Origin of the sequence: Kitasatospora sp. NPDC048722 (assembly GCF_040650235.1) — a bacterium.
Lineage (GTDB): Bacteria > Actinomycetota > Actinomycetes > Streptomycetales > Streptomycetaceae > Kitasatospora.
Genome location: NZ_JBEZGX010000037.1, coordinates 55,599 through 98,544, shown reverse-complemented (window position 1 = coordinate 98,544; position 42,946 = coordinate 55,599). Strand labels below are relative to the sequence as shown.

Genomic DNA, 42,946 nt, shown 5'->3' with positions numbered 1-42,946 from the left:
AAACGCTCGGCTGGGAAACCCCAGCCGAGCGCCTGCATAAACTCATCGCGGCCTAACCAACCGACCACGTGTTGCGACGACCGCTAGAAACCGCCGAGCCCCGCCCCGGCCCGAACGTGACCTCCGGTCAGTCCACCTCGGCCACGGCCTCCGCGAACTGCGCCTGGTACAGCCGCGCGTACGCGCCGCCGGCGGAGATCAGCTCGTCGTGCGAGCCCTGCTCGACGATCGAGCCGTTCTCCATCACGAGGATCACGTCGGCGTCCCGGATGGTGGAGAGCCGGTGCGCGATGACGAAGCTGGTGCGCCCGGTGCGCAGGCGGGCCATGGCCCGCTGGATGAGCACCTCGGTGCGGGTGTCGACGGAACTGGTCGCCTCGTCGAGGACGAGGATGGACGGCTGCGCGAGGAAGGCCCGGGCGATGGTGATGAGCTGCTTCTCGCCCGCGCTGACGCCGGCGCCGTCGTCGTCGATGACGGTGTCGTAGCCGTCCGGCAGGGTGCGCACGAAGCGGTCGACGTGGGCGGCCTTGGCGGCCTCGACGACCTGCTCGCGGGTGGCATCCTGGGCGCCGTAGGCGATGTTGTCGGCGATGCTGCCCCCGAACAGCCAGGTGTCCTGGAGCACCATGCCGATGCCGGAGCGCAGGTCCTCGCGGGACATCGCGGAGACGTCGACCCCGTCGAGGGTGATCCGCCCGCCGCTGACCTCGTAGAAGCGCATCAGCAGGTTGACGAGGGTGGTCTTGCCGGCGCCGGTGGGGCCGACGATGGCGACGGTCTGGCCGGGTTCGACCTTGAGCGAGAGGTCCTCGATGAGGGGCTTGTCGGGCTCGTAGCGGAAGGACACGTTCTGGAAGGCGACCCGGCCGTGGATCACGTCGGGCTTCTCGGGCATGGCCGGTTCGGGGGTCTGCTCGGGCGCGTCGAGGAGTTCGAAGACGCGCTCGGCGGAGGCGACGCCGGACTGCACCAGGTTGGCCATGCTGGCGACCTGGGTGAGCGGCTGGCTGAACTGCCGCGAGTACTGGATGAACGCCTGCACGTCGCCGATGGACAGCGCGCCGCTGGCGACCCGCAGGCCGCCGACGACGGCGACGAGCACGTACTGCAGGTTGCCGATGAGCATCATCGCGGGCTGGATGATGCCGGAGATGAACTGGGCGCGGAAGCTGGAGGCGAACAGCGCCTCGTTGTGCTCGCGGAAGGTCTCGGCGGACTCGCGCTGCCGGCCGAAGACCTTGACCAGGGCGTGCCCGGTGTACATCTCCTCGATGTGGGCGTTCAGCTTGCCGGTGGAGGCCCACTGCTGGACGAACTGCGGCTGCGCCCGCTTGCCGACCTTGGCGGCGACGACCACCGACAGCGGTACGGACACCAGGGCGATCGTCGCGAGCAGCGGGGAGATCCAGAACATCATCGCGAGCACGCCGACGACGGTGAGCAGCGAGTTGACGACCTGTCCGAGCGTCTGCTGCATCGACTGGCTGATGTTGTCGATGTCGTTGGTGACCCGGCTGAGGACCTCGCCGCGCGGCTGCTTGTCGAAGTAGCTCAGCGGCAGGCGGGCGAGTTTGGCCTCGACGTCCTGGCGCAGCCGGTAGCCGGCCCGCTGGATGGCCTTGGTGGCGAGGCGGCCCTGGAGGATGCCGAACAGGGCGGAGGCGACGTAGATCGCGAGCACCCAGAGCAGGACGGTGCCGATGGCGCCGAAGTCCATGCCCTGGCCGGGGGTGAACTCGACGGAGGAGAGCAGGTCGGCGATGCCGCCCTGGCCGTGGGCGCGCAGGCCCTCGACGGCCTGTGCCTTGGAGGTGCCGGGCTCGAAGCGGGCGCCGACGACGCCGGCGAAGATCAGGTCGGTGGCGTTCCCGAGGACCTTGGGGCCGGTGACGGCGCAGCCGATGCTCAGCACGCCGAGGCCGAGGACGGCGGCGAGCAGGGGGCGTTCGGGGCGCAGCAGTCCGAGCAGGCGCTTGCCGGAGCCCTTGAAGTCCATGGACTTCTCGGTGCCCTGGCCGCCCATGAAGCGGCCGGGTCCGGCCGGTCCGCGGCGGGCGGCGGCGGCCTGCGAGTCGCTGGGGAGCCCGCCGGCTGCCGCCCGGTCCGATGGCTGCTGCCCGGTGGGCTGCCGCAGGGCGCTGGACTTGCGGGGGGTGGTCACGCCGCCTCCTGCTCGGTGAGCTGGGAGAGCACGATCTCCCGGTAGGTCGGGTTGTCGGCCATGAGCTCGTGGTGGGTGCCGCTGCCGACGACGGCGCCTTCGTCGAGGACGATGATGCGGTCGGCGTCGCGGATGGTGGAGACGCGCTGGGCGACGATCAGGACGGTGGCGTCGGAGGTCTCGTGGGAGAGGGCCTTGCGCAGCCGCGCGTCGGTGGCGTAGTCGAGCGCGGAGAAGGAGTCGTCGAAGAGGTAGACGTCGGGCTTGCGCACGAGGGCGCGGGCGATGGCGAGGCGTTGGCGCTGGCCGCCGGAGACGTTGCTGCCGCCCTGGGCGATGGGGGCGTCGAGGCCTTCGGGGAGCTTCTCGACGAAGTCCTTGGCCTGGGCGACGTCGAGGGCGTGCCAGAGCTCCTCGTCGGTGGCGTCGGGCCGGCCGTAGCGGAGGTTGCTGGCGACGGTGCCGGTGAACAGGTAGGGCTTCTGGGGGACGAGGCCGACGCTCTCGGCGATCGTCTCGGGGGCGAGTTCGCGGACGTCGACGCCGTCGAGCAGGACCTGTCCGGTGGTGGCGTCGAAGAGCCGGGGGACGAGGCCGAGGAGGGTGGACTTGCCGCTGCCGGTGGAGCCGATGACGGCGGTGGTCTCGCCGGGGCGGGCGGTGATGGCGATGCCGCGCAGCACGGGGGCCTCGGCGCCGGGGTAGCGGAAGTCGACGTCGCGCAGTTCGAGGTTGCCGCGGCGCAGGACCTCGGTGACGGGCGCGGCGGGCGGCACGACGCTGGAGGAGGTGCTGAGGACCTCCTGGACGCGTTCGGCGCAGACCTCGGCGCGCGGCACCATCATGAACATGAAGGTGGCCATCATGACGCTCATGAGGATCTGCATGAGGTAGGAGAGGAACGCGGTCAGGGCGCCGATCTCCATGCCGCCGCTGTCGATCCGGTGGGCGCCGAACCACAGGACGGCGACGCTGGAGACGTTCACGACGAGCATGACGGCCGGGAACATGAACGACATCAGCCGGCCGACCTGGAGCGCGACGCTGGTGAGGTCGCCGTTGGCCTCGCCGAAGCGGGCCTGCTCGTGGTCGTCCTTGACGAAGGCGCGGATGACGCGGATGCCGGTGATCTGCTCGCGCAGGACGCGGTTCACCGTGTCGATCTTCTCCTGCATGCTGCGGAACTTGGGGCGCAGCGCGCGGACGAGCAGGACGACGACGGTGCCGAGGAGGGGGATGACGGCGAGCAGCAGGCCGGACAGCGGGACGTCCTGGTTGAGGGCCATGATGATGCCGCCGACGCACATGATCGGCGCGGCGACCATCAGGGTGAAGCTCATCAGGGCCAGCATCTGGACCTGCTGGACGTCGTTGGTGGTGCGGGTGATCAGGGAGGGGGCGCCGAACTGGCCGACCTCGCGGGCGGAGAAGCTCTGGACGCGGTCGAAGACGGCCGCGCGGACGTCGCGTCCGAAGGCCATGGCGGTGCGCGCGCCGTAGTAGACGGCGCCGATCGAGCACAGCGCCTGGACGAGGGTGACGCCGATCATGACGGCGCCGACCCTGAGGATGTAGCCGGTGTCGCCCTTGACGACGCCGCTGTCGATGATGTCGGCGTTGAGAGTGGGCAGGTAGAGCGCTGCGAGGGTCGATACGAGCTGGAGGACGACCAGCAGGGCGATCGGTCGGGAGTACGGGCGCAGGTACGCCCTGAGCAGTCTGATCAGCACTTGCACACTCTTGTCGTCGACGGGTGGATTCGCATCCCAATTCTCGGTCCTTCGTGCACTCGTACAGACGATTCCCCCGGCCGGGACATGAGGTTTGTCCAGTCCTTTGCCGAACCGCCGGGCGGGCCGGGTTGCGGGGTTCACGCGGGTGCCGTCCGCCGGGCACGGGGGTGGCGGCCGGGTGCCTGGCGGGCAGACCCCCTTACGGAATGACCGGTTTCCCCCTAGGCTGCTGATTGCCCTCTTGTTACTCGCCGGTACCGCACGCGTAACGGGGGCCCGGCGACCGCCCCCACGGGAGCCGCGACAAATCCCTCAGACGGCCACCCGCCCCCGGAGGTCCTCGTTGAGTTCCGCGCAGTCCCTGATCGACTCCGGCAGCGCCGACATCGTCGCCGGGCGTCCCGCCTCCGTCGCCCACCTGTTCCTGGAGCGGGTCGCCGCGACCCCCAACGCCGAGGCCTACCGCTACCCCGCCCCGGTCGACGAGCAGGCCGCGGACAGCGCCCCCGGCGCCGAGCAGTGGCGCTCGCTCACCTGGGCGCAGACCGCGGCCCGGGTCAAGGCCGTGGCCGCGGGCCTGATGGCGCTCGGCATCCAGCCCGAGGACCGGGTCGCCCTGGCCTCCTCCACCCGCCTGGAGTGGATCGTCGCCGACCTCGGCAACATGTGCGCGGGCGCGGCCACCACGACCGTCTACCCGAGCACCAACGCCGACGAGACGGCCTTCATCCTCTCCGACTCCGGCTGCCGGGCGATGTTCGCGGAGAACGCCGCGCAGCTCGCCAAGGCCGTCGAGCGGATCGGGGAGCTGCCCGAGCTGCGCACCGTCATCCTGTTCGACGCCCCCGCCGGGGAGCCCGAGACGGCCGGGCTCGACCTCATCACCCTGGCCGAGCTGGAGGAGCGCGGCGCCGCGTACCTCCAGGAGCACCCGGACGCGGTCGAGAAGGCCGTCGCCGCGCTCGACAAGGAGCAGCTGGCCACGCTGATCTACACCTCGGGCACCACCGGCCGCCCCAAGGGCGTGCGACTGGTGCACGACTGCTGGGCGTACGAGGCGCGCGCCCAGGAGGCGAGCGGGCTGCTGGGCCCGGACGACGTCCAGTTCATGTGGCTGCCGCTGTCGCACGTGTTCGGCAAGACGCTGATCTCGGGCCAGATCGCCACCGGCCACGTGATGGCGGTGGACGGCCGGGTCGACCGGATCATCCACAACCTGCCGGCCATCCGGCCGACCGTCATGGCGTCCGCGCCGCGCATCTTCGAGAAGGTCTACAACGGCATCGCCGGGCGGGCCCGGGCCGAGGGCGGCGCGAAGTACAAGATCTTCCGCTGGGCCGCCGGGGTGGCCCGCGAGTACGCCAGGGTCGTCCAGGAGAACCGGATCGCGACCGGGGTGGACGGTGCGCCGTTCGCCCTGCGGGCGCAGCACGCGGTCGCCGACAAGCTGGTGTACGCGAAGATCCGCGCCGCGTTCGGCGGGCGCCTGCGCGGCGCGGTCTCCGGCAGCGCGGCGCTGGCCCCCGAGATCGGCTACTTCTTCCTCGGCGCCGGCGTGCCGATCCTGGAGGGCTACGGCCTGAGCGAGACCAGCGCCGGCTCCTGCGTCAACCGCAAGGAGGACGTGCGGATCGGCACCGTCGGCCGCGCCCTGCCCGGCACCGAGGTGCGGATCGCCGAGGACGGCGAGATCCTGCTGCGCGGCCCGGGCGTCATGCGCGGCTACCACAACCTGCCGGAGAAGACCGCCGAGGTGCTGGAGCCGGACGGCTGGTTCCACACCGAGGACATCGGCGAGCTCAGCGCCGACGGCTTCCTGCGGATCACCGACCGCAAGAAGGACCTGTTCAAGACCTCCGGCGGCAAGTACGTCGCGCCGAGCGAGGTCGAGGGCAAGTTCAAGGCGGTGTGCCCGTTCGTCAGCAACATCCTGGTGATCGGCAACGGCCGCAACTACTGCACCGCGCTGATCGGCCTGGACGAGGCCGTGATCATGCCGTGGGCCGCCGAGCGCGGCCTGGCCGGCAAGTCCTACGCCGAGGTGACCGCCGACCCGCAGGTGCACGAGCTGATCGAGGGCTTCGTGAAGAAGCTCAACGGCGACCTCCAGCGCTGGCAGACGATCAAGAAGTTCCACCTGCTGCCGCGCGACCTCGACATCGAGCACGGCGAGCTCACCCCGAGCCTGAAGATCAAGCGTCCGGTGGTCGAGCGGACGTACGCGGACGCCGTGACCGCGATGTACGCCGGGGCCAACGAGGCCTGAGCCGTCCCCCGTCCCGTACGGCCCGCGGGTTCGCCCGGGCCGTACGGGACAATGGGGTCATGCCCTCCGCACTCCCCGACGGCGATCCGGTGCCGTCCGACGGTTCCCTGCCCGCGCACGCCCTCGACGGGCTCGGCACGCGGCCGTTCGGCTTCTACCTGCACGTGCCGTACTGCGCCAGCCGCTGCGGCTACTGCGACTTCAACACGTACACCGCCACCGAGCTCCGCTCCTCGGGTGCCGTCGCCTCCCAGGAGACGTACGCCGACAACGTGATCGCGGAGATCCGGCTCGCCCGTCGCGTCCTGGGCGACGCGGACCTCCCGGTGGAGACGGTCTTCCTCGGCGGAGGCACCCCGACGCTGCTGCCCGCCGGCGACCTGGTGCGGATGCTCGCCGCGATCCGCGACGAGTTCGGGCTCGCCGAGGGGGCCGAGGTGACCACCGAGGCCAACCCGGAGTCCGTCGGCCCGGCCTACCTCGCCGAGCTGCGCGAGGGCGGCTACAACCGGATCTCCTTCGGCATGCAGAGCGCCCGCCCGCACGTGCTGCGACTGCTCGACCGCCACCACACCCCGGGCCGCCCCGAGGCCTGCGTGGCCGAGGCCCGCGCGGCCGGCTTCGAGCACGTCAACCTCGACCTCATCTACGGCACCCCCGGCGAGTCCGACGACGACTGGCGGGCCTCCCTGGACGCCGCCATCGGCGCCGGGCCCGACCACGTGTCCGCCTACTCGCTGATCGTCGAGGAGGGCACCCGGCTCGCTGCCCGCGTCAAGCGCGGCGAGCTCCCGATGATCGACGACGACGTCCACGCCGACCGCTACCTGATCGCCGAGCAGGCGCTCGCCGCCGCCGGCTACCACTGGTACGAGGTCTCCAACTGGGCCACCACCCCCGAGGGCCGCTGCCGCCACAACGAGCTGTACTGGACCGGCGCCGACTGGTGGGGTGCCGGCCCCGGCGCCCACAGCCACGTCGGCGGCATCCGCTGGTGGAACGCCAAGCACCCCGCCGCCTACGCGCGGGCCCTGGCCGAGGGCCGCACCCCCGCCCTGGCCCGCGAGGTGCTGACGGACGAGGACCGCCGCGTCGAGCGCATCCTCCTCGAACTGCGCCTCGCCGAGGGCATCCCGCTCACGCTCCTCACCGACACGGCCCGCGAGGCGGCCGCCGAGGCCCTCGCGAGCGGCCTCCTGGCCCCGGACACCTACGCCGGGGGCCGCGCCACCCTCACCCTCCGGGGCCGCCTCCTGGCGGACGCGGTCGTGCGTGACCTGGTGGATTAGCAGATCCGCCGCACGGGCCGGCCGGTGAGCTCGGCGACGGTCTCGAAGCCGGCGTCCTGATGGAGCACGGTGCGCTCGTGGCGGGGCGGCGGTGGCAGCCCCCCAGAAGGTCGACCGGGCTCGCGCACGGGTGCCGGCTCGACTGCGCCAGCCGCTCCTGGAGCCTGCCTGTCACTCCGCCGGCGTCACGAAGTCGATCAGCTCCTCGACCCTGCCCAGGAGTTCGGGTTCCAGGTCCTTGTAGGAGTTCACCTTCGAGAGGATGCGCTTCCACGCCGCCGGGGTGTCGACGGGCCAGCCCAGGCGGCGGCAGACGCCCTCCTTCCACACCTCGCCGCGGGGGACCGTCGGCCAGGCCGGGATGCCGACCGAAGACGGCTTCACCGCCTGCCAGATGTCGATGTACGGGTGGCCGACGACCAGGACGTCCTCACCGGTGACCCGGGCGGCGATGCGGTGCTCCTTGGTGCCCGGCAGCAGGTGGTCGACCAGGACGCCGAGGCGGCGGCCGGGGCCCGGGGCGAAGTCGGCGACGATCGCGGGCAGGTCGTCCACGCCCTCCAGGTACTCCACCACGACGCCCTCGATCCGCAGGTCGTCGCCCCAGACCCGCTCGACCAGCTCGGCGTCGTGCCGGCCCTCGACGTAGATGCGGGACTCGCGCGCCACCCGCGCGCGGGCGCCGGGGACGGCGACCGAACCGGAGGCGGTGCGGACGGGGGCGCGGACGGGGGCGGGGCCCGTCGGGCGGACCAGGGTGACGACCCTGCCCTCCAGCAGGAAGCCGCGCGGCACCATCGGGAACACCCGGTGCTTGCCGAAACGGTCCTCCAGGGTGACGGTGAAGCCCTCCGCCGTCTTCTCGCAGCGCACCACCGCCCCGCAGAAGCCGGTCTCCGCCTCCTCGACCACCAGGTCCCGCTCGGCGGGCACCTCCGGGGCGGGCCGTGTCTTCTTCCACGGCGGGGTCAGGTCGGGTCCGTACTGGCGGCTGCGCATGCAGGTGACTATAGGCAGTGACCTTGCGAACGGGACGACGGTCCGTCAGAGACCGGGCGCGCCCCACACCGGGAACCAGCGGCCGAGGTCCTTCTCCAGCCGCAGGTCGTTCGCCAGCATCGCGTTGATCTGCAGCTCCAGCGGGCTGTTGCGCCGCTCCCCGCCGCCGGGCATCGGCGCGAACGGGTAGAACGTGCCGCGCTTGTACAGGTAGACCAGCGCCAGCGACTGCCCCTCGCCGTTGCGGAAGCCGACCAGTGAGCAGAGCAGCTGCGGTCCGAAGCCGTTCGCCTCCAGCTCGCTGTTGACCGCGTGCAGGTCGTTCACCAGCTCCGGCAGCTCCTCGGAGGTGTGCCGGGCGAGCAGCCACGAGTAGCCGTAGCCGTCCTTGGAGGCCTCCACCGGGACGCCGCCGCGCTCGGTGTCGGCGTCGAGCAGCGCCCGCACCTGCTGCTCGACCTGGACGAACGCGGCACCCTCGACGGCCGCGAAGCACACCGAGCCCAGCCCGGTGGGCAGGAACCCGGCACCGGCCTCCAGGGTGAGCGCGGCCGAGGGGATGCCGAACAGCTGGTCGAGGTCGGGCTTGACGGGCTTGGTGCGGCCGAACAGGGCGTCCAGGATTCCCACGGCGGTCCCTTCAGGCGGTCGGCGGGTCGGCGGGTCGGCGGGGCTCAGCGGCCCAGCTGGGCGGAGATCTTCGCCAGCTGCTCCAGCCGCTTCTCCAGCGTCGGGTGGGTGGAGAACAGCTGGGAGGCCGTCTCCTTGGCGCTCAGCGCCGGGGCGAAGTAGAAGGCGTTGTAGGGCTGCGCCTGGCGCAGGTCCTTGGAGGGGATCGCGGCGATCTGCCCGGTGACCTTGGTGAGCGCCGACGCGAGCGCGCTGGGCCGGCCGGTGAGCTGGGCGGCGGCGCGGTCGGCGGCGAGCTCGCGGTAGCGCGACAGCAGCCGCGTGAGCAGGAAGCTGATCGCGTAGACGACGATCGACACCAGCGGGATGATCAGCGCGGCGATCGCCGCGTTCTGGTCGTTGTTGTTGCGCCCGCCGCCGATGAACCCGCCGTACATGGCGATCCTGGTCATCGCCCCGGCGAGGACGCCGAGGAACCCGGCGATCGTCATCACGGCGACGTCCCGGTGGGCGACGTGCGAGAGCTCGTGCGCGAGCACGCCCTCCAGCTCCTCGGGTTCCAGGCGGCGCAGCAGGCCGGTGGTGACGCACACGACGGCGTTCTGCGGGTTGCGGCCGGTGGCGAAGGCGTTCGGCATGTCGCTGTCGGCGACCGCCACCCTGGGCTTGGGCATGTCGGCGAGCGCGCAGAGCCGGTCGACGGTGCCGTGCAGCTGCGGGTACTCCTCGGGGGACACCGGGCGGGCGCCCATGGCCCGTTCGGTGATCTTGTCGCTGAACCAGAACTGGGCCACGAACAGCCCGCCGGAGATCAGCAGGATCAGGGGCCAGGCGCCGCGCAGCAGCACGATCAGCAGGCCGGTGAATCCGACGTACAACAGCCCGATCACGAACATGGTCCCGACCATCCGGCCGGTCAGGCCGCGGTCGGGCGCGAATCGGGTGTGCTGGGCCGAGCTCGACATCGCTTGCTCCTCCGTTCGCCGTCCGCTATCGATGCTCCCACCCGGACGGCCGCGGGGCACCACCCCCGCGCCGGGAACTGCGGGCAGGATCACCCCCGCTGCGCCGTTCCTGCCGTCGGACCCGGGCCGTACACTGGCAGGTAGGGTTCTGGCACTCGTGCGCTCAGAGTGCCAAACGCGGGCCTTCCAGGCCCGCATCAGCTCGATACGTCACAACGGACAACGTGCGAAGACGGAGGTGCGTGCCCCATGGCCGGTGAGGTCCGCCAGCTTGACGACCGCAAGCTCGCCGTGCTGCGCGCGATCGTCCAGGACTACGTGGGCACCGAGGAGCCGGTCGGCTCGAAGGCCCTGGTGGAGCGGCACAACCTCGGGGTCTCCCCGGCCACCGTCCGCAACGACATGGCGGCGCTGGAGGAGGAGGGGTACATCCACCAGCCGCACACCAGCGCCGGGCGCATCCCCACCGACAAGGGGTACCGGCTGTTCGTCGACCGGCTCGCCGAGGTCAAGCCGATGAGCGCGCCCGAGCGGCGCGCGATCCGGCACTTCCTGGAGGGCGCGGTCGACCTGGACGACACCGTCGCGCGCACCGTGCGGCTGCTCGCCCAGCTCACCCGGCAGGTCGCCGTCGTGCAGTACCCCTCGCTGAGCCGTTCCACCGTGCGGCACATCGAACTGGTCGCGCTCGCCCCGGCCAAGGTGATGCTGGTCCTGATCACCAACACCGGCCGGGTCGAGCAGCGGACGGTGGACTGCCCGGGCACCGTCGGCGAGACCGTCCTGGCGGACCTGCGGGCCCGGATCAACGCGCGGGCCGCCGGCCAGCGCCTGCCGGACGTCCCGGCGGCGCTGGAGGAGCTGCCCGCGATGTTCGAACAGGTCGACCGGCCGACCGTCACCACGGTCCTGGCGACGCTGTTCGAGGCGCTCGCCGAGCAGAACGAGGAGCGGATCATGCTGGCCGGCACGGCCAACCTGACCCGCTTCGGCCACGACTTCCCGCTCACCATCCAGCCGGTCCTGGAAGCCCTGGAGGAGCAGGTCGTCCTGCTCCGCCTCCTGGGTGAGACCACGGACGCGGCGATGACGGTCCGGATCGGCCGGGAGAACGCCTACGAGGGGCTGAATTCCACCTCGGTGGTGTCGGTCGGTTACGGTTCGGGCGACGAGAGCGTGGCCAAACTGGGTGTGATCGGTCCGACCCGGATGGACTATCCGGGCACAATGGGGGCGGTGCGAGCGGTGGCGCGGTACGTGGGCCAGATCCTGGCCGAGTCGTAGCAATCAGCCACCGCTGGACAGACCAGCGGTGGTGCCCTGTCGCAGCACTACTACAGGCGGAACAAGCGGAGCATTAGGTGGCCACGGACTACTACGCGGTACTCGGCGTCCGACGGGATGCGGGGCAGGACGAGATCAAGAAGGCGTTCCGGCGCCTGGCACGCGAACTGCACCCGGACGTCAACCCGGACCCGAAGACGCAGGAGCGGTTCAAGGAGATCAACGCCGCCTACGAGGTGCTCTCCGACCCGCAGAAGCGGCAGGTCTACGACCTCGGCGGCGACCCGCTGTCGCCGGGCGGCGGCGGAGGCGCGGGCGGCTTCGGCGCCGGTGCGGCCGGTTTCGGCTTCTCCGACATCATGGACGCCTTCTTCGGCGCCGCGGCCGGCCAGCGCGGCCCGCGCTCGCGCACCCGCCGCGGGCAGGACGCCATGATCCGGCTGGAGATCACCCTGGAGGAGGCCGCGTTCGGCACCACCAAGGAGCTCCAGGTCGACACGGCCGTCACCTGCACCACCTGCAGCGGGGAGGGCGCCGCGCCCGGCACCTCCGCGCAGACCTGTGACATGTGCCGCGGCAAGGGCGAGGTCTCCCAGGTCACCCGGTCCTTCCTGGGCCAGGTCATGACCTCCCGCCCCTGCCCGCAGTGCCAGGGTTTCGGCACCGTCGTGCCGACCCCGTGCCCGGAGTGCGCCGGCGACGGCCGGGTCCGCGCCCGCCGCACTCTGACCGTCAAGATCCCGGCCGGTGTCGACAACGGCACCCGGATCCAGCTGGCCGGCGAGGGCGAGGTCGGCCCCGGCGGCGGCCCGGCCGGCGACCTGTACGTGGAGATCGCCGAGACCACGCACAGCGTCTTCCAGCGGCGCGGGGACGACCTGCACTGCACCGTCACCATTCCGATGACGGCCGCCTCGCTCGGCACCCAGGTGCCGCTGCAGACCCTGGACGGGCTGGAGGAGGTCGACATCCGGCCCGGCACCCAGTCCGGCCAGTCGATCCCGCTGCACGGCCGCGGCATCACCCACCTGCGCGGGGGCGGCCGGGGCGACCTGATAGTGCACGTCGAGGTGCAGACGCCCACCAAGCTCGACGCCGAGCAGGAGGAGCTGCTGCGCCGCCTCGCGGTGCTGCGCGGCGAGGAGCGCCCGTCCGGCCAGTTCGCGCCGGGCCAGCAGGGCCTGTTCTCGCGTCTGAAGGACGCGTTCAACGGCCGCTAGCCGTCCGCGGAGGGGTGCCGGGGTCCTCGCCCCGGCACCCCTTTCGTGTTCCGTCCCCTTGGTTGCGGGTCCTGGTGGTTGCAGGCCCTGGCCGCAGGTCCCACCCCGGAAAGGTTCCCCACTCATGACCGCCCCCGTGTTCGTCGTAGAGACCGAGCGGCTCGCTGCCGCCGCGCCCGGGGCCGTGGTGCGGCTGGACGGGCCGGAGGGGCGTCACGCGGCGGCGGTGAAGCGGCTGACGGCGGGCGAGGCGGTCACCCTGGCCGACGGGCTCGGGCTCGGCGTGGACGGGACGGTCGCCGAGGTGCTCGGCAAGGACGCGATCGACGTCACGGTGGCCGCCGTGCGCCGCGAGCCGGAGCCGGCACCGCGGATCGTCGTCGTCCAGGCGCTGCCCAAGGGCGACCGCGGCGAGCTGGCCGTGGAGACCATGACCGAGGTCGGCGTGGACGTCGTGATCCCGTGGGCCGCCTCCCGCTGCATCACCCAGTGGAAGGGCGAGCGCGGCGCCAAGGCGCTCGCCAAGTGGCGCGCCACCGCCCGGGAGGCGGGCAAGCAGTCCCGCCGGCTGCGCTTCCCCGAGGTGCGGGACCTGGTGACGACCCGCCAGCTTGCCCCCGTCCTGGCCGGCGCCGCGTTCGCCGCGGTGCTGCACGAGGAGGGCTCCGAGCCGCTGGCCGCCGCCGCGCTGCCGGCCGCCGGGGACGTCGTCCTGGTGGTCGGCCCCGAGGGCGGCGTCTCCCCGGAGGAGCTGGCCGCCTTCGCCGAGGCGGGCGCGAAGCCGCACCGGCTCGGTCCCTCGGTGCTGCGCACCTCGACGGCCGGCGTGGCCGCCGGGGCGCTGCTGCTCGGGCGCACGGGGCGCTGGGCCTGACGGCCCCTCCGTCACCTCCCCGTCCGGATCCCACCCGGGCATCACCGGCTCTCACCCGGGTGGAGTCGGGTGAAAGCGGCACGCGTCGTCCGCACACGTGCCTACGCTGGCCGCGTGACGGAACCTCTCAGCAACCCTGCCGGCGCATACCTGCGCCACCCGCATCTGCACGGTGACCTGGTCACCTTCGTCGCCGAGAACGACGTCTGGCTCGCCCCGTTGGACGGTGGCCGGGCCTGGCGGCTGACGGCCGATCACCTGCCCGTCCACCACCCGCGGTTCTCCCCGGACGGGCGGCACATCGCCTACACCTCCGCCCGGGACGGTGCGCCCGAGATGCACGTCGTGCCGGTGGACGGCGGCCCGTCGCGGCGCCTGACCCACTGGGGCAGCGCCCAGACCCAGTTGCAGGGGTGGACCGCCGACGGCCGTCCGATCGCCACCACCACCGCCGGGCAGGCCACCCTGCGCCGCACCTGGGCGCACGCCGTGCCGCTGGACGGCGGCCAGCCGGTGCGGCTGCCGTACGGGCCGGTCGGCGGGCTGGCCTTCGAGCCGGACGGCGACCGGGTGCTGCTGGGCACCGTCAACAACCGTGAACCGGCCTGGTGGAAGCGCTACCGGGGCGGCCGGGCGGGCAAGCTGTGGATCGGCCGGGACGAGTTCGTCCGGATCCACGAGGACCTCGACGGGCAGCTCTCCTCGCCGCTGTGGGTGGCCGGCGCGGACGGTTCGCGGATCGCGTTCCTGTCCGATCACGAGGGCGTCGGCGAGCTCTACTCCAGCCTCCCGGACGGCACCGGCCTGCGCCGCCACACCACCTCCCCGGACGGCTTCTACGCCCGCAACGCCACCACCGACGGCACCCGGGTGGTCTGGCACCGGGCCGGTGACCTGTGGCTGCTGGAGGACCTGGCCGAGGGCGCCGAGCCGCGCCGCCTGGACGTCCGGCTGGCCGGCCCGCGCACCGGCCGCCGCCCGAGCCCGGTGCACGCCGCGCACTGGCTGGAGACCGTCGCCCCGGACCGCACCGGCCGGGCCAGCGCCGTCGTGGTGCGCGGGAGCGTGCACTGGCTGACCCACCGCGAGGGCCCGGCCCGGGTGCTGGACGAGACGCCGGGCGTGCGCGGCCGGCTGGCCCGCGTGGTGCCGGGCGAGGACGGCGCGCAGGGCGTGCTGTGGGTGTCGGACGCCGGGGGCGAGGACGGGCTGGAGTTCGCCCCCGCGGTGCACGGCGCCGAGCGCCGCCGGCTGGCCGCCGGACAGCTCGGCCGGGTCAACTCGCTGGTGGTCTCGCCGGACGGCAAGCAGGCGGCGCTCGGCGTGCACGACGGCCGGGTGCTGCTCGTGACGCTCGCCGACGGCGTCGTGCACGAGCTGGCCCGCAGCACCGACGGCGAGGTCAGCGGCCTGGTGTTCAGCCCGGACTCGGCATGGCTGGCATGGTCGCGCCCGGTGCCGGGCAGCGGGGCGTGGTCGCTGCGCCAGATCGTGCTGGCGAACCTGGCCACCCGGACGGTCGGCGAGGTCACCCAGCAGCGCTTCGTCGACACCGCGCCGGCCTTCACCGCGGACGGCCGCTACCTGGCCTTCCTGTCGGTGCGCAACTTCGACCCGGTCTACGACTCGCACGTCTTCGACCTGTCGTTCCCCAACGGGTGCCGCCCGTACCTGATCACGCTGGCCGCCGACACGCCGTCCCCGTTCGGCCCCCAGCGGGCCGGGCGCCCGCTCGGCGGGGAGGACGAGGAGCCGCGCGGCAAGAAGGGCGACGGAGAGGAGGGCGCCGCCGACACCCCGCCGGTGACCAGGGTCGACCTGGACGGCATCGCCGACCGGATCATCCCCTTCCCGGTGGAGGGCGGCCGCTTCGGCACGCTCAAGGCGGGCAAGGACGGCGTGCTGTGGACGCGCCTGCCGCTGCTCGGCGAACTCGGCGACGAGGCGGCCTCGCTGGAGGACGAACGGCCCCGGGCCACGCTGGAGCGCTTCGACCTGAAGAAGCGCCGGGCCGAGCAGCTCGTGCACGGCCTCGACTGGTTCGCGGTCAGCGGGGACGGCAGCCGGCTGGCCGTCGTGGACGAGGGCGAGCTGCGGATCCTCCCGGCCGACCACAAGGCGGGCGACGACGACGAGACGGCCGTCGACCTCGCCCGGCTGCGGGTGACGGTCGACCCGGCCGCCGAGTGGCGCCAGATGTACGCCGAGAACGGCCGGCTGATGCGCGACAACTTCTGGCGCCCGGACCTCTCCGGCGTCGACTGGGACGGCGTCCTGGAGCGCTACCGCCCGCTGGTCGAACGGGTCGGCTCGCACGACGACCTGGTCGACCTGCTCTGGGAGGTGCACGGCGAACTCGCCACCTCGCACGCCTACGTCATGCCCTACGGCCTGCACACCGAGCCCGCGCGGCGCCAGGGCCTGCTCGGCGCCGACCTGGTCAAGGACGGGGACCTCTGGCGGATCGCCCGGATCCTGCCCGGCGAGTCCTCCGACCCCCGGGCCCGCTCGCCGCTCGCCGCGCCCGGCGCCGCGATCCGCCCCGGGGACGCCGTCCTCGCCGTCAACGGCCGCCCGGTGGACCCGGTCACCGGCCCGGCACCGCTGCTGGCCGGGACCGCCGGGCAGCCCGTCGAGCTCACCGTGGCCGGCAAGGACGGCACCGACCAGCGCCACCCGGTGGTCGTCCCGCTCGCCGACGAGGAACCGCTGCGCTACCACGACTGGGTGGCCGGGCGCCGGGCCGAGACCCGCGAGCTGTCCGGTGGGCGGCTCGGCTACCTGCACATCCCGGACATGCAGAGCGCCGGCTGGGCCCAGCTCCACCGCGACCTGCGCTCCGAGATGGCCAAGGAGGGCGTGATCGTCGACATCCGGGAGAACCGCGGCGGCCACACCTCCCAGCTGGTGATCGAGAAGCTGGCCCGCCGGATCGTCGGCTGGAACGTCGCCCGGGACATCACCAGCTCGCAGCCCTATCCCGGGGACGCCCCGCGCGGACCGGTCGTCGCACTCGCCAACGAGTACTCCGGCTCGGACGGCGACATCGTCAACGCCGCGATCCAGGCGCTGGGGCTCGGCCCGGTGGTCGGCACCCGGACGTGGGGCGGGGTGATCGGCATCGACAGCCGCTACCACCTGGTCGACGGCACCCTGGTCACCCAGCCCAAGTACGCGTTCTGGCTGGAGAACTACGGCTGGGGCGTGGAGAACCACGGTGTCGACCCGGACGTCGAGGTGCCGATCGCGCCGCACGAGTGGGCCGCGGGCGAGGACCCGCAGCTGGCCGCCGGCGTGCGCATCGCGCTGGCCGCGCTCGCCGAGACACCGGCCCGGACGGCGCCGCCGCTGCCCTGGGAGTAGGGCGGGTTCGGAGCGGGAAGTCGGGCGGGTCGACTTCCCGCTCCGGGCGGTGAGTAGGATGCGGGGCTGATCTTGCTCGACAGCTCTACGGGGGAGCACATGGCACAGGGCTATCCGCCACCGCAGCAGTACGGCCAGAACCCTTACGCACAGCCGCAGTCGCCGCAGCAGGCGTACCCGGCGCAGGGGTACCCGCCGAATCCGTACGGGCAGCAGCAACCGCCGCCGCAGCAGTACCAGCAGCAGCCACCGCAGCAGTACGGGCAGAACCCGTACCCGGCGCACGGGCAGCCGTACCAGCCGGAGCCGGCCCAACAGCCGCAGCAGTACCAGCAGCAGCCACCGCAGCAGTACGGGCAGAACCCGTACCCGGCGCACGGGCAGCCGTACCAGCCGGAGCTGGCCCAACAGCCGCAGCCCGCGCAGCCGTACGCGGCCCACGGGCAGGGGTTCGACGCCGCCACCGCGGTGCCCACGCCGCCGGAGACCAGCAACTACCGGCGCTTTCCGGCCATCCTGATCGACTTCCTGGTCGCCATCGGCCCGGCCTTCGCCGTCGCGAACAAGGCCGGCCACGCCGGCAAGCACGGCGCGGTCGCCGGCGTGCCGTGGATCGTGGGCCTGCTGGCCACCGGCCTCGTCCTGTCGTTCGTCAACCAGGTGCTGCTCGCCCGCCTCACCGGCTTCAGCGTCGGCAAGGGCGTCATGGCGCTGCGGGTGATCCGCCGCAAGCGCGTCATGCACCCCAACACCTGGCGGCTCACCCGGCGTTGGCTGCTCGGCTTCGTCGTCCTGTTGGTCAGCTGGCTCAGCGAGGAGTTCGAGGGCGAGGGCGACATCGTCGGCGTGCGGATCGTGCGCTGGAAGCACCTGCGGGAGTACGAGCAGGCCACCGGGCGGCTCGGCTAGGCTGCGGCCGTACGGCCCCAGAGCAGACGAAGCACGACCCCGAACGCGATCCCGAGGAGAATCCGATGTCCGGCGAGCCGCAGCCCGACTGCCTGTTCTGCAAGATCGTGGCGGGCGACATCCCGGCCACGGTGGTCCGCAAGACCGAGCGCGTCCTCGCCTTCCGCGACATCGCCCCGAAGGCGCCGGTGCACGTCCTCGTCATCCCGCACGTCCACTACCCGAACGCCGCCGCGCTGGCCGCCGCCGAGCCGGAGATCGCCGGCGAACTCCTCGCCGAGGCGGGCCTGGTGGCCAGGGACGAGGGCGTCGAGGACTACCGGCTGATCTTCAACACCGGCGCCGGCGCGGGGCAGACCGTCTTCCACGCGCACGTGCACGTGCTCGGCGGCAAGCCGATGACCGAGAGCATGGTCTGACCTACGTGTCGCAGCGCGAACTCGTCGTCCTCGGCACCGCCAGCCAGGTGCCCACCCGGCACCGCAACCACAACGGCTACCTCCTGCGCTGGGACGGCGAGGGACTGCTGTTCGACCCCGGCGAGGGCACCCAGCGGCAGATGCTGCACGCCGGGGTGTCGGCCACCCAGATCACCCGGATCGCCGTGACCCACTTCCACGGCGACCACTGCCTGGGCCTCGCCGGGGTGATCCAGCGGATCAACCTGGACCGCGTCCCGCACCCGGTCGACGTCTACTTCCCCGCCTCCGGCGAGGTCTACTTCGAGCGGCTGCGGCACGCCACCGCCTACCACGAGACGGCCGTCCTGCGCCCGCGCCCCATCGACGAGCCGGGCCCGCTGCCCGCGCCAGGCGCGCGCTTCGCGCTGGACGCCGTGCGCCTGTCGCACCCGGTGGAGTCCTTCGGCTACCGGCTGTCCGAGCCGGACGGCCGGCGCCTGGTGCCCGAACGGCTCGCCGCCCTCGGTGTCCGGGGCCCGGCGGTCGGCCGGCTGCAGCACGAGGGCGCGATCGAGGCGGCCGGCCGGACGGTCACCCTGGACGAGGTCAGCGAGCCCAGGCCCGGCCAGAAGTTCGCCTTCGTGATGGACACCCGGCTCTGCGACGGCGTCCACGAGCTGGCCGAGGGCGCCGACCTGCTGGTCGTCGAGTCCACCTTCACCGACGCCGACGCCCACCTCGCCGAGGACCACGGCCACCTCACCGCCGGGCAGGCCGCCAAGGCCGCCGCCGAGGCAGGCGTGCGCACCCTCGTGCTGACCCACTTCTCCCAGCGCTACCCCGACCTCGGCCAGCACCTGGCCGACGCCCGCAAGCACTTCGACGGCGAACTGGTGCTCGCCGGCGACCTCGCCCGGGTGCCGGTCCCGCCGCGGCGGCTGCCCTGAGCGCTCGCGGAACCCGTGGTGACGCCGGGCGCGCCGAAAAGGGCTCGCGCCGTCCCCCGATCTGCCGCAGCATCGTCGGGTGCGGCCCCGCCGCCCGCCGCGGCGATCACGCTCGCGGCGTACCCTGGTGCCCCGGAGACACCGAGCGGCACACGACACCACGGATGGGATGAGGCAGGCCCCAGCGCCGACCTATGAGTGACACATCGCAGACCCGTACCAATGGTCAGTCGCGCCCCGAACCGGCCGACGACGGCCGCGTCAGCGCCCGGATCGTCATCCCCGAGAAGCACCCGATGGTCACCCTGCTCGGCACGGCGGACTCGCTGCTGCGCGTGATCGAGCAGGGCTTCCCCGCCGCCGACATCCACGTCCGCGGCAACGAGGTGACCGCCACCGGGGCGCCCGCCGAGGTCGACCTCGTGCAGAAGCTCTTCAACGAGATGATGCTGGTGCTGCGCACCGGCCAGCCCCTCACGGAGGACTCCGTGGAGCGTTCCATCGCCATGCTCCGCAGCCAGGAGGAGGACCCGGACAGCCCGGCGCCGTCCCAGGTGTTCACCGCGAACATCCTGTCCAACCGCGGCCGCACGATCCGCCCCAAGACCCTCAACCAGCAGCGCTACGTCGACGCGATCGACCGGCACACGATCGTCTTCGGCCTCGGCCCGGCCGGCACCGGCAAGACCTACCTCGCGATGGCCAAGGCCGTCCAGGCCCTGCAGGCCAAGGAGGTCAACCGGATCATCCTGACCCGCCCGGCCGTCGAGGCGGGGGAGCGGCTGGGCTTCCTGCCCGGGACCCTCTACGAGAAGATCGACCCGTACCTGCGCCCGCTGTACGACGCGCTGCACGACATGATGGACCCGGACTCCATCCCGCGCCTGATGGCGGCCGGCACCATCGAGGTCGCCCCGCTCGCCTACATGCGCGGCCGGACCCTCAACGACGCCTTCATCATCCTCGACGAGGCCCAGAACACCTCGCCCGAGCAGATGAAGATGTTCCTCACCCGCCTCGGTTTCAACTCCCGGGTGGTGGTCACCGGCGACACCAGCCAGATCGACCTCCCGGGCGGCACCCGCAGCGGTCTCAAGGTCGTCCAGGAGATCCTGGCCGACGTGCCCGACATCCACTTCTCCGTCCTCACCAGCACCGACGTGGTCCGCCACAAGCTGGTCGGCCGGATCGTGGACGCGTACGAACGCTGGGACGCCCGGCAGGAGGCCGAGGACAACGCCCCGGCCGCCCGCAAGCCCGCCCAGCGGCGCCCGGCGAGCAAGGCCACGGCGCCCCGCGCACCCCGACAGTCCCATCGCACCGAAAGCTGAGCGAACAGCCCGTCATGTCGATCGACATCGCCAACGAGTCCGGTTGGGACGCCGACGAGGAAGCCATCCTCGACGTCGCCCGCTTCGCCCTGGAGAAGATGCGGATCCACCCGCAGTCCGAACTGTCCGTGATCCTGGTGGACGGCGCGGCGATGGAGGAGCTGCACATCCAGTGGATGGACCTCCCCGGGCCCACCGACGTGATGTCCTTCCCCATGGACGAGCTGCGCCCCGGCAAGGAGGGCGAGGAGCTGCCGCAGGGCCTGCTCGGCGACATCGTGCTCTGCCCCGAGGTCGCCGAGCAGCAGGGCAAGGCGGCCCCGTCCAAGCACTCGATGGACGAGGAGCTCCAGCTGCTCACCGTCCACGGCGTGCTGCACGTGCTCGGCTACGACCACGAGGAGCCCGAGGAGGAGGAAGAGATGTTCGCCCTCCAGAAGCGGATCCTCGACGACTGGCGGGCCGGTCGCGGGCTCGGCGGCCTCTCGCCGGCCCCCACCACCCACTGAGCGCGGAGCCCGAACCCCTGTGAGTGGTGAGAGTACGAGCTTCATCCTCGGTGCCGTCCTGCTCGTCGTGCTCGGCTGGCTGGCCGCGTGTGCCGAGGCGGGCATTTCCCGGGTCTCCCGGTTCCGGGCCGAGGAGGCCGTCCGCTCCGGGCGGCGCGGCTCGGAGCGGCTGCTGACCGTCGCCTCCGACCCGATCCGCTACCTCAACCTGGCCACCCTGATCCGGGTGGCCAGCGAGATGGCGGCGGCCGTCCTGGTCACCGTGGTGTGCGTGCGCAACGTGGCCCCGATCTGGCAGGCCGTGCTGCTCGCGTTCGGCGTGATGGTGCTGGTGTCGTTCGTCGCGGTGGGCGTCTCGCCGCGCACGATCGGGCGCCAGCACCCGCTGACCACGGCGACCGCGGCCTCCTTCGTGCTGCTGCCGCTGGCCGCCGTGCTCGGCCCGATCCCGCGGTTGCTGATCCTGCTCGGCAACGCGCTGACTCCGGGCAAGGGCTACCGCGAGGGGCCCTTCGCCTCCGAGGCGGAGCTGCGCGCCCTCGTCGACCTCGCCGAGAAGGACGACCTGATCGAGGACGAGGAGCGCCGCATGGTGCACTCGGTCTTCGAACTGGGCGACACCATCGTCCGCGAGGTCATGGTGCCGCGCACCGACCTGGTGATGATCGAGCGTCACAAGACGGTCCGGCAGGCGCTGACGCTGGCGCTGCGCTCGGGCTTCTCGCGCATCCCGGTGGTCGGCGACAACGAGGACGACGTCGTCGGCATCGTCTACCTCAAGGACCTCGTCCGGCGCACCCACATCAACCGGGAGGCCGAGTCGGAGGAGGTCGGCGCGGTGATGCGCCCGGCCGTCTTCGTCCCGGACTCCAAGCCGGCCGGGGACCTGCTGCGCGAGATGCAGCAGCGCCGCTCGCACGTGGCGATCGTGATCGACGAGTACGGCGGCACGGCCGGCCTGGTCACCATCGAGGACGTCCTGGAGGAGATCGTCGGCGAGATCACCGACGAGTACGACCGGGAGATCGCGCCGGTGGAGGACCTCGGCGACGGCTCCTACCGGATCACCGCCCGCCTCCTGGTCGAGGACCTCGGCGAACTCTTCGGCATCGAGCTGGAGGACGAGGACGTCGAGACCGTCGGCGGCCTGCTCGCCAAGCACCTCGGCCGCGTCCCGATCCCCGGCTCCGCCTGCGAGATCCCGCTGCCCGAACCCGCCGACACCGGCCTGACCGGCATCCTGCTGACCGCCGAGTCCTCCGCCGGTCGCCGCAACCGCATCGGCTCGATGGTCGCCATCCCCGTCCGCCGGGCCGAGGACCCCTCGGACGAGCAGGCCGAGTAGCCGCGAGTCGCGGCCGCGGGGCGGCGGAGCGACCATGGAGGGCATGACGCATCAACTTCGCGCGGAGTACGGCCCGCAAGGGGCGGCGGGCGGGGTCAAGGTCTGGCATGTGGTGCGGGACGGCGACCTCGCGACGGCGCTGTGCGGCCGGACCATGGCGGACGAGGCCGAGAGCCGGCCCGAGCAGGAATGGGGGACCGGGTTGCGCTGCTGTCAGCAGTGCGGCTCGCTCTACATGCACGAGGTCCCGCACATGCAGGGGAGCCATCCCTACAGCTAGGCCGGGTGCCGCCCGGCCGGCCCATGGTGGAGGTCGCCATGAAGCTGCAAGACGAACTGCCCGTCGACTCGAAGCTCGTCACCGTGTGGCGGGTCGGGGCGGGGCTCGGGGGGATCTTCCTGATCGTGTTCGGGTGCCTCGGCCTGGCCGACCACCCGGGGTTCCTCGCGACGCACGGTGACCGGATCACCGGGCTGTCGACCAACGGGGCGCTGAGCATCCTGTCCATCGTGGTGGGCGCGATCCTGGTGGTGGGGGCGGTGATCGGCGGGAACTACGCGTCGGACATCAACATGGTGGTCGGCCTGCTGTTCGTCCTGTCCGGGTTCTACGGGCTGACGGTGCTCGGCCGACCGGACGCCAACATCCTCAACTTCCGGATGTCGAACGTGCTGTTCGCGTTCGTGTTCGGGATCGTCCTGACCACGTTCGGGATGTACGGACGGGTGAGCAGCCACCTGCCGCACGACAACCCGTTCTGGCGCAGGCGCATCGAGCGGGAGGCGCCGCTGCCGTCCGGTCCGAAGACCTTCGTCAAGGTCCTCCACCCGAACCCCGGGCCGACCCATCCGGTCGGTCACTGAGGGGGCTGCTCCGGGCCCCGCGGGCCGGTCGGCGCCTATGCTCGGCGCATGAGTGACATCGTCGAGCTCGACCCCGAAGACAAGAAGATCATCACCCTGGCCCGCTCGGCCCGCGCCCGCAACGGTGTCCCCGAGGGGGCCGCGGTGCGTGACGAGACCGGGAGGACGTACGTGGCCGGGACGGTCGCGCTGGAGTCGCTGCGGCTGAGCGCGCTGCAGACGGCCGTCGCGATGGCGGTGGCCAGCGGGGCGAAGTCGCTGGAGGCGGCGGCCGTGGTGAGCGAGGCGGAGCAGCCGGCCGAGGCCGACCTGGCGGCCGTGCGGGACCTCGGCGGGGCCGGGACCCCGCTGCTGCTGGCCGGTCCGGACGGGACGCTCCGGGTGGCGGTCAAGGCCTCCTGAGGGGGGTTCTCGCGCGTTCCCGACGCGTCGGCAGCCCGGCGTAACGCTTCTGCTTTCAGCGGATAATCTCACCGGAGGGGAATCGGTGAGGGGGGCTGGGGACATGGGCACGATGGCGTTCTTCGCCGGGCTGCTGCTGTTCGTGATGGGAATGGGCAAGTGGCAGGAGACCGGCTCGCCCTGGTGGCTCGCGGGCTCACTGGCCTTCCTCCTGCTGCTGATCGTCGCCGCGCTGACCTCGCGCGGCGGGGGTTCGAAGGGCTGACCGCGCGGCCGGGTCGGCCCGCTCCCGGTGATCAGGGAGAATGGAGCGCATGAGTGCCCCTTCCTCCCCGTACCGATCCGGATTCGCGTGCTTCGTCGGCCGGCCCAACGCGGGCAAGTCGACCCTGACCAACGCCCTGGTGGGGACGAAGGTCGCGATCACCTCCGACCGTCCGCAGACCACCCGGCACACCGTGCGCGGCATCGTCCACCGCCCGGACGCCCAGCTCGTCCTGGTGGACACCCCCGGTCTGCACAAGCCCCGCACCCTGCTCGGCGAGCGCCTCAACGACCTGGTCCGCTCCACCTGGGCCGAGGTCGACGTGATCGGCTTCTGCCTGCCCGCCGACCAGAAGCTCGGCCCAGGCGACAAGTTCATCGCCAAGGAGCTCGCCGAGATCAAGAAGACCCCCAAGGTCGCCATCGTCACCAAGACCGACCTGGTGGACTCCAAGCGCCTGGCCGAGCAGCTGATCGCCGTCCATCAGCTCGGCGTCGAGCTGGGCATCGAGTGGGCCGAGATCATCCCGGTCTCGGCGGTGGGCGACAAGCAGGTGGAGCTGGTCGCCGACCTGATCACCAAGCTGCTGCCGGAGGGCATGCCGCTGTACCCGGACGGCGACCTCACCGACGAGCCCGAGCAGATCATGGTCGCCGAGCTGATCCGCGAGGCCGCCCTGGAGGGCGTGCGGGACGAGCTGCCGCACTCGCTGGCCGTCGTGGTCGAGGAGATGCTGCCGCGCGAGGGCCGTCCGGCGGACCGTCCGCTGCTGGACATCCACGCCAACGTCTACATCGAGCGGCAGAGCCAGAAGGCGATCGTCATCGGCGCCAAGGGCGCGCGGCTCAAGCACGTCGGCACGACGGCCCGCAAGCACATCGAGGCGCTGCTCGGCACGCCGGTCTTCCTCGACCTGCACGTCAAGGTGGCCAAGGACTGGCAGCGCGACCCGAAGCAGCTGCGCAAGCTCGGATTCTGACCGGCCGCAGGGCCGGGTGCCGCGCGGGGCGGGTGCCCAGGGAGTGTCCTACGCGCCCTCGCGCAGTACCAGCGACACCAGCTCGCGCTGCGAGTCGGTGAGCTTCGGGTCGGCGCAGTGGACCGTCCGGCCGTCGACGGTGATCTCGTAGTGGAAGCCGTCCGGCACCCCGTACGACGGGGCCCGCAGCCCGCCCGCGACGGCCTCGCGGGCGAGCGCGTGGACGTGCGGGGCGTCCGTACGGTCGGTGGTGTCGAGCTCCGCGCGGCGGACGATTCCCGCGAGGCCGCCGGTCCGGGTCACCTGGATACGCATGGTGTCCATGGTGCTACGTAAGGATGGGTTTTTGCCGGGCTTTTCCCGGACCGTGACCTTAAGCCCGGCTCAACCTGGTCTCAGCCGGTCCCGAACGCCCGTTCCCCGGCTCCGGGGCCGGGTGCCGGGTGCCGGGGAACGGGGTTCGGGACGCCGTCAGCCAGGGCTGACGCCCACCTGCGCCCACGCGGCCGTCACGGTGTCCGCGATCGAACTCCGGTCGGGGTAGCGGGCCTTGGCGGCGGCCACGGTGGCCCGGGCGAAGGCGGTGAAGTCGGCGTCGGCGGGCAGCCGGCGGCCGGTCAGCGCGTCGTACCAGATCCGTCCGGCGCACTCCCAGGCCGAGCCGCCGAGCGCGGTGGCCAGCAGGTAGAACGCGTGGTTGGGGATGCCGGAGTTGATGTGCACGCCGCCGTTGTCCTCGGCGGTCCGCACGTAGTCCCGCATGTGCGCGGGCTGCGGGTCCTTGCCGAGGCGCGGGTCGTCGTAGGCGGTGCCGGGCGCCTTCATCGAGCGCAGTGCGACGCCCTGCACGCCGGGGGCGAGCAGGCCGGCGCCGATCAGCCAGTCGGCGTCGGCCGCGCCCTGGCGCAGCGCGTGCTGCTTGACCAGTGCGCCGAAGACGTCGGAGACCGACTCGTTGAGCGCCCCCGGCTGGTCCCGGTACTCCAGGCCGGCGGTGAACTGGGTGACGCCGTGGGTGAGTTCGTGGCCGATGACGTCGATGCAGGCGGTGAAGTCGCCGAACACCTCGCCGTCGCCGTCGCCGAAGACCATCCGCTCGCCGTTCCAGAACGCGTTGTCGTAGTCCCGGTCGTAGTGCACCGTCGCGTCCAGGCGCAGTCCGCGGCCGTCGACGGAGCGGCGGCCGAAGGCGTCGGCGTACAGCGCGAAGGTGGCGCCGAGGCCGTCGTAGGCGTGGTCGACGGACCGGTCGGCGACCGGGGCCTGGCCCTCGGTGCGGACGGTCCGTCCGGGCAGTCGCCGACTGTGGCCGGTGTCGGCGATCACGCGGCTGAGCCCGGCGGTGCCCGGGGCGGCAGAGTCGGCGTGGGCGGCAGGGGTTCCCGGGGGAGCGGCGTGGCGGGTCGAGCGGTGGGCGGCATCGAGGAGCAGGGTGCGGGCGGCGGGCTCGTGACCGGCTTCGGCGAGGCGGCCCAGGACGTACGGCGGAACGATGGTGCACAACGGCGGCGCGGCAGTCATGTAGCCCAGAGTGAGGCCTCGATGACCGATTGTCACCGGCGCGCGCACGCGCGCAGGCGCCGGTGCCGCCGTCTCAAGGAGTGGGAAGGTTGCCCGGATCACTTCGGGGGCGCACGCGCCTCGGTTACGCTGGGGATCATCATGCGCAACGGGCTGCTTCTTCTTAGCTGCCGCGTCGAGGGCCTGTAGTCCACTGGGGCCGGCTCCCTCGCCGCGGGGATCGAGCTGTGCGCGTCATCCGGCGGTCCAACGGCGGATCGTGAGCGGCAGCAGGCCGGCCAGTCGGTGTTTTCCCCCCTTTCACAGGACCCGACCAGCCCCGCACCCACAGGAAGCCGAGAGCCGTTCCATGACCGAGCAGACCTCCGCCGCGCCCATCCCCGCCGGCCGGGCCTTCGTCGAGCGTCCCACCCCGATCACCGCCGCGAGCGTGCGCCAGCAGCCGTCCGGCATGCGCCACGGGCGTTACCTGCCGTTCGGCACGGTCGACCTGCCCGACCGCACGTGGCCGGACAAGGTGATCACCAAGGCGCCGCGCTGGCTGTCCACCGACCTGCGGGACGGCAACCAGGCGCTGATCGACCCGATGTCGCCGGCCCGCAAGCGCAAGATGTTCGACCTGCTGGTCTCGATGGGCTACAAGGAGATCGAGGTCGGCTTCCCGTCCTCCGGGGCCACCGACCACGCCTTCGTACGGTCGCTGATCGAGGAGGGGGCGATCCCCGAGGACGTCACCATCTCGGTGCTGACGCAGGCCCGCGAGGAGCTGATCGAGAAGACCGTCGAGTCGCTGGTCGGCGCCCCGCGCGCGACCGTCCACCTGTACAACGCGACCGCGCCGCTGTTCCGCCGGGTGGTGTTCCGCAACGACATGGCGGCCACCAAGGCGATCGCCACCGAGGGCACCCGGCTGGTGATGGAGTACGCGGAGAAGCTGCTGGGCGAGGACACCGTCTTCGGCTACCAGTACTCGCCGGAGATCTTCGTCGACACCGAGCTGGACTTCGCGCTGGAGGTCTGCGAGGCGGTCATGGACGTCTGGCAGCCGGGCGAGGGCCGCGAGATCATCCTGAACCTGCCGGCCACCATCGAGCGGGCCACCCCGAACGTCCAGGCCGACCAGTTCGAGTGGATGTCGCGCAACCTGTCGCGCCGCGAGTTCGTCTGTCTGTCGGTGCACCCGCACAACGACCGCGGCACCGCCGTCGCCTCCGCCGAACTGGCCTACATGGCCGGCGCGGACCGCATCGAGGGCTGCCTGTTCGGCCAGGGCGAGCGGACCGGCAACGTCGACCTGGTGACCCTGGGCATGAACCTGTTCTCGCAGGGCGTCGACCCGCAGATCGACTTCTCCGACATCGACGAGGTGCGCCGCACCGCCGAGTACTGCAACCAGATGGAGGTGCACCCGCGCCACCCGTACGCCGGCGACCTGGTCTACACCTCCTTCTCGGGCTCGCACCAGGACGCCATCAAGAAGGGCTTCGACGCCCTGGAGGCGGACGCCAAGGCGGCGGGCGTGCCGGTGGCGGAGCACACGTGGGGCGTGCCGTACCTGCCGATCGACCCGAAGGACGTCGGCCGCACCTACGAGGCGGTCATCCGGGTCAACAGCCAGTCCGGCAAGGGCGGCGTCGCGTACGTCCTGAAGAACGACCACAAGCTGGACCTGCCGCGCCGCATGCAGATCGAGTTCTCCCGGATCATCCAGGCCAAGACCGACGCCGAGGGCGGCGAGGTCACCCCGGCCGAGATCTGGCGGGTCTTCGAGGACGAGTACCTGCCGACCACGGACAACCCGTGGGGCCGGATCACGCTGAGCGGTTCGCGCACCCTGACCACGGAGGACGGCCGGGACGCGCTGATCGCCGGCGCCGTGGTGGACGGCGTGCCGGTCACCCTGACCGGTGTCGGCAACGGCCCGGTCTCCGCGTTCGCCGACGCGCTGGGCCGCATCGACGTGGACGTGCGCGTCCTGGACTACTCCGAGCACGCGCTGAGCGAGGGCGGCGACGCCCAGGCCGCCGCGTACGTCGAGTGCGCGGTGGACGGCAAGGTGCTCTGGGGCGTGGGCATCGACGGCAACACCGTGCTGGCGTCCCTGAAGGCGATGATCAGCGCCGTCAACCGGGCGCAGCGCGGGTAGTTCGTACGAGTGGCACGCACGGAGGGCCGTCCTGCGGGGCGGCCCTCGCCGTCGCCCGCCCCGACTGTGTCCTGGGCCACATTTTTTCGCTCCGGAAGGCGTTCGGGGTACTGACACCCGCCTCCGGGCGTGGCAACATCGATCCACCGGAAAGCCGGGTCGGTGGGACGGCCTCGGTGTCCGGTCGCGTGACCTGCCCATAGTTGTGCAGGCCGCCTGCCATGTCTGGGGAGTGGCGCCGTGACCAGCTTGTGGGGTGTTCGCCCGAGGTGGCGGACCGACGTTCTCGGTGACTTCTTCTGCCCGGGCTGCGGCGGGGACCGCAACTACCGCCGGCAGCACGGCCGGCGGTGGCTGCGGCTGCTGGGCACCCCGGTGCTCCCGCTCGGACCGGTGATCGGCAGTGTGCAGTGCACCGGCTGCGACGGCCGGTACGGGATCGAGAGCCTCGAACAGCCCACCTGCGTCCGGCTCGGCGGCATGCTGCGGGACGCCCAGTACACGATCGCGCTGGCTCTGCTCGCGGCCGGCGGCACCGCCCACCGCGCGGCCCGCGAGGCCGCCTGCACGGCAGTGCGCGAGGCCGGGTTCGAGGACTGCGGCGAGGCCCAGGTGCTGGCCGCGCTCGCCGCCCTGTCCGGGCTCGGCGGCGAACTCCACGACGCCCACGAGCTGGGGGCACCTCCCGGCCGGCGGCTGGGGGAGGTCGGCGGCCTCGCCGTGGAACTGCACGCGGTGCTCGAACCGCTCGCCCCGCACCTGGCCCACCAGGGCCGCGAGCGGCTGCTGCTCCAGGGCGCGGCGATCGCGCTCGCCGACGGGCGCTACCTGCCGCAGGAGCGGGAGGCGCTGGCCGCGGTCGGGCGCTGCCTGGACCTGCCCCAGACCCGGGTCTCGGCGCTGCTGGAGGCGGCCACCCGGGCACCGTACTAGACCTGCCCCGTTCCTCCGGCGCAGAACACCGAGAGCACTGCCGCCGAGCCACCACCAACCCCCACAAACGGGCCCGTCTCCCCCCTCCGGGCCCGCCGTGACCCGCACCGCACAGGTCCTCCCCCACGGCCTGGGTGCGGGCACACGGCTGCGTCCGGGTGGGCGACAATGGTGGGCAGGAGCGAGCGGAGCGAGCGAGTCATTGAACAGGTGCGAATGGGCGACTGGCCCTGCCGGGCGATGGGGGCGCCTCCCGGCCGTCAAGGCCGGGGGAGAGGCGGGCGCATGAGCTTGTTCCGGGACGACGGCGTGGTGCTGCGGGCGCAGAAGCTCGGCGAGGCCGACCGGATCATCACCCTGCTGACCCGCCAGCACGGCAAGGTGCGCGCGGTGGCGCGCGGGGTGCGCAAGACCAAGTCCAAGTTCGGTGCCCGTCTGGAACCGTTCTCGCACGTGGACGTGCAGTTCTTCAGCCGGGGGAGTGAGCTGATCGGCCGCGGGTTGCCGCTGTGCACCCAGGTCGAGACGATCGCGCCGTACGGCGGTTCGATCGTCACGGACTACGGCCGGTACACCGCCGGGACGGCGATGCTGGAGACCGCCGAGCGCTTCGCCGAGAACGAGGGCGAGCCGGCCGTCCAGCAGTACCTGCTGCTCGTGGGGGGGCTGCGCACGCTGGCGGCCGGGCTGCACGAGTCGCACCTGGTGCTGGACGCCTTCCTGCTGCGCTCGCTCGCGGTGAACGGGTACGGCGCGAGCTTCACCGACTGCGCCAAGTGCGGGCTGGACGGGCCGAACCGTTTCTTCTCGCTCCCGGCGGGCGGCGTCCTGTGCGCGGACTGCCGAGTGCCCGGATGTGCCGTACCCTCCCCTGAGACACTGGTACTGCTCGGGGCGCTGCTGTCGGGCGACTGGCAGACGGCGGATTCCTGCGAGCCTCGGTACTGGCGGGAGGGCAGCGGCCTCGTCGCGGCCTATCTGCAGTGGCACCTGGAGCGGGGAATCCGCTCGATGAGATACGTGGAGAAGTGAGCACATGGCAGCGCGACGGCTCTTCGGCGGCGGCAAGCAGAGGGAGTACCTCCCCCCGACCCCGCACCCCAGCGGCGCCCGGCCCCCGAAGATCCCCGGCGAGCTGGTGCCCAACCACGTCGCCATCGTGATGGACGGCAACGGCCGCTGGGCCAAGGAGCGCGGGCTGCCGCGCACCGAGGGCCACAAGGTCGGCGAGGCGGTCGTGCTGGACGTGCTCAGGGGCGCGATCGAGCTCGGCGTGAAGAACATCTCGCTGTACGCCTTCTCCACCGAGAACTGGAAGCGCTCGCCCGACGAGGTGAAGTTCCTGATGAACTTCAACCGGGACGTCATCCACCGCCGCCGCGACGAGATGGACGCGATGGGCGTGCGGGTGCGCTGGGCCGGCCGGATGCCCAAGCTGTGGAAGAGCGTCGTCCAGGAGCTCAAGGTCGCCGAGGAGCAGACCAAGGACAACGACGCCGTCACGCTCTACATGTGCGTCAACTACGGCGGCCGGGCCGAGCTGGCGGACGCGGCGCAGGCCATCGCGGCCGACGTCGCGGCCGGCAAGCTCGACCCGAAGAAGGTCGGCGAGAAGACCATCGCCAAGTACCTGTACCACCCTGACATGCCGGACGTGGACCTGTTCCTGCGCCCCAGCGGTGAGCAGCGCACCTCCAACTTCCTGCTCTGGCAGTCCGCTTACGCCGAGTTCGTGTTCCAGGACGTGCTCTGGCCGGACTTCGACCGCCGCGACCTGTGGCGCGCCTGCGAGCAGTACGCGATGCGCGACCGGCGCTTCGGCGGGGCCATCCCGAACGAGGTGTCCGCGCAGGGAGTCCCCGCGCAGCGCTGAGAACGTGCGGAAGGGCCCGTGGGATTCGTTCCCACGGGCCCTTCCGTCGTTCCGTCAGGCGTGTGAGGCCCGTCAGGCCTTCTTGGCGCACTCCGCGCAGGTACCGAAGATCTCCAGTGTGTGCGCGATGTCGCTGAACCCGTGCTCCGAGGCGACGGAGTTGGCCCACCGCTCCACCGCCGGGCCCTCGACCTCGACGGTCGCGCCGCAGTGCCGGCAGACCAGGTGGTGGTGGTGTCCGCTGCTGCAGCGCCGGTACACCGCCTCGCCGTCGGCGGTGCGCAGCACGTCGACCTCGCCGGCGTCGGCGAGGGACTGGAGAGTGCGGTAGACCGTGGTCAGCCCGACGGAGTCTCCGCGGTGCTTGAGCATGTCGTGGAGCTCCTGCGCGCTGCGAAAGTCCTCGATCTCGTCCAGGGCCGCCGAGACGGCGGCACGCTGCCGGGTCGATCGGGCTCGCGGCGACGGGCCGGCGGTGGTCACCGTGGGTCCTCCTGGGGTGGTGGGCGTCTCGCACCTCATTGTGCCAGCCCCGCCCGTCCCTCCGGCGTGCCCGCGTCAGAGGTGTTCGAAGAAGCCCGTCCGGGCAGTTGGACGTCGCACTCGCGCGGCCCCGGGTCGGCGCCGGCCCGGTGGCGCCGTCGGGCCAGCGGCGCGGCGATCGCGCTGAACACCGCGAAGACCGCGATGGCGAGCAGCACGATGGCCGGGCCGGAGGGCACGTCGAGGTGGTAGGAGCCGGTGACGCCGGCCAGCGAGACGACCACGCCGAGCGCGATCGAGGCCGCCTGGGTGGCGGCGAAGGAACGGGTGAGCTGCTGGGCGGCCACCACCGGGACCACCATCAGGGCGCTGACCAGCAGCAGGCCGACGACCCGCATGGCGACGGTGACGGTGACCGCGGCCATGACCGCGAGCAGCAGGTTGAGCGTGCGCACCGGCAGGCCGGTGACGCGGGCGAAGTCCTCGTCCTGGCAGATGGCGAAGAGCTGGCGGCGCAGGCCGACGGTGACGGCGATGACCACCGCGCCGAGCGCGGCGATCGCGGCGAGGTCCGCGGGGGCGACGGTGAGGATGGAGCCCCACAGGTAGCTCTCCAGCGAGCCGGCCCCGGCCTGGGCGGAGAGCGAGACGAGCAGCTTGCCGCAGGCCATGCCGCCGTAGAAGAGCATCGCGAGGGCGATGTCGCCGCGCTGGTTGCCGCGCGAGCGGACGAGCTCCATGGTGACGGCGCCGAGCACGCAGACCAGGACGGCCATCCAGACCGGGCTGGTCTGGAAGATGAAGCCGAGTCCGACGCCGGTCATCGCGACGTGGCCCATGCCGTCGCCCATCAGGGCCTGGCGGCGCTGCACCAGGTAGATGCCGACGGCGGGGGCGGTGATCCCGACCAGCACGGCGGCGAGCAGGGCGCGCTGCATGAAGTCGTAGGACAGCATCTCGGTCATGCGAGCAGCCTCGGCGGGGTGTGGTCGGCGTGCGGGTGGACGTGGTCGTGGCCGGGCAGGGCGTGCAGGCCGGTGTTGGGCACGGGCGGGCCGTCGTGCGCGACACAGCCGTCCCGGAGCACCACGGCGCGGTCGATCAGCGGCTCCAGCGGCCCGAGTTCGTGCAGGACGAGGAGCACGGAGGCGCCGCGGGCGACCTCGGCGCGCAGGGTGTCGGCGAGCACCTGCTGGCTGGCGGCGTCGACGCCGGCCATCGGCTCGTCCATGATCAGCAGGTCGGGGGAGCCGACCAGGGCGCGGGCGATGAGCACGCGCTGCTGCTGGCCGCCGGAGAGGTCGGCGACGCCGTCCCCGGCCCGGTCGAGCATGCCGACGGCGGCGAGCGCGCGGTCCACGGCGTCCCGGTCCCTGCGGCGGAACGGCAGCAGGCGGTGCTGCGGGAGCCGTCCGGTGGAGACGACCTCGCGCACTGTCGCCGGGACGCCGGACGCGGCGGTGGTGCGCTGCGGGACGTACCCGATCCGGTGCCAGGCGCGGAACTTGGCGAAGGGGACGCCGAACAGCTCCAGCGTGCCCTGTTCCAGCGGGACGGAGCCGATCACGGTCTTGACGGTGGTCGACTTGCCGGAGCCGTTCGCGCCGAGCAGGGCGACGACCTCGCCGGGCTCGACCGTGAGGTCGATCCCGCGCAGCACCGGCCGGCCGCCGCGCGAGGCGACGGCGCTGCGGACGCGGACGGCCGGGGGTATCGGGTGGTTCATCGGGGGTCCCGTCAGCTGGCGGTGGGCGCGGGGGTCGGGGCGGCGGGGGCCGGGGCGTCCGTCGCCGGGGCGGTGCCGGTCGGGGCGTCGGCGGGAGCTGCGGCCGGGGCGCCCAGCGCGGCCTGGAGGTTGGCCAGGTTCTGCCGCATCACGCTCAGGTAGTCGTCCTTGGCCGGGTCCTTGACGCCCTCCAGCGGGTCCAGGACGGCGGTCTTGAGGCCGATGTCCTTGGCGACGGTGTCGGCGAGCTTGGGGCTGACCAGGGTCTCGAAGAAGATCGTGGTGACGCCGTTGTCCTTGGCGGCCTTCTGCACCTCGGCGAGGCGGGCCGGGGTGGGCTCGGACTCCGGGTCGACGCCGTTGATGGCGACCTGGGTGAGGCCGTAGTGGTCGGCGAGGTAGCCGAAGGCGGCGTGGCTGGTGACGAAGGTCCTGGTCCTGGCGTCCTTCAGCCCGGTCTGGAACTCCACGTCCAGGGCGCCGAGCCGGTTGACGAGGTCGTCGGTGTTCTTCCGGTAGTCGTCCGCGTGGGCCGGGTCGGCCTTGGCGAACGAGTCGCCGACGCTCTTGGCGATCGCCGCGTAGCGGGCCGGGTCGAGCCAGATGTGGGGGTCGCCGGCCGGGCCGTCGTGCTTGTGGCCGTCGCCCGCGGCGGCGTCCTCGTCGAGGTGGTGGTCGACCAGCGGGCTGGCGGCGGTGGCGTCGATCTTCGCCTTCGCGGAGGACTGGCCGACGGCCTGGTCGACGGTCGGCTGCAGGCCCTTGAGGTAGAGGATCGCGTCGGCCTTCTGGACGCTCGCGACCTGCTTGGCGGTGAGCTCCAGGTCGTGCGGTTCGACGCCCGGGGCGGTGAGGTCGGTGACCGCGACGTGGCCCTTGCCGATCTGCTGGGCGAGGAACTCCATCGGGTAGAACGAGGCGACGACGTTCAGCTTGCCGTCCGCGTCCTTGGCGCTGCTGCTGCCGCCGCACGCGGTGAGCGTGAGCGCGGCGGCGATCGTGGTGGCGGCCAGGGCTATGGAGGTGCGAGCGTGTCGTCGGATCATCATGACAATCATTCTCATCTTCATTGGAAACGATTGTCAACTCACTCGGGCGGGTGAACGGCGGGTGACCGGCCCGGGTGGCGCGACGGGGATCGATGGGGTCGGCCCGACGGTACCGATTTGAACCCCGTACCCATGGGGCCGGTAATCTGGGGCATTCGGGTGCGAGCAACCAGCCGTGCCCTGACCGTGCCTTACGTACTGAAGAGAGCACTGTGGCCGCCGACAAGATCGACACGATCGTCAGCCTGAGCAAGCGCCGTGGCTTCGTCTACCCCTGCAGCGAGATCTACGGCGGTACGCGTGCCGCCTGGGACTACGGGCCGCTGGGCGTCGAGCTCAAGGAGAACATCAAGCGCCAGTGGTGGCGCACGATGGTGCAGGCCCGTGAGGACGTCGTCGGACTGGACTCGTCGGTGATCCTCGCCCGTGAGGTGTGGGAGGCCTCCGGCCACGTCGCCACCTTCAACGACCCGCTGACCGAGTGCCTCTCCTGCCACAAGCGCCACCGGGCCGACCACCTGGAGGAGAAGTACGAGGCCAAGCACGGCTTCCCGCCGCCGAACGGCCTCAAGGACGTCAACTGCCCCGACTGCGGCACCAAGGGCCAGTTCACCGAGCCCAAGGACTTCTCGGGCATGCTGAAGACCCACCTCGGCGTCACCGAGGAGGCCAGCGGCCTGGCCTTCCTGCGCCCCGAGACCGCCCAGGGCATCTTCACCAACTTCAAGGCCGTCCAGACCACGTCGCGCAAGAAGCCGCCGTTCGGTATCGCCCAGACCGGCAAGAGCTTCCGCAACGAGATCACCCCCGGCAACTTCATCTTCCGCACCCGCGAGTTCGAGCAGATGGAGATGGAGTTCTTCGTCAAGCCGGGCGAGGACGAGCAGTGGCACGAGTACTGGCTCCAGCAGCGCTGGGACTGGTACGTCGGCCTCGGCCTGCGCACCGAGAACATGCGCTTCTTCGAGCACCCGAAGGAGAAGCTCTCCCACTACGCCAAGCGCACGGTGGACATCGAGTACCGCTTCAACTTCGGCGGCAGCGAGTTCTCCGAGCTGGAGGGCGTCGCCAACCGCACCGACTACGACCTGCGGGTGCACAGCGAGGCCTCCGGCCAGGACCTCAAGTACTTCGACCAGGAGAGCGGCGAGCGGTACTTCCCGTACGTCATCGAGCCGGCGGCCGGCCTCAACCGCGCCATGCTGGCCTTCCTGATCGACGCCTACTTCGAGGACGAGGCGCCCAACGCCAAGGGCGTCCTGGAGAAGCGCGTCGGCATGCGGCTCGACCCGCGCCTGGCCCCGGTCAAGGTCGCCGTCCTGCCGCTGTCGCGCAACGCCGAGCTGTCCCCGAAGGCCCGCGGCCTCGCCGCCGACCTGCGCACCGCGTGGAACGTCGAGTTCGACGACGCCGGCGCCATCGGCAAGCGCTACCGCCGCCAGGACGAGATCGGCACGCCGTTCTGCGTCACCGTCGACTTCGACACCCTCGAGGACAACGCGGTGACCGTGCGCGAGCGCGACACCATGGCGCAGGAGCGCGTCTCGCTCGACCAGGTCAAGTCGTACCTGGCCGCCCGCCTGATCGGCTGCTGAGGCCGCTCGCTCTCCGGGGAGCCCCCGTTCGTCCTGCGGGACGGGCGGGGGCTCCCTCGCTTGCGGGCATCGCGGGCTACCGCCGGCCCCGGCGGGAGCGGGCGGGCGCGGCGGGTTCGGTGGGCAGGCCGGCCGCACGGAGCGCGGCCAGGGTCGCGCGGTGCCTGGCCGCGTCGGCGCGCAGGGCGGCGAGGAGCAGGTCGTAGAGGTCGCGGTGGTGGTCCAGCGAGGCCGCCAGCCGGACGAGTTCGACGGGCGGGCGGAGCGCGGCGAGCTCGTGCAGCAGCACGGCGGGCAGGGGCGCCGGGAGGTCCGTCGCGAGGGCCGCGAGGTCGGCCGTCGGGCGGCCGGCGGCCTGGCGCAGCAGCGTTCGGACGTCGTCGTGGCGGCCCGCCTGCTGGAGGCCGGCGGCGAGGACGGTCAGCTCGGGCGTCGGGGCGGAGCCCCACTCCCACAGGAGCGTGGCCCCGTCGGCGGGTTGGCCGGCGCGCTCCAGGGCGGCGAGGAGGGCGGGCAGGGCGGTGGCCGGGTAGCCCCAGAAGGCGTGGAACAGTTCGGCCGCCTCGTCGGCGAGCCCCGCCTCGCGCAGTTCGGCGAGCACCGCGACGGCGTGCTCGGGGGCCGTGTGCGCGGCGCTGCGGGCGAGTTGGCGGGAGGCCTCGCCCGGGCCTCTTCGGGCCAGGAGGCCGGCGAGCTGGGTCGTCTCGTCCGGGGTGAGCCGGGCGGCGGCCTGGGCCAGCAGGTCGGCCACCTCGGTGCGGGCGCCGCTGCGGTGGAGCGTGGTCACCCGTCCCGCCAGTGCCCCGATGTCGGGGCGCAGCGGCGGCGGCTCCGGGGTGGCGAACCGCGGCGCCTGCGCCGGGTGCTGCCGCAGGTCGTGCTCCAACTGCTGGAGCTGGTCGCTCAGTTGGATGCACCGGGCGCCGAGCCCCTCGCGTAGCGTGCGCGCCTGGGCGAGCTGGCGCACGAGCTCCCCGTCCGGCCGCTGCCGGTCCGGGGAGGCCTGTATCGCCTCGGTGAGCCGCCGCTCGCGCTGCCCGGCGTACCGGCTGGCGCGGAGTAACTCGTCCAGCTCCGCGCGCAGTTCGTGAGCCTGCAGTTCGCTTTCTTGCGCGCTCGACCGCATGCGCATGATCGCCCCACCCTGTCCATCTGGTCCCTGACTGCGAGACATCCTGGTGTCGGAATGTGGCGGGGTGGTTACGGGGGCACGTCCAGCTGTCTCCGGCTGGTGTCAAGGAGTGCGCAGACGGCGGTCGTTGCGAAAAGTGCGCCGGTCGCGCTCCGGAGCGGGCGACCGGCCACGGGCGGCGAGGAGGGTGACCGGCCTCAGGCGGTGAGGCGGGCGCGGGCCTCCATGAGGGCGAAGCCGAGGAGGTTCTCCCCGCGCCACTCGGCCGGGTGTTCCGCGCGCTCGTCGTCGGCGGCGAGGCCGATGCCCCAGACGCGGTCGACCGGGCTGGCCTCGACGAGCACGCGGTTCGCGGTGCCGAGCAGGTAGGTGCGCAGGGCCTCGTCCTGGCCGAACTTCGCGACGTTGCCCGCCACGACGAGCTCGAAGCGCCCGGCCGTCCAGGTGGCCTCGTCGAAGTCCGCGACCAGCCGGCCGAGCTTCTTGGCCTCGGCGGGCGTGCGGGCCGCCAGGATGCGCCGCTCGATCGCGGCGTCCCCGAACATGCGGGCCTTGCCGGCCATCATCCAGTGCTCGGCGCTCGCGTACTCCACGCCGTCCACGGTGAACCGGCACGGCCACCACTGGCTCAGTGCGCCCTGCCCGATCGTGCCGTCCTGCCGGGCCCGGTGTCCCCAGAACATCAGCCACTTCGGCCGGGCGCCGGCGTCGACGAGTGCCGCCAGCTCCGTCCGGTCGCGGGTGTCGGCCGGGTTCCCCACGCGCTCGTCACTCATATCGTCATTCTGACATGAAGTCCCGGAGGTGGCGCAACCGCATTTCGATCGGACCCGGAGCGGCCGCGCGGGGGAAGGCTGACGGGACGTCACCAAGGGGCCGCCGCTTGGGCTGTTGAAAGCTCCAACTAGCATGCGCCGCATGGGACCACTACAGCCAGACCCAGCTGAACTCGTCGTCGGCCTCGTCTGCTTCTTCCTGATATTCGGCGTTCTCGGTGCGGTGGTGCTGCCGCGCGCCGAGAAGAACCTCGCCGCCCGTGCGGACGCCATCGAGGGCGGGGCCGAGCGGGCGGAGGCCGCGCAGGCGCAGGCGCGGGCCGTCTACGACCAGCTCCAGGCCGAGCTCAGCGCGGCCCGGCACGAGGCCGCGGAGATCCGGCAGGGCGCCGCCGAGGAGGGCGCGGCCCTGATCGCGGCCGTGCGCGCCGAGGGCCAGGCGCAGCGCGACAGCCTCCTCGCGGCGGCCAAGGTGCAGCTGGAGGCCGACCGCGTGCTCGCGGAGGCCGCGCTCAAGGAGGACGTCATCGCCGTCGCCGTCGACCTGGCGGGCCGCGTGGTGGGCGAGCCGCTGGGCGACCTGCCGCGCACGCGCGCGATCGCCGACGAGTTCTTCGCCGAACTGGACGCCGAGCCGGCCGCCACCGCCTGAGCCCGCGCCTGACTCCCCGAGGGCCCGGATCCCCGCGATCCGGGCCCTCGGCCGCTCCCGGACGTGCGGACGGCGCGGGCCCCGCCACCTGTGTGTACCGGTGGCGGGGCCCGCGCCGTCCGGCGTGACCCGGGGGCTCAGCCGATGGAGCGGGGGAGCCGGGTGGTCAGGTACAGGATGGTGAACGAGCCCAGGAGCTGGATCCCGAGGCACAGGGCGAGCGCCCGGTCCATGCCCAGGGAGGGCGCGAGGGACAGGTAGAGCGTGCCGAGGGTCGCGACGCCGAGGGCCAGGCTGGCCTGCTGGCCGGTGGCGAGGACGCCGCTGCCGACGCCGGCCCGGGCGGCGGGCACCTTGGAGAGGACGACCCGGAAGAGCGGGGTGCCGATCAGGCCCTGGCCGATCCCGGCGAGCGCGACCCCGGGCGCCATCCGCAGCGGCGAGAAGTCGGCCCAGTCGGCGAGGACGGTGACGGCCAGGGTGGCGAGGCCGAGGGCCTGGACGACGGCGCCGGCGGTGAGCACCCGGCTGCCGTACCGGCCGATCAGGCGCGGGCCGGAGAGCGAGGCGGTGAAGTAGCCGACGGCCATCGGGACGAGCGCCCAGCCGGACGCGACCGGGCCGAGCTCCAGTCCCTGCTGCAGGGCGACGGCGATGACGAACATGAAGCCGCCGAAGCCCGCGAAGTAGGGCAGCGCGATGCCGAGGCCGCGGCGCATCTCGGGGATGCGCAGCAGGGTCGGCGGCACGAGCGGGGTGTCCCCGCGGCGCTCGGCGCGGAACTCGACCAGGGCGAACGCGCCGGCGAAGACCGGGAACAGGCCCAGCAGCACCCAGGACCACACCGGCCAGCCGGCCGCCCGGCCCTCCATCAGCGGGACGAGCAGGGACAGCAGGGTCGCGGTGAGCAGGACCGTGCCGGGCACGTCGACCCGGGCGGCCTGCGTGGCGCGGCTCTCCGGGACGTAGCGGACGGCGAGGACCATCGCGAGCAGTGCGAACGGGACGTTCAGCAGGAAGACGGAGCGCCAGCCGGTGCCGAAGACGTCCGCCGCGATCAGCATGCCGCCGAGCACCTGCCCGATGACGACCGAGATGCCGCCGACGGCGCCGTAGACGCTGAGCGCGCGCCCGCGCCGGGCGCCGTCGGTCGCGGCGGTGATGGTGCCGAGCACCTGCGGGATCAGCAGCGCGGCCGAGGCGCCCTGGGCGGCGCGGGCGGCGACCAGGGACCACGCGCCGGGGGCGAGGCCGCAGGCGAGTGAGGTGAGGGCGAAGGCGGCGGCGCCCGCGACGAACAGCCGGCGGCGGCCGAAGATGTCGCCGAGCCGCCCGCCGAGCACCAGCAGGACGGCGAAGGCGATGCCGTAGCCGGCGGCGACGAGCTCCAGGACGGCGGGCCCGGCCGCGAGGTCGTGGTCGATGGTGGGCAGGGCCACGTTGACGATGAAGAAGTCCAGCATCGGCAGGAAGGCGCCGAGCAGGACGGTGATCAGACCAGCGGTGCCGAGGGACGGGGTGCGGGGAGCGGTTGCCGCGGTGCCGGGGGTGGTGGCGGTGCGGACGGGAGCGGGAGCGACGGCGAGTTGTTGGGTCACGGGTCATACGATCCGCCCGGCCGTAGCCTGGTACCAGAGTGTGGTTATCCAGGTATAGGAAGTACCTGGCAACAGGATCCGCGGTGTCGCATCCTAGAACACATGAGCCTGACGACCGCCGCCGCGCAAGCGCCCACCGCGGGGGCCTCCTCCGTGCGCACCCGGACGGCGACCCCCGCGGACGCCCGCCGCCACGACCTCGCCGCCTTCCTCCGCAGCCGCCGCGAGCGCCTCGCGCCCGAGCAGGTCGGCCTGCCGCCCACCGGCCGCCGCCGCACGCCGGGGCTGCGCCGCGAGGAGGTCGCGCAGCTCGCCGCCGTCGGCGTCACCTGGTACACGTGGCTGGAGCAGGGCCGGGACATCCAGGTGTCCGCCCAGGTGCTGGACGCCGTCTCCCGCGCGCTGTTGCTGGACCCGAGTGAGCGCGCGCACCTGTTCACGCTGGCCGGCGCGGAGGATCCGGCGCCGGTGTTCGAGTGCCCGTCGGTGACACCGAGCGTGCGCCTGGTGCTGGAGCAGATGTCGCCCTACCCGGCCGGGGTGGTCAACACCCGCTACGACATCCTCGCGTACAACGCCCAGTACACCGCCATCGTCGGCGACCTCGACGCGCTGCCCCCCGAGGACCGCAACCTCATGTGGCTGGCGTTCACGCCCTCGCGCTTCCGCGAGGTGCTCGTCGACTACGAGACCGAGCGCGACGTGATCGTGGCCCGCTTCCGCGCGGCAATGGCCGACCACGGTGCGGACCCGGGGTGGAAGTCGCTGGTCACGCGCCTGCAGAAGGCCTCGCCCGACTTCGAGGCCGCCTGGCGGCGGCACGACGTGGCCAGGCCGGGCAACGGCGTCAAGCGGTTCCTGGTGCCCGGCGTCGGGATGCTCTACTGCGAGTACACCAACTTCTGGCTGGGCCCCCGGCTGGGCTCGCGCATGATCACCTACACTCCGCGCGACGAGCGGACCCGCGAGCTGATGAACCTCCTGCCGAACAAGCTCTAACGGGCCGCGGCCCGCCGCCCGAGCAGCAGGCACACGGCGGCGAGCGGCAGTTCGACGCAGCCCGCCATGACCAGCGCCGCGAGCACCGCGTGGCCGGGCCCGGCGAAGGCCACGTCCACCAGCGCGTCCCCGGCGAGCAGCAGCGCGACCGCCCCGCCCGCCCAGCGGGCGGCGGCGCTGCGCCGGCGCACGGCCGCGTCGAGCGTGAGCAGGGCGGCGAACTCCAGCAGGTCCAGGACGACCCACGGCGTCTCGTGGCAGACCGCGAGCACCGCGAGCCACGGCAGCAGCGCGGCGGCGGCCAGCGCGGGCAGCCGCTCGAAGCGGGCCGGCCGCACCAGGCGGTCGAGCCGGTCCAGCGCGCCGGGGCGGATGGACGGGAAGAACGGGCCGGCGGCCGGGCGCCCGGCCAGGACCGCGGTGCTCACGCCGCACCCCCGACGGCCGCCGGGACCCGCACCCGCTCCAGCGCCAGCCGCTCGACCGGACCCGCCGCCGGATGCGAGACGACGACCGCGGTGAACCGCCCCTCGGCCCAGGCGAGCCAGAACTGCCCGGCCACCGCGACGACTTCACCCGCCACGGCGGCCCGCGGCCCGCGCAGCCACCCGCCGCCGGTGAACACCACCGCCGGCACCGCACCGCCGGCCGCCAGCCGCCCCCACGCGAGCACGCGGGACACCCGGCCGCCCGCCGCCGTCCGCCGCGCCCCGCGCAGCAGCTGCGGCGTGAGCCGGGCGGCGACCAGGACGTCGGCCAGCTCACCGTGCTCGTACACCTCCAGCGCGGCCCGGCCGCGGCCGGCGCGCACGCTGCGCACCGACCAGGGCCCGGGCCCGGCCGGCAGCGTCCCCTCCGGCTCCGGCGCATGGCGGAGCGCGTCCCCGGGAACACCCCCGTGGTCCCCGGGGACGGGCCGCCCGTGCGGCGGAGTGGCGGAGTGCGATGCGGTGCTCGTCATGCCCCCAAGCCTTCCGCCGGGACCACCCCGCTGTCGGTAGTGCCCTACCCCGAACCCGGGGTGTACCTAGCTACACCCCGGTTCTGCACACCCCTTCATGGCACCCGGTGATCATGGGCCTCTACGCTGTCGGTCATGCCCTCCACCACGCTGCGCCGAGCGCTCGTCAGGAGCCTGCGAAGGCCTCCGTGGTCGGCGGCGGCCTGGCGGGACGCCCGCCTCATAGCCGCCGGGATCCCGCTGGCCGCACCGGTCTGGCTGGCCGTCACCGAGCCGACGCTGCTGTTCCCGGTCACGGCCCTGGTCGTGGTCCTCGCCCGCCCGCTCACCGCCGCCCAGCGCGGCCGGCTGCGCGCCCTCGCCGGGGTGGACGTGCCGCCCCCGCCCGGCGCGACCCGCCGGGGCCGCCCGCTGACCTACCTGAGCACCGGGGTGAACTGGCGTCAGATCGGCTACCACCTGCTCGTCGGCCCGCTCCTGGCGCTCGCCTCGCTGTGCGTCGTCTGGTGCTGGGGCGCCGGCCTGGTGCTGGCCACCCTGTACGGCTGGGTGTGGATGATGCCGGTCGACACCCCGCTGCGCTGGGAACTGGCCGGGATCGACGTGGCGCTCACCGTCGCCGGCGTGCTGCTGCTGGCCGTGGCGCCCTGGCTGGCCGCGCTGGTGGCCTGGTTGGAGACCGGCGCCGCGCAGAAGCTGCTCGGCCCGAACCGGGCGCAGGCGCTGGAGCGCCGCGTCGAGGAGATCGCCGAGAGCCGGGCCG

Annotated in this window: 41 protein-coding genes (1 of these 41 running past the window's edge); 25 read left to right on the top strand and 16 right to left on the bottom strand. The window is 72.7% G+C overall.

Translation table 11 applies throughout. The features are described from left to right. Positions 1–127 precede the first annotated feature (127 nt). The gene (locus AB0C76_RS25755; protein ID WP_359969884.1) at positions 128–2,026 is read right to left on the bottom strand and encodes an ABC transporter ATP-binding protein; all 1,899 of its coding nucleotides are present in this window, start codon (positions 2,024–2,026) and stop codon (positions 128–130) included. A gap of 134 nt (positions 2,027–2,160) precedes the next feature. Beyond that, positions 2,161–3,894, bottom strand: coding sequence for an ABC transporter ATP-binding protein (locus AB0C76_RS25750; protein WP_359969866.1), 1,734 nt, complete (start codon positions 3,892–3,894; stop codon positions 2,161–2,163). 346 nt (positions 3,895–4,240) lie between these two features. On the opposite strand from AB0C76_RS25750, the gene AB0C76_RS25745 reads away from it, so the two are divergent. Then, positions 4,241–6,163, top strand: a complete 1,923-nt coding sequence (locus AB0C76_RS25745; RefSeq protein ID WP_359969863.1) for an AMP-dependent synthetase/ligase — start codon at positions 4,241–4,243, stop codon at positions 6,161–6,163. Between the two features lie 59 nt (positions 6,164–6,222). Next, positions 6,223–7,452 (top strand): radical SAM family heme chaperone HemW, encoded by a 1,230-nt coding sequence (gene hemW, locus AB0C76_RS25740; protein ID WP_359969860.1) that lies wholly within the window; start codon positions 6,223–6,225, stop codon positions 7,450–7,452. 171 nt (positions 7,453–7,623) lie between these two features. On the opposite strand, the gene AB0C76_RS25735 is transcribed toward hemW, so the two are convergent. Genes AB0C76_RS25735 through htpX form a run of 3 tightly spaced genes read right to left on the bottom strand, consistent with a single transcriptional unit; the run spans position 7,624 to position 10,046 of the window. After that, positions 7,624–8,451 carry a DUF3097 domain-containing protein gene (locus tag AB0C76_RS25735; RefSeq protein ID WP_359969857.1) on the bottom strand — a complete coding sequence of 276 codons (828 nt, stop codon included), beginning with the start codon at positions 8,449–8,451 and terminating at the stop codon, positions 7,624–7,626. Positions 8,452–8,496: 45 nt separating this feature from the next. Continuing rightward, entirely contained in the window at positions 8,497–9,081 is a 585-nt protein-coding gene (locus AB0C76_RS25730; RefSeq protein ID WP_359969854.1) for a hypothetical protein, read from the bottom strand. 44 nt (positions 9,082–9,125) lie between these two features. Further along, on the bottom strand, positions 9,126–10,046 hold the full coding sequence (gene htpX, locus AB0C76_RS25725; RefSeq protein ID WP_359969851.1) for a zinc metalloprotease HtpX: 921 nt from the start codon (positions 10,044–10,046) through the stop codon (positions 9,126–9,128). A 249-nt stretch (positions 10,047–10,295) separates the two neighbouring features. On the opposite strand from htpX, the gene hrcA reads away from it, so the two are divergent. From hrcA to era, 15 genes are all read left to right on the top strand, one after another. Beyond that, complete coding sequence (gene hrcA, locus AB0C76_RS25720; protein WP_359969848.1) at positions 10,296–11,330, top strand: heat-inducible transcriptional repressor HrcA; 1,035 nt, start codon at positions 10,296–10,298, stop codon at positions 11,328–11,330. Positions 11,331–11,407: 77 nt separating this feature from the next. Continuing rightward, complete coding sequence (dnaJ, locus tag AB0C76_RS25715; protein ID WP_359969845.1) at positions 11,408–12,550, top strand: molecular chaperone DnaJ; 1,143 nt, start codon at positions 11,408–11,410, stop codon at positions 12,548–12,550. Between the two features lie 124 nt (positions 12,551–12,674). Then, entirely contained in the window at positions 12,675–13,424 is a 750-nt protein-coding gene (locus tag AB0C76_RS25710; RefSeq protein WP_359969842.1) for a 16S rRNA (uracil(1498)-N(3))-methyltransferase, read from the top strand. A 114-nt stretch (positions 13,425–13,538) separates the two neighbouring features. Then, positions 13,539–16,787, top strand: coding sequence for a S41 family peptidase (locus AB0C76_RS25705; protein ID WP_359969839.1), 3,249 nt, complete (start codon positions 13,539–13,541; stop codon positions 16,785–16,787). Positions 16,788–16,886: 99 nt separating this feature from the next. After that, the gene (locus tag AB0C76_RS25700; RefSeq protein ID WP_359969836.1) at positions 16,887–17,696 is read left to right on the top strand and encodes an RDD family protein; all 810 of its coding nucleotides are present in this window, start codon (positions 16,887–16,889) and stop codon (positions 17,694–17,696) included. A gap of 65 nt (positions 17,697–17,761) precedes the next feature. Then, positions 17,762–18,115, top strand: a complete 354-nt coding sequence (locus AB0C76_RS25695; protein WP_359969833.1) for a histidine triad nucleotide-binding protein — start codon at positions 17,762–17,764, stop codon at positions 18,113–18,115. Positions 18,116–18,120: 5 nt separating this feature from the next. After that, a complete protein-coding gene (locus AB0C76_RS25690; RefSeq protein WP_359969830.1) occupies positions 18,121–19,044 on the top strand; it encodes a ribonuclease Z in 924 nt (307 codons plus the stop codon). Positions 19,045–19,340: 296 nt separating this feature from the next. Beyond that, the gene (locus tag AB0C76_RS25685; RefSeq protein ID WP_359969881.1) at positions 19,341–20,375 is read left to right on the top strand and encodes a PhoH family protein; all 1,035 of its coding nucleotides are present in this window, start codon (positions 19,341–19,343) and stop codon (positions 20,373–20,375) included. A gap of 14 nt (positions 20,376–20,389) precedes the next feature. Further along, positions 20,390–20,884: an rRNA maturation RNase YbeY gene (ybeY, locus tag AB0C76_RS25680; protein ID WP_359969828.1), complete on the top strand. Its 495-nt coding sequence runs from the start codon at positions 20,390–20,392 to the stop codon at positions 20,882–20,884. A gap of 19 nt (positions 20,885–20,903) precedes the next feature. Then, the gene (locus AB0C76_RS25675) at positions 20,904–22,229 is read left to right on the top strand and encodes a hemolysin family protein (RefSeq protein WP_359969825.1); all 1,326 of its coding nucleotides are present in this window, start codon (positions 20,904–20,906) and stop codon (positions 22,227–22,229) included. A 43-nt stretch (positions 22,230–22,272) separates the two neighbouring features. Next, positions 22,273–22,509, top strand: coding sequence for a hypothetical protein (locus tag AB0C76_RS25670; protein ID WP_359969823.1), 237 nt, complete (start codon positions 22,273–22,275; stop codon positions 22,507–22,509). A gap of 38 nt (positions 22,510–22,547) precedes the next feature. After that, complete coding sequence (locus AB0C76_RS25665) at positions 22,548–23,093, top strand: DUF4383 domain-containing protein (RefSeq protein WP_359969821.1); 546 nt, start codon at positions 22,548–22,550, stop codon at positions 23,091–23,093. Between the two features lie 48 nt (positions 23,094–23,141). After that, positions 23,142–23,495: a cytidine deaminase gene (locus tag AB0C76_RS25660; RefSeq protein ID WP_359969818.1), complete on the top strand. Its 354-nt coding sequence runs from the start codon at positions 23,142–23,144 to the stop codon at positions 23,493–23,495. 103 nt (positions 23,496–23,598) lie between these two features. Further along, positions 23,599–23,760: a hypothetical protein gene (locus AB0C76_RS25655; protein WP_359969816.1), complete on the top strand. Its 162-nt coding sequence runs from the start codon at positions 23,599–23,601 to the stop codon at positions 23,758–23,760. Positions 23,761–23,809: 49 nt separating this feature from the next. Further along, positions 23,810–24,739, top strand: coding sequence for a GTPase Era (gene era, locus AB0C76_RS25650; protein ID WP_359969813.1), 930 nt, complete (start codon positions 23,810–23,812; stop codon positions 24,737–24,739). 48 nt (positions 24,740–24,787) lie between these two features. On the opposite strand, the gene AB0C76_RS25645 is transcribed toward era, so the two are convergent. Both AB0C76_RS25645 and AB0C76_RS25640 read right to left on the bottom strand, forming a co-directional pair. Beyond that, positions 24,788–25,054: a protealysin inhibitor emfourin gene (locus AB0C76_RS25645; protein ID WP_329931097.1), complete on the bottom strand. Its 267-nt coding sequence runs from the start codon at positions 25,052–25,054 to the stop codon at positions 24,788–24,790. Positions 25,055–25,210: 156 nt separating this feature from the next. Continuing rightward, positions 25,211–26,260, bottom strand: a complete 1,050-nt coding sequence (locus tag AB0C76_RS25640) for a M4 family metallopeptidase (protein ID WP_359969810.1) — start codon at positions 26,258–26,260, stop codon at positions 25,211–25,213. Positions 26,261–26,609: 349 nt separating this feature from the next. On the opposite strand from AB0C76_RS25640, the gene leuA reads away from it, so the two are divergent. From leuA to AB0C76_RS25620, 4 genes are all read left to right on the top strand, one after another. Continuing rightward, a complete protein-coding gene (gene leuA, locus AB0C76_RS25635) occupies positions 26,610–28,406 on the top strand; it encodes a 2-isopropylmalate synthase (RefSeq protein WP_359969807.1) in 1,797 nt (598 codons plus the stop codon). 240 nt (positions 28,407–28,646) lie between these two features. Continuing rightward, positions 28,647–29,339, top strand: a complete 693-nt coding sequence (locus AB0C76_RS25630) for a TerB family tellurite resistance protein (protein WP_359969805.1) — start codon at positions 28,647–28,649, stop codon at positions 29,337–29,339. 285 nt (positions 29,340–29,624) lie between these two features. Beyond that, positions 29,625–30,371 (top strand): DNA repair protein RecO, encoded by a 747-nt coding sequence (gene recO, locus AB0C76_RS25625; protein WP_359969802.1) that lies wholly within the window; start codon positions 29,625–29,627, stop codon positions 30,369–30,371. A gap of 4 nt (positions 30,372–30,375) precedes the next feature. Next, positions 30,376–31,212 carry an isoprenyl transferase gene (locus AB0C76_RS25620; RefSeq protein ID WP_359969799.1) on the top strand — a complete coding sequence of 279 codons (837 nt, stop codon included), beginning with the start codon at positions 30,376–30,378 and terminating at the stop codon, positions 31,210–31,212. A gap of 72 nt (positions 31,213–31,284) precedes the next feature. Here AB0C76_RS25620 and AB0C76_RS25615 read toward each other — a convergent pair whose 3' ends face one another. From AB0C76_RS25615 to AB0C76_RS25600, 4 genes are read right to left on the bottom strand one after another with little or no spacing between them, the layout of a single operon-like run. After that, complete coding sequence (locus tag AB0C76_RS25615) at positions 31,285–31,695, bottom strand: Fur family transcriptional regulator (RefSeq protein WP_329931091.1); 411 nt, start codon at positions 31,693–31,695, stop codon at positions 31,285–31,287. Between the two features lie 35 nt (positions 31,696–31,730). Then, positions 31,731–32,660, bottom strand: coding sequence for a metal ABC transporter permease (locus AB0C76_RS25610; RefSeq protein ID WP_359969796.1), 930 nt, complete (start codon positions 32,658–32,660; stop codon positions 31,731–31,733). Then, the gene (locus AB0C76_RS25605; RefSeq protein WP_359969794.1) at positions 32,657–33,421 is read right to left on the bottom strand and encodes a metal ABC transporter ATP-binding protein; all 765 of its coding nucleotides are present in this window, start codon (positions 33,419–33,421) and stop codon (positions 32,657–32,659) included. The genes AB0C76_RS25610 and AB0C76_RS25605 overlap by 4 nt, the downstream gene beginning before the upstream one ends. 11 nt (positions 33,422–33,432) lie before the next feature. Then, the gene (locus AB0C76_RS25600) at positions 33,433–34,470 is read right to left on the bottom strand and encodes a metal ABC transporter substrate-binding protein (RefSeq protein WP_359969791.1); all 1,038 of its coding nucleotides are present in this window, start codon (positions 34,468–34,470) and stop codon (positions 33,433–33,435) included. 212 nt (positions 34,471–34,682) lie between these two features. On the opposite strand from AB0C76_RS25600, the gene AB0C76_RS25595 reads away from it, so the two are divergent. Next, a complete protein-coding gene (locus AB0C76_RS25595; RefSeq protein ID WP_359969788.1) occupies positions 34,683–36,065 on the top strand; it encodes a glycine--tRNA ligase in 1,383 nt (460 codons plus the stop codon). Positions 36,066–36,141: 76 nt separating this feature from the next. Here the strand turns inward: AB0C76_RS25595 and AB0C76_RS25590 are convergent, their stop codons facing one another. Then, on the bottom strand, positions 36,142–37,197 hold the full coding sequence (locus AB0C76_RS25590) for a hypothetical protein (protein WP_359969785.1): 1,056 nt from the start codon (positions 37,195–37,197) through the stop codon (positions 36,142–36,144). 197 nt (positions 37,198–37,394) lie between these two features. Continuing rightward, positions 37,395–37,880, bottom strand: a complete 486-nt coding sequence (locus tag AB0C76_RS25585; protein WP_359969878.1) for an NADAR family protein — start codon at positions 37,878–37,880, stop codon at positions 37,395–37,397. A 235-nt stretch (positions 37,881–38,115) separates the two neighbouring features. Here AB0C76_RS25585 and AB0C76_RS25580 point away from each other — a divergent pair, with 235 nt between their 5' ends. Further along, positions 38,116–38,625 (top strand): hypothetical protein, encoded by a 510-nt coding sequence (locus AB0C76_RS25580; RefSeq protein ID WP_359969782.1) that lies wholly within the window; start codon positions 38,116–38,118, stop codon positions 38,623–38,625. Positions 38,626–38,762: 137 nt separating this feature from the next. On the opposite strand, the gene AB0C76_RS25575 is transcribed toward AB0C76_RS25580, so the two are convergent. Beyond that, positions 38,763–40,121: an MFS transporter gene (locus AB0C76_RS25575; RefSeq protein WP_359969875.1), complete on the bottom strand. Its 1,359-nt coding sequence runs from the start codon at positions 40,119–40,121 to the stop codon at positions 38,763–38,765. A 204-nt stretch (positions 40,122–40,325) separates the two neighbouring features. On the opposite strand from AB0C76_RS25575, the gene AB0C76_RS25570 reads away from it, so the two are divergent. Then, positions 40,326–41,222 (top strand): helix-turn-helix transcriptional regulator, encoded by an 897-nt coding sequence (locus AB0C76_RS25570; protein ID WP_359969779.1) that lies wholly within the window; start codon positions 40,326–40,328, stop codon positions 41,220–41,222. Here the strand turns inward: AB0C76_RS25570 and AB0C76_RS25565 are convergent. Together AB0C76_RS25565 and AB0C76_RS25560 are read right to left on the bottom strand one after the other, a co-directional pair. Next, complete coding sequence (locus AB0C76_RS25565) at positions 41,219–41,650, bottom strand: hypothetical protein (protein ID WP_359969776.1); 432 nt, start codon at positions 41,648–41,650, stop codon at positions 41,219–41,221. The genes AB0C76_RS25570 and AB0C76_RS25565 overlap by 4 nt on opposite strands. Further along, positions 41,647–42,183 carry a hypothetical protein gene (locus AB0C76_RS25560; RefSeq protein ID WP_359969773.1) on the bottom strand — a complete coding sequence of 179 codons (537 nt, stop codon included), beginning with the start codon at positions 42,181–42,183 and terminating at the stop codon, positions 41,647–41,649. The genes AB0C76_RS25565 and AB0C76_RS25560 overlap by 4 nt, the downstream gene beginning before the upstream one ends. Before the next feature lie 135 nt (positions 42,184–42,318). Between AB0C76_RS25560 and AB0C76_RS25555 the strand changes: the two genes are divergently transcribed. Continuing rightward, on the top strand, positions 42,319–42,946 hold the 5' portion of the coding sequence (locus AB0C76_RS25555) for a sensor histidine kinase (RefSeq protein WP_359969770.1). 599 nt of this gene lie beyond the right edge of the window; only the first 628 of its 1,227 coding nucleotides appear in the window; its start codon is at positions 42,319–42,321; its stop codon lies beyond the right edge, outside the window.

What these genes read in the sequence shown, in the direction of transcription:
- AB0C76_RS25645 (WP_329931097.1), bottom strand. Translation starts at nt 25,054, where the DNA reads ATGCGTATCCAGGTGACCCGGACCGGCGGCCTCGCGGGAATCGTCCGC.
- AB0C76_RS25580 (WP_359969782.1), top strand. Translation starts at nt 38,116, where the DNA reads ATGGGACCACTACAGCCAGACCCAGCTGAACTCGTCGTCGGCCTCGTC.
- AB0C76_RS25695 (WP_359969833.1), top strand. Translation starts at nt 17,762, where the DNA reads ATGTCCGGCGAGCCGCAGCCCGACTGCCTGTTCTGCAAGATCGTGGCG.
- AB0C76_RS25585 (WP_359969878.1), bottom strand. Translation starts at nt 37,880, where the DNA reads ATGTTCTGGGGACACCGGGCCCGGCAGGACGGCACGATCGGGCAGGGC.
- AB0C76_RS25700 (WP_359969836.1), top strand. Translation starts at nt 16,887, where the DNA reads ATGGCACAGGGCTATCCGCCACCGCAGCAGTACGGCCAGAACCCTTAC.
- AB0C76_RS25710 (WP_359969842.1), top strand. Translation starts at nt 12,675, where the DNA reads ATGACCGCCCCCGTGTTCGTCGTAGAGACCGAGCGGCTCGCTGCCGCC.
- AB0C76_RS25600 (WP_359969791.1), bottom strand. Translation starts at nt 34,470, where the DNA reads ATGATGATCCGACGACACGCTCGCACCTCCATAGCCCTGGCCGCCACC.
- AB0C76_RS25605 (WP_359969794.1), bottom strand. Translation starts at nt 33,421, where the DNA reads ATGAACCACCCGATACCCCCGGCCGTCCGCGTCCGCAGCGCCGTCGCC.
- recO (WP_359969802.1), top strand. Translation starts at nt 29,625, where the DNA reads ATGAGCTTGTTCCGGGACGACGGCGTGGTGCTGCGGGCGCAGAAGCTC.
- era (WP_359969813.1), top strand. Translation starts at nt 23,810, where the DNA reads ATGAGTGCCCCTTCCTCCCCGTACCGATCCGGATTCGCGTGCTTCGTC.
- AB0C76_RS25685 (WP_359969881.1), top strand. Translation starts at nt 19,341, where the DNA reads ATGGTCACCCTGCTCGGCACGGCGGACTCGCTGCTGCGCGTGATCGAG.
- hemW (WP_359969860.1), top strand. Translation starts at nt 6,223, where the DNA reads ATGCCCTCCGCACTCCCCGACGGCGATCCGGTGCCGTCCGACGGTTCC.
- AB0C76_RS25755 (WP_359969884.1), bottom strand. Translation starts at nt 2,026, where the DNA reads ATGGGCGGCCAGGGCACCGAGAAGTCCATGGACTTCAAGGGCTCCGGC.
- AB0C76_RS25655 (WP_359969816.1), top strand. Translation starts at nt 23,599, where the DNA reads ATGGGCACGATGGCGTTCTTCGCCGGGCTGCTGCTGTTCGTGATGGGA.
- AB0C76_RS25590 (WP_359969785.1), bottom strand. Translation starts at nt 37,197, where the DNA reads ATGCGCATGCGGTCGAGCGCGCAAGAAAGCGAACTGCAGGCTCACGAA.
- AB0C76_RS25670 (WP_359969823.1), top strand. Translation starts at nt 22,273, where the DNA reads ATGACGCATCAACTTCGCGCGGAGTACGGCCCGCAAGGGGCGGCGGGC.
- ybeY (WP_359969828.1), top strand. Translation starts at nt 20,390, where the DNA reads ATGTCGATCGACATCGCCAACGAGTCCGGTTGGGACGCCGACGAGGAA.
- AB0C76_RS25620 (WP_359969799.1), top strand. Translation starts at nt 30,376, where the DNA reads ATGGCAGCGCGACGGCTCTTCGGCGGCGGCAAGCAGAGGGAGTACCTC.
- htpX (WP_359969851.1), bottom strand. Translation starts at nt 10,046, where the DNA reads ATGTCGAGCTCGGCCCAGCACACCCGATTCGCGCCCGACCGCGGCCTG.
- AB0C76_RS25735 (WP_359969857.1), bottom strand. Translation starts at nt 8,451, where the DNA reads ATGCGCAGCCGCCAGTACGGACCCGACCTGACCCCGCCGTGGAAGAAG.
- AB0C76_RS25640 (WP_359969810.1), bottom strand. Translation starts at nt 26,260, where the DNA reads ATGACTGCCGCGCCGCCGTTGTGCACCATCGTTCCGCCGTACGTCCTG.
- AB0C76_RS25610 (WP_359969796.1), bottom strand. Translation starts at nt 32,660, where the DNA reads ATGACCGAGATGCTGTCCTACGACTTCATGCAGCGCGCCCTGCTCGCC.
- AB0C76_RS25665 (WP_359969821.1), top strand. Translation starts at nt 22,548, where the DNA reads ATGAAGCTGCAAGACGAACTGCCCGTCGACTCGAAGCTCGTCACCGTG.
- hrcA (WP_359969848.1), top strand. Translation starts at nt 10,296, where the DNA reads ATGGCCGGTGAGGTCCGCCAGCTTGACGACCGCAAGCTCGCCGTGCTG.
- AB0C76_RS25570 (WP_359969779.1), top strand. Translation starts at nt 40,326, where the DNA reads ATGAGCCTGACGACCGCCGCCGCGCAAGCGCCCACCGCGGGGGCCTCC.
- AB0C76_RS25560 (WP_359969773.1), bottom strand. Translation starts at nt 42,183, where the DNA reads ATGACGAGCACCGCATCGCACTCCGCCACTCCGCCGCACGGGCGGCCC.
- leuA (WP_359969807.1), top strand. Translation starts at nt 26,610, where the DNA reads ATGACCGAGCAGACCTCCGCCGCGCCCATCCCCGCCGGCCGGGCCTTC.
- AB0C76_RS25660 (WP_359969818.1), top strand. Translation starts at nt 23,142, where the DNA reads ATGAGTGACATCGTCGAGCTCGACCCCGAAGACAAGAAGATCATCACC.